Below are 43735 nucleotides of genomic sequence, written 5' to 3'. Positions count from 1 at the left end.
TTTGAGGACGAGGCCGTTCAGGCCGAAGCGGGGGTCTGGGGGCGGCAGCCCCCAGGTCTACGGGACGGGTAGGGGCGGAGGGGGCGAAAACCCCGTAGGGCCCCCACCCGCGCCCCCGTTGACCTTCCCCCAAGGGCAGACCTCAGCCTCGTCGTCATGGACCTCCACCTGACGCAGACCCCGTACAGCGACCCCGGTGACCTCGACGTCGGCGGGCTACCACGAGAGCCCGGCCAACTGGCCTCCCTCGTCCGGGGGTTGATCATCCACCGCCTGGAGGGCGAGCGCTTCGGGTACGCCATCCCCGAGCAACGCCTGCACGAGGACGCGGAGTCGCGCTACGTGACCGAGCTGCTGCGGATCCTGCGCGAACGCGGCGACGCGCCGCTCACCGAGCGACGGGCGCCCGAGCAGCGTTTCGTCGGCACCTGCCGGGACTTCGCGCTGCTCCTGTGCTCGCTGCTGCGGGCGACGGGGACACCGGCCAGGATCCGCGGCGGCTACGCCACGTACTTCGTCGAGGGCTTCCACGACGACCACTGGGTCACCGAATACCGGCTCCCGGACGGGAGTTGGCGACTGATCGACCCGCAGGTGCACGGAGGCGACCACGACGTACCCTTCGACCCGCTGGACGTGCCGAGGGACCGTTTCGTCGTGGCCGGGCAGGCCTGGCAGGCGTGCCGGGCCGGGAAGGCCGACCCGGAGACGTTCGGGGTGTGGGCCGTGGACGGACTGCGCGGAATGTGGCTCGTCCTCAACAGTGTCGTACTGGACCTCGCCGCGCTGAACGGCACGGAACCACTGCCGTGGGACGGCTGGGGACTGGCGGGGGAGCAGCGCTACGACTCGCTCACCGAGGAGGACTTCGCGCTGATCGACGCGGTGGCCGCGGCCCGTGCACCCGAGGACCTCCGCCGGCTCCACGCGCACCCCCTGCTGGCCGTGCCGGTCGAGATCCTCTCCCACTCGCCCTACCTCGGCCTGCGGCACGTCACCCTTCCGCGGCGCTGAACACCGTCCCCTGATGGAAGTACAGCAGCCACCCCTCACCCGTCCGACGCCACAGCGAACTCCGGTGTGCGCGGCGGCCGTTGTGGTCCGTGTCGAAGGTGAGGTGGACGAGGTCGGGGGCGAGCTGGACGCCCTTCATGTGCGAGGTGACGACGGGCCGGGCGCCCGGCGCGGTGGTCACGGCGAGCGCGGCGATGATCGAGGCGCGGTCCCAGTGCCGGCCCGAGGCGCCGAACTCGTGGAACTCCGGGTGGAGCAGCGCCCCGACCAGCTCGGGCGACCGGCGCACCTCCGGGTCGAGGAGGCGCAGTTCGGCTTCGACGGCGGCCTCGACAGCGGGGTTGCGCTCAGGCACCGGTGAGCTCCTCCAGTTTGACGACGGTGTTCCAGTTGCGGGTGGTGGCGGTGAGGCCCTTGAGCAGCCGGGGCTTCGAGAGGGCCTCGGCCAGTTTCGAGCGGCCGAGGCCCTCGGGGGCGTAGAGGTACAGCTCGCGGTCGCCGAGGCGGAACTCCTCGGGGAGGAAGGCCACCGCGTCGACGGTGGCGAACCGTTCGGCGCCGACGGGTGTGGAGAAGTAGGTGACGTGCAACTGCTTGGCCTCCAGTTCGGCGGCCGGGAACGGACACGCCTCGCGTACGGCCTTGAGGTAGGTGTGGTCGCGTACGAGCACACCGACGGTGAAGCCGAAGTGCTTCTCGATCGCGTGCGCCAACTCCGCGGCGAGGGAGTCCTCATCGCCGTGGTCGCTGCCGAAGACGGCGTTGCCGCTCTGCAGATAGGTGGCCACGGAGTCGTACCCGAGGCCCTGCATCAGCGTGCGCAGTTCGGCCATCGGCACCTTCTTGTTGCCGCCCACGTTGATCCCGCGCAGCAGCGCCGCATACATCGTCATCCGCACACCATAAAGCGGCCGCCGTGCCCCATGGGGGTGGGCACGACGGCCGCGGTCAGGAGCGCCGCGTCCCTCGACGATCTTCAGGAGCCCGTCCGGCGTTCCGGTCGACGGATCGGCGATCCGAACCCCTATACGTGTAAGGGGCCCCGTCCTCCTCAGTGGGGAGCCGACCAGGTCCGAGGGGAGGACTCCGACCTCCGCCGGTTCATCGAACAGCACGACGAGACGCGCTTATCCGGCCCCTACCTTCATAGAGAAAGGTGGCGACAGGGGGTTGCCACCACGCACAAGGGGGCTGGCCCGTCATGGGGAACGGAGATATACGGGTGCGAGGTCTGGCCGCAAGGGCCGGCGGCTGGAGCGCCCGGCACCGATGGGCGGCCGTCGGCATCTGGGTGCTGTTCGTCGTCCTCGCCATGGGACTCGGCTCGGCTGCGGGCCGCGTCGACGTCGACGAGAACGATCAGCTCAAGGGTGAGACGCACACCGCCTCGCAGATCATCAACGACGCCGGGATCGACGAGCCGGCCGGCGAGACGGTGCTGATCCAGGCGAGGGACAAGAACCTCACGTCCACGGACGCCGAGTTCCGCAGCGCCGTCACCGCGGTCGTCAAGGCCGTCGACGCGACCGGCAAGGCCACGGACGTGACCTCGCCGTACGACACGAAGACGATCTCGAAGGACGGCCGCAGCGCGCTCGTCCAGTTCGACATGCGCGGCGACGCGAAGACCGCGGGCGACCGCGTGGAGCCCGTCCTGAACGCCGTCGAGGACGTCCAGAAGGACCACTCGGGGCTGCGGATCGAGGAGATCGGCGGCGCCAGCATGCAGAAGACGTTCACCGACGCCTTCGGTGACGACTTCAAGAAGGCCGAGCTGTCCGCCGTGCCGGTGGCCCTCGGCATTCTTCTGATCGCCTTCGGCGCGCTCGTGGCGGCGCTGCTGCCGGTCGCGCTCGCGGTCACCGCGATCATGGCGACGATGGGCCTGATGGGCCTCGTCAGCCATCTGCAGCCGATGAGCGACACCGCCAACTCCGTGATGCTGCTGGTGGGTCTGGCCGTCGGAGTCGACTACTGCCTGTTCTACCTGCGGCGTGAGCGCGAGGAGCGCGCGGCGGGCCGGGACGCGGACACCGCGCTGCGGATCGCCGCCGCGACCAGTGGCCGCGCGATCGTCGTCTCCGGTGTCACGGTGTGCGTGGCGATGGCCGGAATGCTCTTCACCGGGCTCGCCGGGTTCGAGGCGATGGGCCTGGCCTCGTTGATGGTCGTGGCCGTCGCCATGGTCGGCTCCGTGACGGTGCTGCCCGCGCTGCTCTCACTGCTCGGCGAGCGCGTCGAGAAGGGACGCATCCCGTTCCTGCACCCCGACAAGCGCCGCAAGAAGGCGGGCCGCAGCGGCAACGGTGAGAGCCGGGTCTGGAGTGCCGTCCTGCGGTTCGTGCTCGCCAAGCCCGCCGTGGCGTTCGTCCTGGCGGCCGGTGCGCTGCTGGCGATCGCGGCGCCCGCGCTCGGCATGAAGACCCAGAACCTCACCCTGGACCAGGAGTTCGGCGACTCGCTGCCGATCGTCGGCACGTACAACCGGGTCAACGACGCCTTCCCGGGCGGCTCCGAGCCGGCCCAGGTGGTCGTGAAGGCGAAGGACATCAACGCCGCCGACGTGAAGTCCGCGCTCGCCGACTTCCGTGCGGAGGCGATCAGTTCGGGTGCCTCGCGCGGCCCGGTCGAGATCAAGGTGCACGACGCGCAGAACGTGGCGTTCGTGTACGTCCCGCTCGTGGGCGGCTCCGACCAGGACAAGGCGGGCAAGAGCCTGGAGCTGCTGCGCGACAAGGTGCGGCCCGACACGCTCGGCAAGGTCGACGGCGTTCAGGCACCGGTCAGCGGGCAGGTCGCGGGCAGCCATGACTTCAACGACCAGCTGATCGGGTCGGTCGTCCCGGTCTTCGCGTTCGTCGTGGTCTTCGCCTTCCTGCTGATGCTCCTGTCGTTCCGTTCGCTGACCATCGCGATCACCTCGATCGTCCTCAACCTGCTGTCCGTGGGGGCGGCCTACGGCATCCTGGTCGCCGTCTTCCAGCACGGCTGGGGCGCCTCGCTGGTGGGCGCGGAGGGCGTGGGCGCCATCGTCACCTGGCTGCCGCTGTTCCTCTTCGTGATCCTCTTCGGGCTGTCGATGGACTACCACGTGTTCGTGGTCTCCCGCATCCGTGAGGCGCGGCTGAGGGGGCACTCGACGAAGGAGGCGATCCGGCACGGTGTCGTCACCACGGCCGGTGTCGTCACCAGTGCCGCCGTCATCATGGTCGCCGTCTTCGCGATCTTCGGCACGCTGTCCATGCAGTCCATGAAGCAGATGGGTGTGGGCCTGGCGGCCGCGGTGCTCATCGACGCGACGGTCATCCGGGGTGTGCTGCTCCCGGCCGTGATGGCACTGCTCGGCGAGCGCAACTGGTACCTGCCGAAGTGGCTGAACCGTATGCCCGACCTCACGCACGACGAGTCGTCCGAGGCCATCGCGCCGTCCGCCAGGGAGGGCGAGAGGGTCGGCGTGTAGCTCCGGCACTGTTCGGTAACTCCGTTCGAGTCAGGGCCTGTTGGTTCCCCCAGGAACCGGCGGGCTCTTTCTCATTTGCCTGCCTGCTCTCGGTCGCGCGCGGGCAGTTCGGCCTCGATGAGGTCGGCCGCGCGCCGTGTGCCCCCTTCTGTGGCCATCTCCGCGCGGAGCTCCGCGAGCCGTCGCGCGACCCCCGGGTCGTCGGCCACCGCGAGAACGGCCTCGCGCAGGGTCTCGGCCGTCGCCTGCTCCATGGGCACCTGACGGGCGACGCCGAGCGCCTCCAGCATGTCGGCGTTGCCGAACTGGTCGACGGCCTGGGGTACGGCGACCATCGGCGTGCCCGTGGCGATCCCCTCCTGGCTGCCGCCGGCCCCCGCGTGCGTGATGAACGCGTCGGCCTCGCGCAGCACCGCCAACTGCGGTACCCAGTCCCGTACTTCGATGGTGTCGGGTACCTCGCCCAGCTCCGCCGGATCGACGAACCTGCCGATCTGCAGGACGACATGCCAGCCCGGCAGATCACCGAAGGCCTTGACGCACTCGCGGTAGAAGGCGGGCTGCTTGGTGAAGCTGGAGCCGAGGGACACGAGCAGCACGCGCTCGGCGCCCGCCGGGCGGTGCCACTCGCCCTGGGCCGCGCGGTCGCCCTGGCAGGCGCCGACGAAGGTGTTGCGCCGCTCGTCGACGCGGTCGGCGTGCGGCTGGAGCGCCTTCGGGATGAGGACGAGGCACCGGTCGGGACGGCCCATGAAGTCCTCGACGCTCAACTCCATCGCGTTGTCGGCGATCCAGCGCGCGAAGGTGTCGTAGAAGGCCTTCCCGCGCGGGGTCTGCTTCAGCGGCTCGAACATCGGTCTGCCGACCTCCTCCTCGTACCCCTCCCAGGCCACGAGGTTCGGTGAGAGCTGCACGATCGGGACGTCCCAGCGGTGGGCGAGGACCCGGGCCGGGTACGCCGTGATGTCGTAGAGCACCAGGTCCGGTTCGTCGCCCTCGTACGCCGCGGCGAGCTGCGGTTCGGCCTGGAGCGCGTCCGTGAGGAACGGCTCCAGGTGGTCGATCGGTTCGGTGCCCCACGCGTCCGGGTCATCGGCGGTGGGCAGTGTCGAGTGCCACGGCTTCGGCTCGGCTCCGGTCTCGGCGACCTTCTCGGCGAAGGAGGGCGGAATCGCGTACGTGACGCGGTGCCCGCGGGCGACGAGTTCCCGGATCACTTCCAGGCTCGGGTTCACGTGCCCGTGGGCGGCGATGGAGAACATGGCGATGTGGGCGCGTGGAGTGGTCATGATCCGACGGTAGGCGAGACGATACGTCTCGTGCAACATGATTACTCCGACCTGCCCGGGCCGGCCGACTCCATCGGTGCCGCCCGTGCCGTATAAACGTTCGGGCACGGATGAGCGGGGGAACGGGGGGCCATGCACGAGGACGTGGATCAGGACGCGGTGCTGCGGGCGCGCACCGTGCTGCTGGGGTCGGGCCGGCCGACCCGGCGCCAGGAGGTCGAGGCCTGCCGGGTGCTGGCGCGGGTGAGCCCGGCGACGTATCTGCCGCGGCTGTCCAAGGCGTTGATCTACCTGGGCTTCAGCGACGAGTACCGGAAGCTGGGCGAGGCGCAACTGGCCCTCTACGAGGAGGCGGTCGAGGTCGCCCGTGCGGTGGACCCGTCCGACCCGCAGCACACGGACCTCCTGATGAACGCGCTGCGATGGAAGCAGCACCAGTTGTTCGAGCTGGCACGGCGCCCCGAGGGCCTGGCGGTGCGCGAGGAGATGGCGGGCCTCGACCGTCGAACCAGCGGGGCGGACCCGGACACCCCCGCCGGGCTGGGAGTGGAGCTGTGGGCGCGGGGGCTCGCGGAGGAGGGCCGCCATCGTGAAGCGGCCGAACTCTTCGAGAAGTTGGTGCGGCGCGCCCGGCCCGCAGGGCCGAGCGAGGGCGCCTTCGCCTGGCATCTGCTGGAGTGGACCGCGGAGGCGGAGGCCGCCGGGCTGCGGCAGACGGCGCTGGCCGCGACCGGTGAACTCGTCGAGAGGGAACGGGACCAGCTCGCCGCCGGAAGGACCGGCACGAGGTCCTTGTTCTTCGCCCTGCTTCGGCTGGCGGAGCTGCACGAAGGATATGCCCGGGCCGACGAGGCCTCGGCCGCACTCGACGAGGCGGCCGCCCTCCTCGCCGAACTGGCCGCTCACGGAGAGTCCAAGCAGTGGAGCGGTTACCAGTCCACCTACTGGGTCGTGCTGCTCGGCCTCTCCGGCCGGGCCGCGGAACTCCCCGCGCCCGGCCGCGCCGCGCCCCCGCTCGGCGCGCACTTCCACGAGTGGTCGCCCGACCTGCGCCAGAGCTACTTCGCGGAACTCCCCGCGCTGCGCGATGCCGTCGAGGCGGCACAGGATCCCGGCGAGCGGTTCCGGCTGCACCGCAAATTGATGATCCGCTCGGTGCTCCACGCCGAGTCCGGGCACCGGAACCGCTTTTTCGAACTGCTCCTGCCGCTGTTCGACGAGGGCGTGGCCCTCGCGCGGCAGACCGCCGATCCGGCGCCGGTGGCCCGCGCTCTTCTCGACCGCGCGAGCGCACTCACCGCGGCGCAACGGTTCGCCGACGCCCTCGCCGACTTCCAGGAGGCTTTGGAGGTACGGCGCCACAAGGACCCTCAGCGCTGATAGCGGGCCAGCACCAGGTTCCCGTCCTTCACCAGCCGCCGGCGCAGCTCCGCCAGGCCGATCGCCCCGCTGTAGTACTCCTGGAACGCGGGGGTCGCGACCTTGTCCTTCCATTCCGGGTAGCCGCGCACGGACTGGGCGGGGGCGGAGCGGAGGTGCTCGGCGAGGGCCGTGCCGGTGGCCCAGTCGTTCTTGGCGGTGTGCAGGGCCGGGTCCTTGAGGGCCTGCGTTCCGGTGGGGAGCATCCAGTCGCCGAGCGCGAGGCGGACCATGTTCTTCGGCCGCAGCAGGAAGTCGATGAACTCGGCGGCCTCCTTCTTGTGCGGGCTGTCCGCGGAGACCGACAGGGTCTGCGGGCTGACGCCCTGGGTGAGCCCGTCGGCCCCGGCCGGGGCGGGCAGGACCTGCCAGTCGAAGCCCTTGGGCGCCTGCTGCACGATCTGCTGACGGTAGGAGAAGCCGAGCGGGACCATCGCGTACTTGCCGCCGAAGAAGCCGGGCAGTGTGTCGGAGCCGCCCATGCCGAGCGTGGTGCTCGACGCGCTGCGGTCGGTGTTCACCTGGTCGTGGACGGTGCGCGGCACGGTCGCGTCGGCGGCGTCGAAGCGCACCGTCACCTTGCCGTCCGCGCCCCGGTGGAAGAGCCGGCCGCCGGCGGAGAGGGAGAGGTTGAGGGTGGCCGAGACGGGCTCTTTGAGCGGCCAGGCGACACCGTACTTCCCCTTGCCTCCGAGCTCCTTCGTGATGGCCCTGAACTCGCCCCAGGACCAGGGCTTTTCGGGCGTCGGAATCCGTACTCCCGACTTCTTCAGCCAGGTGGCGTTGGCGATCAGGACGCGCGGCTCCTGGAGGAACGGCACCCCGTGGATCCCGCCACCGAAGGTCGCCGTGTCCCAACTGTGCTGCGGGATGTCGGACTTGAGGCGGGCCGGCAACAAATCCTTCAGGTCGGCGAGGTAGCCGCCGTACGCGAAGTCGGCGAGGTCGTCCGAGGCGTCGTGGATGATGTCCGGCGCCTCGCCGCCCTCGAAGGAGGTGAGCAGCTGGTCGTGGACGCTGTCCCAATTCCCCTGCACGTACTCGACGTTGATGTCGGGATGCGCCGCGTTCCACTCCTTCACCAGTTCCTTGTTGGCGGCGACCGACTCCTCCTGCCAGGCGAGGGACTGGAAGCGGAGGGTGATACGACCACCGGAGCCGCCGCCCCCGTCGTCGCTGCATCCGGCGAGCAGCAGCGCCAGGACCAGCACGACGGCCGCGACCAGCCTCGTATGCGGCGCTGCAGACAGTCTCGTACGCATCAGCTCTTCACCGCCCCGGCGAGCATGCCGCCCGTGATCCGCTTCTGGATGAGGGCGAAGACGACCAGCGACGGCAGGGTCGCGAGGAACGCCGCCGCGGCCAGCGGGCCCAGGTCCGCGACACCCTCAGCGCCGATGAAGTGGGTGAGGACGACCGGCAGCGTCTGTTTCTCCGGGGTCTTGAGCAGGACCAGCGCGAAGAAGAACTCGTTCCACGCGGTGATGAACGCGAACAGCGCCGTCGCCACGATGCCCGGCGCGAGCAGCGGCGCCGTGACCGAGACCAGCGTGCGCAGCCGCCCCGCACCGTCCACCGCCGCGGCCTCCTCCAGCTCCAGCGGCACGGCCCGTACGTATCCCACCAGCATCCACAGGGCGAACGGCAGCGCCCAGACGACGTACACCATGATCAGTCCGGGCACGGAGTTGATCAGCCGCAGGTTCTTCAGCACGAGGAAGAGGGGGATGATCACGAGCACGAACGGGAACGCCTGGCTGATCACCACCCATCCGGTGGCGGCCCGTGCGAGCAGGGTGCGGTGCCGGGCCATGACGTAGGCCATCGGGGTCGCGATCAGTACGGCGATCACGGCCGCGCCGAGCGCCGCGACAAGGGAGTTGAGGGCGGCGTGCAGCAGCGGCTGCTCGTCGAACGCCTGGCGGAAGTTGGCGAGAGTGGGGTCCTTGGGGATCCAGGTGGGGTGCAGACTGGCCAGCTCCCGTGGCGGTTTGAAGGCGGTGGAGAGCAGCCAGAGGAGGGGGAACGCGAGGAAGACGAGATAGCCGAGAAGGGCCGCGTACTGGCCGACGCGCGCTCTGGTGCCGGTCCTCACGATTCCTCGCCTCCCCTCAGCCGGCCCACCAGGAAGACGGCGAGCACGACGGAGATCACCGCGACCATCACACAGCCCATCGCCGCCGCGTAGCCGAACTGGCCGTAGCGGAAGGCCTCTTCGTAGGCGAAGAGCATGGGCAGCCGGGTGCGGCCGCCGGGTCCTCCGTTCGTCAGCACGTAGACCAGGGCGAAGGAGTTGAAGTTCCAGATGAGGTTGAGCGCCGTGATGGCGAGGGCGACCGGTCTGAGGGCGGGCCAGGTCACGGTGCGAAAGCGGCGCCAGGCGCCCGCGCCGTCCATCGCGGCCGCCTCGTGCAGTTCGCGCGGGGTGTTCTGCAGCCCGGCGAGCAGCGCGACCGTGGTCTGCGGCATGCCTGCCCAGACCCCGACGACGATCACCGCGGGCAGGGCGGTGCCGAGGCCGCTCAGCCAGTCGCGTCCGTCGCCGAGGCCCAGGTCGCGGAGCGTCTCGTTGAGGATGCCCGCGTCCGGGTTGTAGACGAGCCGCCACATGATGCCGACGACGACCTCGGGCATCGCCCACGGGACGATCGCGAGCGCCCGCGCCAGCCAGCGGAAGCGGAGGTTCTGGTTGAGCAGCAGGGCGAGTCCGAGCGCGAGCAGGAACTGCGGCACGGTCACCCCGACCGCCCACAGCAGTCCGATCCTGAACGAGTCCCAGAACAGCGTGTCGTGCAGCAGGTCCTGGAAGTTGAGGGCGCCGGTCCACTGCGTGGGTTCGGTGCGGCCCGACTGCGAGTCGGTGAACGCCAGCGCGATCCCGTACAGCAGCGGTCCGACGCTCAGCACCAGGATCGGGATCAGCGCGGGCAGCACCAGGAACCAGGCCCCGTGGTCGGGGGTCCCGCCGGTCCGGCCCGGCCGTCCCACCGAGCGCGGCGCACGCCGTGCCGGCTGTTTCGTCGCGCTCACCAGTGCCACGTAATCGACCCCTTTGGGCGGCTCGTACGGGTCTGGCCGTCCAGGCGGCCCCGGTCATGGTCGTGAAGGCGGTGTACCTCGTCAAGACACCGCGCACACCGTGCTACCTCGGGGAATGCGAGACTGGCCAACGGTTGGCGTGATCGTGACGCCGTGGGCGAGGGTCCGAGGAACACACGGAGGCGACGGAATGGACGAGGCGCGGGCGCGGGACGTGCTGGCCACGGCGGGTGTGCTGCCCGGGTCGGCCGGGGACGCGCGGCTCCTCGCCCTGGGCGAGAACGCCGTGTTCGCGGCCGGTGACCTGGTCGTCAAGGTGGGACGCGACGCCGAACTCCTGGGCCGCGCACGGCGGGAGCTGGAGATCGCGGCCTGGCTCGCCGACGCGGACGTCCCCGCGGTGCGGGCCGCCGAGCCGAAGGCGCTGCTGGTGCAGGGGCACCCGGTGACGGTGTGGCACCGACTGCCCGATGCCGTACGCCCCGCCGGGCCACCGGATCTGGCCGAACTGCTGCGGGTCGTGCACGCGCTGCCCGCCCCCTCCTTCGCCCTGCCGCCACGCGAACTGCTCGGCGGGGTGGAGCGCTGGCTGCGCCTCGCGGGCGACACGATCGACCCGGCGGACGCGGCGTACCTGCGCCGGCGGCGCGACGGTTTCGCGACGGCCGCGGCGGCGCTCACCCCGCATCTGCCGCCGGGCCCGATCCACGGCGACGCGCTGCCCCGCAACGTCCATGTCGGACCCGACGGTCCGGTCCTGGTCGACCTGGAGACCTTCTCCGCCGACCTGCGCGAGCACGACCTGGTGGTCATGGCGCTGTCCCGCGACCGCTACGGGCTGCCTGCCGAGGCCTACGACGCCTTCACCACGGCGTACGGCTGGGACGTGCGCGAGTGGGCGGGCTGTTCCGTGCTGCGCGGCGCGCGGGAGACGGCCAGCTGTGCGTGGGTCGCCCAGCACGCGCCCGGCAGTCCCAAGGCCCTGGCCGAGTTCGAGCGCCGGGTGGCGTCGCTGCGGGACGGGGACGAGACCGTGCGGTGGTATCCCTTCTGATCACCTCGGCCGGTGGGATCAGTCGCCGCCGGTGACCGTGCCGGCGGCGCGGTGAAGTTCCGCGAGGACCGCGCGGACAGCTCTGCGGGCGGTGCGTTCGGGGCGGTGCAGCACGTCGATATGGCGCAGGGCCCGTACGCCGTCGAGCGGTTTGAGGACGAGGGCCGGGTGCGGGCGCGTGGTCCAGCGGGGCATCAGGGCGAGACCGCCGCCGGCGGCGACGATCTCGGCGACCACGGCGAACTCGTTGACGCGGTGGGCGAGATGGAGCCGCCGGCCCGCGGCGGCGCCGATCGCCTCGATGGTGGCCATCACCGGGAACCCGTCGTGCACGGTGATCCAGGGCTGGTCGGCGACGTCGGCGGCGCCGACCCACGGCCGGGCGGCGAGCGGGTGGTCGGCGGGCATGGCCACGTCGAGGGGCTCGCGCAGGAGGGTGCCGGCGGTGACGGTGCGCGGCCACGGCGGTGTGTGGTCGAGACGGTGGGCGAGGACGAGGTCGTAGTCGCGGGTCAGCCGCGGGAAGTCGTCCTGCGGGACGTCCTCGTCGCCGAACGCCAGGCGCGGCCCGCCGGGCGCCGCGAGGCCGCGCAGCAGGAGGGGGAAGAACGTCGAGGCCGCGCTGTGGAAGGCGGCGACCGAGACGTCCCCGTCCGGCCGGTCGACGAACTCCTCGACCGTGTGGCGTGCCCGAGCGAGCGCCGTCTCCACCTCGATCGCGGCGCCCGCGAGGGCCTGCCCGGCGTCGGTGAGCACCAGCCTCCGGCCGTGCCGCTCGGTGAGCGGGACGGGCATCGAGCGCTGCAGCAGGCGCAGTTGCTGCGAGATCGCCGAGGGGGTCACCAGCAGCGCCTCGGCGACCGCGGTGACGCTTCCCAGCTCGCCGAGCTCCCGCAGGATCCGCAGTTGTCGTTCGTCCACGGCGACAGTGTAGGCCGCCGATGTAGGCGTACTAAAAGATCCTTTTAGAAGGTGGCTCTGGGCTTCAGGTATCTCTGCGGTGCACCGTGGGCGGGTGCCTGATGCCCGCCGTACCGATGCGGTACTTCTGCTGGTCGCGATCGTCTGGGGTTCCAGCTATCTGGCTGCCCAGACTGCCACCGCCGCCCTCCCTGTCCTGGTCGTCCTCTTCGCGCGCTACGCGCTCTCCGCGCTCGCCTGTCTGGGTCTCGTCGCCGGGCGGCCAGGCCGTGGGGCGCCTCGGTGGTGGACCCGTGACGAGATCCGGGCCGGGCTGCCGCTGGGGGTCACGCAGGCCGCCGTGCTGATCGTGGAGACGTACGGCGTCGCGCACACGAGTGCCGCCAACGCGGGCCTGATCATCAGCCTGACCATTGTGCTCACCCCGCTCCTCGACCGCGCGGGCCGTCGCGGCGGGCTGCCCCCGGCGTTCTTCGCCGCCGCCGGTCTCTGTGTCCTGGCCGTCGGCCTCCTGATGTCCGGCAACGGGTTCCACGCTCCGCGCAGCGGCGACCTGCTGATGCTCGGCGCCGCCGTGGTCCGGGCGGGGCATGTCGCGCTGGTCGGCCGGTTCACGGTGCGCAGGTCGATACGCCCGCTCCAACTGACGACCCTCCAGACCCTGGTCGGCACCGCCCTGTTCCTGGTGCCTGCCGCCGGTGACCTCCCGGTCCTGGCGCACGCCGATACCGCGACCTGGGCCCAGCTGGGCTATCTCGCCCTCTTCTGCAGTGTGTTCGCCTTCCTGGCGCAGACCTGGGCCGTGCAGCGCACCTCCGCCAGCCGGGCCAGTCTGCTGCTGGGCACCGAGCCGGTCTGGGCGGCCACGGTCGGCATCGCCCTGGCCGGCGACCGGTTCACCCTGCTCACCGGTCTCGGCGCGACGCTGCTCGTCGCCGGTACGTACTGGGGCCAGGCCGTCGAACGCGCCCACCGCACCGAGGGCAGCCACGCGATCGCCGAGGCGGCCAGCACCGCCGGGGCGAGCGCCGGACCGGCCGAGGAGGACCTCACCGCACCGGACCTGAACAAGGACGCCGTACGCCGGTCAGCAGCCCTGCCCGGCGCCTGAGCGACCCGTCTGCCGCACCCCGGCCGCCGTCAGACCGTCTCGTCCGCCAACTCCCGCAAGGGCCAGGTCCCGTCCACCACGGCCGCCGCGTCGCCCTTGCGGCGCAGGAAGCTCTGGAAGTCCGCCGCCCACTGCGCGTACCACTCGATCTGGCGGCGGTGCAGCTCCGCCGGGCCGAGGGCCGCGACCTTCGGGTGGCGGACGGCTATCGCGCGGGCGAGCCGGGCCGCGGCGAGCGCGTCGGCCGAGGCGTCGTGGGCGGCGTCCAGCGCCACCCCGTACTCCGTGCAGACCGCTTCGAGGTTGCGCTTGCCCCGGCGGTAGCGGTCCACGGAGCGGTCGATCGTGTACGGGTCGATGACCGGGGCCGGATCGACGCCGCCGAGGCGCTCGCGCAGGGACGGCAGCCCGTGGCGCCGCAGTTCGGCGGAGAGCAGGGTCAGGTCGAAGGCCGCGTTGTACGCGACGACCGGGACGCCCGTCTTCCAGTACTCCACGAGGACGCCGGCGATCGCGTCGGCCACCTGGTCGGCGGGCCGGCCCTCGGCGGCCGCCCGCTCGTTCGAGATTCCGTGCACCGCCACCGCGTCCGCGGGGATCTCCACGCCCGGATCGGCCAGCCACTCGCGATGCCCGGCCGGCTCCCCGTCCTTGAGCTCGATCACGGCCCCCGTGACGATGCGCGCCTCCCGCGGATCCGTCCCGGTCGTCTCCAGGTCGAAGCCGATCAGCAGCTCCCGGTGCCAGCCCATGGGTGGCCCCCCTTCTTCGTGGTGCTTTCCCCCAGTGGTCTCCACGATCCCATGCGCCACTGACAATCCGACGGGCGCATTCCGCTTCCCGGGCCCACGCGGCAGGGCGACCCGTGACTTGAGGTCAGGAGACGGGACGCGAGTCCGCCCAGGCCAGCTCGAACTCCTCGCGGTATGTCGGGAAAAGACCTTCTTCGCCGTTCTCGTCCGACTTGAGCACCCGGCTACCGCCGCGCAGGACGAGCACCGGGGCCTCCAGGCCACGGGTGCGGCGCAGATAGGACTGCACGACGGCGACACCGTCCGAGCCGTCGCCGTCGACCAGGTAGGCGGTGAAGCGGGGGGTCTCGTCGAAGACCTGGATCTCGAAGGCGCCCGGGTCGCGCAGCCGGGCCCGGACCCGGCGCATGTGCAGGATGTTCATCTCGACGGCGCGGCTCAGCTCGCCCCGTTTGATGCCGAGTTCCCGCTCGCGCCGCTTCACGGCGCTGGACGCGGGGTTGAGGAAGAGCAGCCGTGCCCGGCAGCCCGACTCGGCCAGCCGCACCAGACGCCGTCCGGAGAAGTTCTGCACGAGCAGGTTCAGGCCGATGCCGATGGCGTCGAGGCGGCGGGCGCCGCCGAAGAGGTCCTCCGCGGGGAACTGGCGCAGCAGGCGCACCCGGTCCGGGTGTACGCCGACGACGTCCGCGTACCGGTCGCCGACCAGGTTCTCGACGGCGTCGACGGGCAGCCGGCGGGCGGAGGGCACGTCGCTGCCGGAGCCGAGGATCTCCAGCAGCTTGGCCGAGGCGCGCTCGGCCTGGGCGAGGACCGCCTCGGACAGGGCGCGGTTGCGGGAGACGACGTTACGGGTGACTTCCAGCTCGTCCAGGGCGAGTTCGACGTCGCGGCGCTCGTCGAAGTACGGCTCGAAGCAGGGCCAGTGCTGCACCATCAGCTCGCGCAGCTGCGGCAAGGTGAGGAAACTCAGCACGTTGTCGTCGGCCGGGTCGAGCAAGTAGCCCTTGCGGCGGCTCACTTCGCGGACCGCGACGGCCCGTTGCACCCACTCCTGACCTGCCGGTCCGGCGGCGGCGACCACCCAGTCGTCGCCGTGGACGGGGTCGTAGATGGGCCGGAGAACAGCGGCCACGACCGCGCGCAGCCGCTGTTCTACCAGGTTCAGCCAGATGTAGGCGCGCCCGGCTCGCTGGGCGCGCGTACGTACCTCGCGCCAGGCGTCGGCTCCCCAGTCCAGTTCCGGTCCAATGGAACCCATCTCCATCGGCCGCGCCAGGGACACCGCGCCGGGTGGGACATCTGTGGAGTTCCCCTCGTGACCCTCGTCACCAGGAGGCAACTCCAGCCCTCCCGAGCCCACCCGCGCACCGCCTTCCGCTCCCCCGAGCCTCCGGGGGGCCTGGCCCCCACTCAACGATCAAGGAAGGGTACTCCGGGAGCGGTCGGCGGTGCAGCCGGATGGACAGGGTAGTTTCTCAACTACCGTCTCGGACATGCCCGTTCTGGTCGGCGAGCTCGGCCGGAGTGAGCGGATTCATAGCCGTGACGTCACGCGGGACGATCGAGAAGCCCTGCCAGTGGACCGGCATGGGCTGCTGGTCCTCGTCGCGGGCTATGTGGTGGAAGCCCACGTTGACCCACATGATGGGGTGCTTGAGAGCCTGACCGTTGACCCACTTGTCGACGGACTTGCCCGCCCCGGTACCGCAGTTGTGCAGGTTGTTGCTGGCGTACTGCTCGCACTTCTTGTACTCGGTGAAGTAGATGTCGCGCTTGGTGAAGTTGCGGCCGAGGAACTTGCTGGTCGCCCCGGGCACGAACTCGTACGAGCGGGCGTGGTTGTCCTTGTTCTTGCCGGCGTCGCTGACGACCCGCCACCAGCGCCCGTTTTTGGCGTCGCCCGCGAGTTCCTTGGTGACCTTGGTGAGGGTGGTCTTGGTGGACGGGGCCTGAGCGCCCGCCGCGGGCGCGCTGACCGCGGAGTCGTACTGCTCGACCCGGTTCGTGGTCGAGCCGTCCAGGCCGAAGTTGAGCCGCCAGAAGATGTTGTGCCGGTGGCTCGTGGCGTAGTCCTTGGCGCCCTTGCCGATCGGCCAGCCGCGGCCGTCGCCCGCGTCGTAGTCCTCGGGCGCGAGGCTTCCGGTGGCACCCGCGTTCATGTTGATCGTGCCGTCGTCCTGGAAGCGCCACTCGGTCATGTACTCGTACCAGCCGACCTTGTTGACCGTGTAGACGAGCAGGTCCTTGCCCTGGGCCTGGAAGACCTTGTTGCCCGTGTCGGACTGCATCCGGTAGGCGTGACCGCGCGAACGGGTCGTGGTGCACAGGCCCTTGACGTTGGCCTGCGACGGGTCCCAGGCGTCGGGGATCTTCACGTTCTTGATGGTGCCGCCGGGACACTCACCCGCCGCCAGGTTCATCAGTCCCTGGCCGAAGCCGAAGCCCGTCAGGTCGTCGTACTCGACCGATCCGTCGTCGTAGGGGACGTCGATCTGGGCGAGCTTGGCGCTGGTGAGGACCTTGATCGGCTGGGCCTCGCCCTTGGGCTGGTAGGAGATGTTCTCCAGGACGAGCCCGGCGTTGCTCTCGTAGTGCCAGCACATCCGCCAGGTGGTGCCGGTGGAGAGCTTCTGCTCGATCTTGTAGTCCGCGCTGCAGTTGGCGGCCGCCGCGGAGGCGGCCTTCGCGGCGGTCTTGGCGGTGGTCTTCGGCTGGGCGGAGGCCGGGCCCGCGGCCGAGGTCACGCCGACGGCGAGTGCGGCCACCGAGAGGCCCACCGCCGCCCGGCTGCGGGCACGGCTGATTCTGTTGACGCGCATGAAGAAGGGACTCCTTGCGGAAATCAGGAGGGTTTGGAAAGTGGACGGAGGGCGGCTCAGCCGAGCTTGCCGACCTTGCGAGCGCTCAGGTCGATCACGAAGTCTCGGGTGTCGATCCAGGCACCGTTCTTGATCTTCGGGAACAGCCTTACGCAGCGGTGCTTGCCGCAGTCCGCGACGCCGGCGGGAGCTCCGGAATTCGCCCGGTAGACCATGCTGGTGAGCATGAGCTGCTGCTCGGGCGAGGTGAGCTTCTTGCCGGTGGCGTCCTTGTAGTCGGCCTTCAGACCGGCGCCGAGCGGGTCGGCGATCAGCAGCTTGGCCGCCTCGATCGACTCGTCGCGGGTGATGGGCGGCTGGACACCGTGCTGCGTGTCCGTCCCCTCGACCTTGCCCGTGTCGAGGTTGACGGTCCTGGTGACGAGCGAGTCGTCCTTGTAGTCGTAGTACGTCACGTCCGCGCGACGGGGCGCGTTCGGGTCGTCGATCTCGTTCTCGTCGGGTTCGGCGAGGTCGATGCCGAGGCGCTGCGGCCCGCGGTCACCCTCGACGTTCTTGCTGGCGCCGAACGACGAACGGTTCAGCGCGATCTGTTCGACCCGCTTCAGTTCGTCGTCGGTGAGCGGGTCGCGGCCCTTGCCCTTCGCGCCCTCGGCGGGCGCCGCCTCGACGACACCCGGCTGCACGGCCGACTGGTCCTGTCCCTGCCCTTGCCCCTGTCCGGCCTGCTGGGCGGACCCGGCGCGACCGGCGCCGCCCGAGTCGTCCGCCCCCGCGGAACCCGGCAGAGTGATGCCGACCATCACGGCGGTCCCGGCCACCGCAATGGCCGCACCCGCCACCACCTTGCCCAGATGGCGGTGCACTATCTTGCGCACATCTTCCCCCACTCCCCCTGTTGTCTCTAGGAGTTCTTCGAGCCCCACTGGTTCGGCATACGCGGTATGCCAGGTCGATCGGTAAGAGGGACGTAAGTCATAGGTGGTTCCATCACTTTCGGGGAGACTCGGCACGGAGTCGCCCACGGAAGCGCAGCACTACTGGAAGAGTCGTGTCCATGCAGGTCTGGCCTGGAGAGGCGTACCCACTCGGTGCCACGTACGACGGCGCCGGCACCAACTTCGCGGTCTTCTCGGAGGCCGCCGACCGGATGGAGCTGTGTCTGCTGCACGACGACGGCTCCGAGACGGCGGTGGAGCTGCGCGAGACCGACGCGTTCGTACGGCACGCGTATCTGCCCGGGATCATGCCCGGACAGCGCTACGGCTTCCGTGTCCACGGGCCGTACGCGCCGGAGCGCGGGCAGCGCGCCAATTCCGCGAAGCTGCTGCTCGATCCGTACGCGCGTGCGATCAGCGGTTCGATCAAGTGGGGCGAGGAGGTGTACGGCTATCCGTTCGGGTCGCCCGACAAGCGCAACGACCTGGACTCGGCGCCCCACACGATGACGTCGGTCGTGGTCAACCCGTACTTCGACTGGGGCGACGACCGGCGCCCGCGCACCGAGTACCACCACACGGTGCTCTACGAGGCCCACGTGAAGGGCCTCACGATGCTGCATCCGGGCCTTCCGGACGAACTGCGCGGCACCTACGCGGCGCTCGCACACCCGGCGGTCATCGGACACCTGACGGAACTGGGCGTCACCGCGCTGGAGCTGATGCCGGTGCACCAGTTCGTGAACGACCACCGTCTGGTCGACATGGGCCTGAACAACTACTGGGGCTACAACACGATCGGCTTCTTCGCCCCGCACAACGCGTACGCCTCCTGGGGCGACCGCGGACAGCAGGTCCTGGAGTTCAAGTCGGCGGTCCGGGCACTGCACGAGGCCGGCATCGAGGTCATCCTCGACGTGGTCTACAACCACACCGCCGAGGGCAACCACCTGGGCCCGACGCTCTCCTTCAGGGGCCTCGACAACGCCTCGTACTACCGCCTCGCGGACGATCCCCGCTACTACACGGACACCACGGGCACCGGCAACTCCCTGCTCATGCGCTCACCGCACGTGCTCCAGCTGATCATGGACTCGCTGCGCTACTGGGTCACCGAGATGCACGTCGACGGGTTCCGTTTCGATCTCGCGGCGACGCTGGCCCGGCAGTTCCACGAGGTGGACCGGCTGTCCTCGTTCTTCGACCTGGTGCAGCAGGACCCGGTGGTCTCCCAGGTGAAGCTGATCGCCGAGCCGTGGGACGTGGGCGAGGGCGGCTACCAGGTGGGCAACTTCCCGCCGCTGTGGACGGAGTGGAACGGCAAGTACCGCGACACCGTACGGGACATGTGGCGCGGTGAACCGCGCACGCTGGCGGAGTTCGCGTCCCGGCTGACGGGCTCCTCCGACCTCTACCAGGACGATGGGCGGCGCCCGCTGGCCTCGATCAACTTCGTCACCTGTCACGACGGTTTCACGCTGCACGACCTGGTGTCGTACAACGACAAGCGCAACGACGCCAACGGCGAGGACAACCGTGACGGCGAGAGCCACAACCGGTCCTGGAACTGCGGCGCCGAGGGCGAGACGGACGACGCGGACGTCCGTGCGCTGCGGGCCCGCCAGATGCGCAACTTCATCGCGACGCTGATGCTCTCGCAGGGCGTGCCGATGCTCAGCCACGGCGACGAGTTCGCCCGCAGCCAGGGCGGCAACAACAACGCGTACTGCCAGGACAGCGAGCTGGCCTGGGTGCCGTGGCCCGAGGACGGCGACGAGCTGCTGGCGTTCACCCGCGCGATGGTGTGGCTGCGCCGCGACCACCCGGTCTTCCGGCGGCGCCGGTTCTTCCACGGGCGCCCCGTGGAGGGCACGCACGACGAGCTGTCCGACATCGCGTGGTTCACCCCGGAGGGCAAGGAGATGACCCAGCGGGACTGGGACTCCGCGCAGGCGCGGGCGCTCAGCGTGTTCCTCAACGGCAACGCGATCTCCGAGCCGGGACAGCGCGGGGAGCGCATCAGCGACGACTCGTTCCTGCTGATGTTCAACGCCTCGCCGAAGCCGTTGGAGTTCGTGGTGCCGGTGAATCACGGGCGCCAGTGGCAGGTGGTGATCGACACGGCATGTCCCGAGGGGGTGGCACCTGGCACGGGCGCGAAGGTCAAGGCCGGGGACCGGCTGACGCTGGTGGACCGGAGTCTCACGGTGTTGCAGCGGCCGGCGTAGGGACCGGGCCGGCCGTGGGAGGCACGCGCGTGTGGAGGTCGATTTCCGATGACCGGGTGCGCGCGCGGGCTCAGTCGGTCGGCAAGCGGGGCTCGTTTGCGTGCGTCGGTGACACGAAAGGCGGCCGGGCGGGTACGTAGGTCTGCATGACACCTGAGCGTCCCGACCCGGTGCCCGGGCCCCCGGTCCCCGCCGCACCGACCGCCACGTACCGGCTGCAGCTGCAGCCGGACTTCCCCTTCACGGCCGCCGAGGCGGCCGTGCCGTACCTGGCGTCGCTCGGCGTCTCGCATCTCCACCTGTCGCCCGTCCTGGAGGCCGTCCCGGGATCGACGCACGGCTACGACGTGGTGGACCACGCGCGCGTGCGGGCCGAGCTGGGCGGAGAGGAGGGGCTGCGCTCGCTGGCGCGCACCGCGCGCGAGCACGGCCTCGGCCTGGTGGTGGACATCGTGCCGAACCACATGGCGATGGCTCCGCGGCACAACCACGCCCTCTGGGAGGTGCTGCGCGAGGGGCCCGAGTCCCCGTACGCGCGCTGGTTCGACATCGACTGGGAGGCCCAGGACGGACGACTGCTGCTGCCGGTGCTGGGCGGCCCGCTGGGCGCGGAGATCGGCCGTCTGAAGGTCGACGGCGACGTCCTGCGCTACTACGACCACGTGTTCCCGCTGCGCGAAGGCACCGAGAAGCTGCCGATGCCCGGGCTTCTCGACGCGCAGTGGTACCGCCCGGCCTGGTGGCGGCTGGCCCGTACGGAACTCAACTACCGGCGCTTCTTCAGCATTTCGGAGCTCATCGGGGTGCGTGTCGAGGACCCGGAGGTGTTCGCGGCGACCCACGCGAAGATCCTGGAGCTGCTCCGCGACGGCGTGGTCGAGGGGCTGCGGATCGACCATCCCGACGGACTCGCCGACCCGGACACCTACCTTCGCCGGCTGCACGAGGCGACCGGGGGCCGCTGGACGGTGGTGGAGAAGATCCTCGCGGACGGGGAGCACCTGCCGGCCGCGTGGCCCGTCGCGGGCACCACCGGCTACGACGCGCTGCGGCAGGTCGACGGGCTCTTCACGGACCCCGCGGGCGCGGGCGAACTCCTCGGCCAGTACCGGCGATTCGCGGCGGTGCAGGGCGACCGGGGAGCGCACTGGGAGTCGACCGTGCGCCGGGCGGCGTACAAGGTGGTCACGCACGAGCTGGCCACGGAGACGGACCGTCTCACGCGCGTGGCGAGCCGGCTGAGCGCCACCGCCGAGGATCCGGCGCTGCGCGACCGCGCCCCCTGGGCCCTGGGCACCGCCCTGCGCGAACTCCTCGTCCGCCTGGAGGTCTACCGCCCCTACCCCTCCACGGACGCCGCCTCGGTCGTCACCGGGGAGGCCGCCGCCGAGGCCCGGAAGGCCTTCACGGTGCCGGAGGAGGCCGAGGCCGTGGACGTCGTACGGGATCTGGTGCTCGGGCGGGCCGGGGAGGGGCCGGAGGCGGCGGAGTTCCGGGCGCGGTTCGCGCAGACGTCGTCGGCGCTGCGGGCCAAGTCCGTGGAGGACACGGCGTTCTACCGCTATGTGCCGCTGCTGTCGGCCAACGAGGTGGGCGGGAACCCGGGGAGCCCCGCCGTGTCCCCGGACGACTTCCACGCGTACTGCGCGCGTGTGCAGCGCGACTGGCCCGGTACGGGGACGGTGCTGTCGACGCACGACACGAAGCGGAGCGGTGACGTCCGCGCGGCTCTGTCGGTGCTCACCCAGTGCCCCGGGCGGTGGGCCGACGTCCTGGCCGAGGTGACCCGGGCCGGCACGGGCGTGCCCGACCCGCAGCTCGCGTGGGCCGCGTGGCAGACGGTCTTCGGCCTCGGCCCGGCCGCCGCGGAACGCGTCCAGGGAGCCCTGCTGAAGCACGTCAGGGAGGCCGGGCTGCACACCGCGTGGACCGAGCAGGACCCGGCCTACGAGGAGGCCCAGGCGGCGTTCGTCGCGGAGGGTCCGTGCGGCTCCCCCGGGAGGCTCGTGACGGGCCTGCGGGCCGCCCTCGCGCCGCATGTACGGGCGAACGTCCTGGGCGCCGCCCTGGTCCATCTGACGATGCCCGGCGTTCCGGACGTCTACCAGGGCACGGAGGCCGAGTACCTGGCGCTGGTCGACCCGGACAACCGGCGTCCCTTCGCCCCTGCGGACCAGCCCTCCGAGAAGACGGACCTCACCACGGCAGCCCTGCGCCTGCGCGCGCGCCGCCCCACCGCCTTCGGCGACGAGGCGACGTACACCCCCCTGCCGGCCGAGGGCCCGGCCGCCCCGCACTGCGCGGCGTTCGTGCGCTCCGGAGAGGTCCTCACGGCCGTCACCCGCCTGTCCCTGCGCCTGGCCGAGGCGGGCGGCTGGCGTGACACCCTGCTTCCGCTCCCCGCGGGACGGTGGGCCGATGTACTGGCTCCGGGGCGGGAGTTCACGGGGCACGCGCGCGTGGAGCAGCTTTTCGAGACCTTGCCGGTGGCGCTGCTGGAACGGGTCAGCGACAGCGGACCGGGAGGGTCCGGGGCGAGCGGCTGATCAGGCCCTCCGCGGCGGGCCGCGCCCCCGGAGCCCACCGCAGGTCCGGCACGGCGGCCAGCAGGGCCTTCAGGCCGTGTTCCGCCGTGAGACGGGCGAGGAGAGTGCCCGGGCAGGAGTGCGGTCCGGAGCCGTACGCGAGCGGACCGGGATCGGTGCGGAAGGCGTCGTAGCGGTCCGGGTCGGCGAAGCGTGCCGGGTCGCGGCCCGCCGAGCCGAGCAGACAGGCCACCGTGGCACCGGCCGGCACGACGCCGACCGGTTCGGTGGCGCGCCGCAGCACCACGTGCAGCGGCGGATCGCGGCGCAGCGACTCCGCCCAGGCACCGGCGGTGAGCTCGGGGCGGGCGCGGACGGCCGCCAGTTGGCCCGGGTGGTCGAGGAGGTTGGCGAGGAACGACGCGAGCGCCCTGGCTGTCGTGTCACCGCCCGCTCCGAGCAGGGTTCCGGCCAGCCCCGCCACGGCTTCCTCGGGCAGGGGGCGTCCGCCGACGCGGGCCGCGCACAGCACGGACAGCAGGTCGGTGCCCGGGTGGGCCCGGCGGCGGGCGATGTACGGGCGCAGGAAGGCGTCGAGTTCGGGGTGGTGGCCGCCGAGGTGATCGAGACCCGTGCGGCACCAGGTGTGCACGCGCGCGGTGTCCTCGTACGGCAGCCCCAGCGCGGCGACGGCCGCGGCGGCCGGCAGCCAGTGGCAGAACTCGGCGACGAGGTCGGCCTCCCTGCGATCGGCGAGGCGGCGGGCCAGGACGTACGCCGTGCGCTCGACTCCCGCGCTCAGGGCGGCCGACGCCGGACCGCGGAACGCGGCCGCGACGAGCGAGCGGTGCATACCGTCCGCCTGGTGGGCGGGAGTGTGTCCGGGCGGCGGCGCGACGAGCCGCGGGTCCTCCAGCGCGGCGCGTACGTCGGCGTACCGGCTGACCAGCCAGGCGCCGAAGGGGGCGTCGTGGACGAGGGGGAAGTGCTCGCGGAGGGTGCGGTAGAGCGGGTGCGGGTCGCGCTCGACCGCGGGGTCGCGGAGGCTCGGCGGGGGTCCGCAGGGGCCTGGCGGCCGCATCCCGGGGGAAACGGTGGCCACGGCAGTCAGTCCGCCCGAAGGGCCGGCGAACCCGGGAAGACACAGCACCAGCGGCTCCCGCCTGTGCGTCGGCGCGCAGGGGCGATGCGCGCGGTTGCTCCCAGGTGACCACCCCGGGCCGCTGATCGCAGCCCGCATGAGCCCGTACGGGTGACGCCGGCGTCCCGCGGGGCATCGCGCGCCGCGCGATCGTCCCGGCGCCCGGCACGTCGGCGCCCGGCGTTGCGTCGCACGCCGCGTGATCACCCCAGCGCCCGGCACACGCCCGCGCACACGCCCAGGGCTCGCGACAGACAGACGGCGTGCGGTGACGAGCGACGCCGTCCTGGCAGGGGGGACAGCGGGCGAGCGCCGGTGCCTGGCGTACGTCGGCCTGCATGCCGCCCGGTGGGACGGGCACGCCGACCCGGTGGGACCGGCGCGCCGACCGAAGACGGCGGCACCCGGCGTCCGCACGGCCGGAAGGTGTTTCCGGCGGCCACGGGACCGGCATCCGCACCGGCGGCGAGTCCCACGCCGCCGTCGCGCACCCGGCCTCACCCGCCCGCCAACACCCCTTTCCTGCCGATATGTTCACCCGCTGACGGTAAACGCCACTTGGCGCCCCCTGGAGCCTCCCCACCGGCTGCTTGACAGTTCAACCCTCTTCATGGAGTACTGCGAAGGCGACCCAAAGCGGACAAGTCGGGGGTGAGTCTCCTGCTGGAGTTGCGCTACCCCAGTGTGACCGAAATCGTCTCGTCCGCCCGGGCGTTGGCGGCCCATCGCCCCGCGCTGTGCAGCCTCAGGGAAGTCGGCGTCTCCCGGGGCGGCAGACCCCTTCACCTGCTGTCCGTCGGTCACGCACGGCGCGCGGTGCTCGTCGTGGCGGGTGCGCACGCGAACGAACCGACCGGGGGTTCGACCCTGCTGTCCCTGGCCGAACGCGTGCTGCACGAGCGGGAGTTGAGGGCCGGCACATCATGGCACTTCCTGCTCTGCGCGGACCCGGACGGGGCGAGTCTGCATGTGACACCCGCGCCGCGCACCCTGCTCGACTACCACCTCGGTTTCTTCCGCCCCGCCGGTCCCGAGCAGCCGGAGTGGTCCCCCTCCGTCCTGCCGCCCGACCGGCTGCCGCCGGAGACCCGCGCCCTCACCCGGGTGATCGACGAGGTCAGGCCGTATCTCCAGGTGACCCTGCACGGCACCGATCTGGGCGGCAGCTGGGTGCAGTTGACCAAGGACATCCCGGGGCTCGCCGAGCCGTTCGCCAAGTCGGCGGCGGAGTTGCACATCCCGGTGGAGACCGGCGCCTCCGACGCCGCGGGCTGGCCCGCGTCCGGACCCGGGGTGCATGTGATGCCGGCGCCGGGCTCGGGCACGGCGTACCCGAGCATGCCCGACGACGCACGGCACAGCACGTGGTACCACGCGCACCGGTACGGCGGCCTGACCGCGGTCGTCGAAGTGCCCATGTGGGCCAGCGACCTGGTGGACGATCCGACGCCGCACCCGGACCCGGCGGACGCGTTGCGGCGGCTGGCGCGCCGACTGCTGCGGGACGCGCTCCAGGTGGAGGCCGTCCTCACGGAGGCGATGCCCCGGCTGAGCGGTCCGGACGGTCCGCTGCTGCGGGCCGCCAAGTGGGCGCTGGAGCTGGTGCCGGGCCTGGCCGCCGACTGGATCCGGACGCCTCCCGCAGACACCACGATGGCGTACGTCGGCAGCGTGGACGCGTTCGGCCGCCGGCTCCCGCTGCGGGCCGCCTCGATGCTGCTGCGGGTCCTGCAGGAGGCCGACGACCGGGCGGCGCCGCGTCTGGAGGCACTCGTCGCCATCTGGTGCGACGCCTTCGCCGAGCGCTTCCGCGCCCGCTGGGTCCCGCTGGAGCACCAGGTCGAGCACCAGTCCCGTACGGTGCTCGCGGCGGCCCGCCACGCACGCGCGGACGCGGCCTAGATCAGTCCGCCGGCGCGAACACCGCTCCCGTTTCGGCACCCAACACGCAGGAGTTGGCGAAGGTGTGCCGGTACTCGGTCGGGCGGCCGTTCCACTCGCCGTGCGCGGAGGCGGTGACCGGCGCGTAGATCATCGGGCAGAGGACGTCGGCCCGGGGCGGGATCCGGTCGATGCGGCCGTCCGCCGCGTCGAGTTCCTCGCAGGCCTCGGCCGCGCGCGCGTGCCCCTGGGGCGGGTCACAGAGGAGCAGCGTGCCGCCGCCCGTGTCGGCGGATCGGGCGTCGCCTCGGGCGACCGTGAGGTAGAGCCAGTTCCCGGAAGCGGCCTCGTGGGGAGCGGCCTGCGCCGGGAGCGCGCATGCCGTCAGCAGGACCGCCGACGCGAGGAGACCGCCGCGTACCGCTTGAGTGGTTCTTGTCATTCCTGGTGCATCGGCACGGCGGGCTCCGAGCCCCACCCGTTCTCACTCGAACGGGAGCGCACGGGCACCTGCGAGGCGGCGAGTTCGAACGCGGCGAGCACCACGCGCGCCTGGTATTCGACCTGGCGGACGACCGGGATCCAGCGCGCCCCGTGGCCGTCGCGGTAGTCAGCGCACCACCCGTCGATGAGCCGGTCCAGCTCGGGCAGCACGCCGCCCGGGTCGCGCCCGGAGCCGGTCACCAGCTGACGCAGCAGCCCGGCGGTGCGCAGGGCCACCCGACGCCCCGCGAGGCTCAGGGAGGTCAGGCGGGCGGTGTCGAGGCGTGGCAAAGGGCGCGAGCCGACGGCGCAGGTGTCGGGGTCCCAGGAATCGGCGAGACCGGGGCCGACCAGTAAATAGTCGTCGACCGGCGCGAGGAGGCAGTCCGTGTCCGGGGAGGCGGCCAGCTGGGGGCGCAGCCGGGCGAGGATGTCCTCAAGGAGGCGTGTGTCGCGGCGCAACGTGCCGCTGACAGCGCGCAGGACCGCGTCGGCGTCGGCGGGCGGCGTGGCGTCCTCGACGGCCGTCACGCCCCACATGGGGGCCTCGACGATCGCGGTCACCGTGCCGTGCCGGTGCGGATGGAACCAGGTGGACTCGACCGCGGCCTCCGTGATCGCGGCGGCCAGGTCGCCGCGGTGCGGCGGGGGAATGCGGTAGACGGCGGGGCCGAGCGCCGGCCAGTACAGCGTGTCGTAGGGACCGAGTTCGCGCGGGATGCCGTGGCGCGCCGCGATCTGCGCGACCCGGTGCGGGAGTCCGGGCAGGTCGCGGGTGAGTTCGACGAAGGCGCCGCCGACGTCGACACCGTGCAGGGAGCACTGGAAGAAGGGCCGCAGCTCGTCCTGGAGGTCGAGGAGGGCGCGGGTCTCGGGCAGGACGGCGCCGTCCGCGCCCTCGGGCAGCCACTCGGGCTGTTCCAGGAAGCCCGGCCGGAAGAAGTGCCTGAAGTAGTGGCCGAGCGTGTACGGGCCGGGCAGCCATGCCTCGTTGCGGCGGGAGCCGTCGGGGTCGAGGCAGAGCAGCAGGTTCCAGGTGGCGTCCGAGCCCTCGCGGAGCCGGGGGTCGGCCAGCGCCCGCTCGGCCAGCCTCAGCACGGTGGCGCCGCCCACGGGTTCGTTGGCGTGCGGCCCGGCGACGACGAGGGCCTGGCGGCTGCCGTGCCCGACGGACAGGAGCCAGAGCGGATTGCCTGCCCGGGAGGTGCCCACGCGGCGCAGTCGGGCGTTCCGCGGGTGGCGGGCGACGAGCGCTGCCGCACGGGCGCCCAGCTCGTCCACGGTCGGATAGCGCGGAAGTGGCGGCAGGGGACACCTCCACTGTGCGATGCCGTCGGTTCACCTGGTGTGCATGGTGTAGGCACAGTCAGTCACGGCTCAAGGGGTACGTCAACACTGCGGAAGGCAACGGAAGTTGAGGGTGAGCCCAGAGTGAATCCCAGGCCAGAGCTCTGCGGGACGCGGGGGCCCTGGGGCACCGGGCGTCGAACGCTCAGCCGGCAGCCAGCCGGAACGACATCCGCCCGAAGCCGACCATGTCACCGTCGCGGACGACGGCCGCGCCGATCACGCGCCGCCCGTTGACGGTCGTGCCGTTGGTCGAGCCGAGGTCGCGCAGCACCCACAGACCGCCGTAGCGGCTCAGTTCGGCGTGCACCCGGGACACCGTCTCGTGGCTGAGCCGCAGCCCGTTCGCGGGATCGCGGCCGATGCGCAGCGGGTAGGGACTGCCCGGGTTGGGCAGCAGCAGCTTGGGCAGCCGCTCGGCCTGCCAGGCCCTGCGCAGCCGCACGGTGAAGCCGGAGACCGCCTCGACGGTGCCGAACACCAGCTTCGACCACCGTTTCTCGGTGGGCAGGTCGGCGGTGAGCGCGGCGAGTTCGTCGGACCTGCGGGCGGTGAGGGCCAGCTCCATACGGCGGACGAACGTGTCGTGCGAGAGGCGGCCGAGGGCGACGCCGTCACGGAGCACCTTCAGCGCCCGGTCGCGCTCCGCGTCGGACAGCCGCGCGGGGTACGTGTGGAACTCGAAGGACGACGTCACGGTCGTGATTGTCGGTCAGCGAAAGCGGGGTGTCCAGAAAACGGGGAAACGACCACTGCGGCCGACAGGGTCGTTCCGTGCGGCAGAAGGGCGGCAGAAGGGCGGCAAAAGGGTGGATCCGAAAGCGAATTGATCTCGTTTGACGCACCATGGACGGGCTGCGCCACAGTGAGCGGCATGGAGCGACGAGTGGGCAACAGCGGACAAGCGAACAGGTGAGCTGACAAGGGGGAACCGTCTGTGCGGTTCGATGTGTGGGCACCGCAGGCCGACCGGATGACGCTCCACTGCGAGGGCGGCGCGCGGGCACTGGAGCGCGATCCGGAGCGCGCCGGGTGGTGGACGGGCGAGGCCGACGCGCGGGACGGCACGCGGTACGGGTTCGCGGTGGACGACGGGCCAGTGCTGCCCGATCCCCGCTCGCGCCGTCAGCCGGACGGCCCCGACGGGCTGAGCGCGGTGGTCGACCAGGGACGGTACGACTGGCTTGCCGAGTGGCCCGGGCGCCCGCTGCCGGGCGCGGTCCTGTACGAGCTGCACGTGGGGACGTACACCCCCGAGGGGACGCTCGACGCGGCCGCCGGGCGGCTGGAGCACCTCGCGCGACTGGGCGTCACCCACGTCGAGTTGATGCCGCTGTGCCCGTTCCCCGGACGGCACGGATGGGGGTACGAGGGTGTCTCGCTGTGGGCGGTGCACGAGCCCTACGGCGGCCCCGAGGCGCTGAAGCGCTTTGTCGACCGGGCGCACGAACTCGGTCTGGGCGTCGTCCTGGACGTGGTGCACAACCACCTCGGCCCGTCCGGGAACCACCTGCCCGCGTTCGGGCCGTACTTCACGGACACCCACCACACGCCCTGGGGCTCCGCGGTGAACCTGGACGCGCCCGGCTCGGACGAGGTGCGCGCGTATCTCGTCGGCAGCGCGCTGGCGTGGCTGCGGGACTACCGGCTCGACGGGCTGCGCCTGGACGCGGTGCACGCGCTGATCGACACGCGCGCGTGCCACTTCCTGGAGGAGCTGTCGACGGCCGTGGACGGCCTCGCCGCCGACCTGGGGCGCCCTCTCTTCCTGGTCGCCGAGTCGGACCTGAACGACCCGCGGCTCGTGACGCCGCGCAAGGAGGGCGGCCTCGGACTGCACGGCCAGTGGAACGACGACTTCCACCACGCGCTGCACACCGCGCTGACCGGTGAGGCGCAGGGCTACTACGCGGACTTCGCCCGGGCTCCTGTCGCGGCGCTCGCGAAATCGCTGACCTCGGGCTTCTTCCACGACGGCACGTATTCGAGCTTCCGCGGGCGCCACCACGGGCGCCCCCTGGACCGTACGCGCGTCTCCGCGCACCGGCTGCTGGGCTACGCGCAGACCCACGACCAGGTCGGCAACCGCGCGCAGGGCGACCGGCTCTCGGCGTCCCTCTCCCCCGGGCTGCTGGCCTGCGCCGCCGCGCTGGTGCTCACGGCGCCGTTCACGCCGATGCTCTTCATGGGCGAGGAGTGGGCCGCGGGCACGCCCTGGCAGTTCTTCACCGACCACACCGATCCGGAGCTGGCGGAGGCCGTACGGCGGGGCAGGCGGCGGGAGTTCGCGGCGCACGGCTGGGCCGAGGAGGACGTGCCGGATCCGCAGGACCCGGCGACCCGGGAGCGCTCCTGTCTCGACTGGTCGGAGCCGGCGCCCGGCGCGGAAAACGGGCTCCACGCGCGCGTGCTGGACTGGTACCGCGATCTGATCGCGCTGCGGCACAGCCAGCGGGACCTGTCGGACCCCGATCTCGCGGCGGTCAAGGTCGCCCACGACGAGGGGGCGCGCTGGATCGCGTTCCGGCGCGGGGACGTCCAGGTGGCCGTGAACCTCGGCAAGGACGCGGCGGCGATCCCGCTGGGCATCCGCAACGCGCGCGTGCTGGCCGCGTGGGAGCCGGTGGAGCGACCGGGCGCCGACGGGCTGCTGCACCTGCCGGGCGAGTCGTGCGTGGTGCTGGCGCAGGCTTGAGCTCCCGGGACGCCTCGGCTCGTGCGGGTCAGTCGTCACCCGGAAGTTCGGTGACACGTTCGAGGAGGATCGCCTCCCAGGCGCGGCGGAGCTGGACGCGCAGGAGCGGGACGGGGCCGGTGTCGCCGCCCCGCAGCCCGTCGGCGAGGCGGATCAGGATGTCGCAGCGCGACAGCCACAGGCCGCGCAGACAGGGGCGGGCGCCGTATCCGGCGAGGGTCGCGGCGCGTACGGCGGCGGGGGCGCCGACGGCGATCGCGAGCCCGGCGATGTCCTCGGCCGGGTCACCGAGGACCGCGTCGCTCCAGTCGAGGACGCCGCGCACCCGGCCGTCGCCGCTCACCACGAGGTGCTCGCCCCTGAGGGCATGGTGCACCAGGACCGCGCCCTGGGACTGGGCCGCGAGCTGGACCGCCGCGGGGGCGGTGAGCTGCGCCAGCCGGGCGGGGTCGAACTCGTCGGCGGCGGCGAGCCGCCGGGCGGCGTCCGCGGCGGCGGCCCGCAGCGTCTCCAGGGAGCGCGGTGCGGCGCGCGGAACGCCGAGCGGCTCCGCCTGGCGTACGGGCACCTCGCGCAGGCCCGTGAGCAGCCCCGCCAGATCGTTCTCGCCGAGCGCCGAGACGTCCGGTGCTTCGCCGGTGGTGCCGGGCAGCCGGGTGTCCAGGGTGTAGCCCAGCCCGCTCGCCCACTCGCCGTGCGCGACGCTCACCGGGACGGCGACCCCGACGTGCGGCCGGACCAGATCGCGCAGCCGCAGCTCACGGCGCAGTCGCACGGAGGCGTCACGGTCGGGCGCGAGGCGCAGCACATGGCGGGCGCCGACCCACCAGCTGGAGTGCGCGCCGCCCTCGCCCACGGGCCGCACGTCGGGTCCGGCGCCCGACGCCCCGCTGCCGGGGAGGAGGGACAGGACCAGCCGGCGGACGGTGTCCGCTGTCGGTGTCGGTGCCTGGGTCATGATCGCGCCGTTGTCGTCCGGGGGCGTGGGCGGGGCTCTCGCCGGGTGGTCGGTGGGTACACGTCGCTCGGGTGGGCCGGGTCAGTCGACGATCACCAGCTCGCGGGAGGTGGTGTTGAGGCGACGGCTGCCGTCCGCGGTCACCGTCACGATGTCCTCGATGCGCACCCCGAAGCGGCCCGGCAGATACACGCCGGGCTCCACGGAGAAGCACATCCCGGGCACCAGGGGCATTTCCTCGCCCTCGATCATGTACGGCGGCTCGTGCGTGGTGACGCCGATGCCGTGTCCGGTGCGGTGGATGAAGTACTCGCCGTATCCGGCGTCGGCGATGACCGCGCGGGCCGCCCGGTCGACCTCCTGGCAGGCGACGCCCGGCCGCACCGCCGCCACGCCGGCCTCCTGGGCGGCGCGTACGAGGTCGTGCACCTTGCGTTCCTCGGCGTCCGGTTCGCCGACGTGGACCGTGCGGGAGGTGTCGGAGCCGTAGCCGTGCTTCAGGCCGCCGAAGTCGAGGACGACCATGTCGCCGTGCCCGATGGTGCGCTCACCGGCCTCGTGGTGCGGGTTGGCGCCGTTCGGGCCCGAGGCGACGATCGTGAAGTCGACCTGTGTGTGCCCGAACTGCCGCAGCAGGTCGGCCAGATCGGCGGCGACCTCGGCCTCCCTGCGGCCGGCGAAGGGAACCTTCCGGATCTCCTCGAACGTTGCGTCCGCGGCTGCTCCCGCTGCCGCCAACCGGTCCAGTTCCGCCTGGTCCTTGACGGCCCGCAGCATCGGCAGGGCCTCGGTGAGGGCGACGTGGCCGGTGTCCGGGCGGCGCTTTCCGAGACCGAGCAGGTGCAGGGCCCAGGCGTTGTCGCTGATCCCGTAACGGCCGCTGTCCCGCATCAGCGAGACGGCTGCCTCGTAGGGGTCCTTGCCGTCGGTCCAGTCTCGGAGCGTCAGCGCGGGAGCGCCGGCGGACGCGGCCGCGTCGGGCGCCTCCAGGGTGGGCACGACCAGGACGGGGTCCTGTCCGGGCCGCAGCACCAGCAGGGTGAGCCGCTCCGTCTCCACGGGCCGATAGCCCGTCAGCCACACCAGATCCGGCCCGGGCGCGATCAGAACGCCGTCGAGCCCGGCGTCCGCGGCGGCATCCGCCGCGCGCCGCATACGGGCCGCGTAGTCACCGGCCGTGAAGGGCGCGGGCGTGCTGGTCATCCATACCTCCGTCTGTCCGGAGTTCCCCGGGAGCCTACGGGCAGCATCCTGCCCCTCCGCACAGGCGTGCGCGAGCCGATTGCGGCCGTTGAACCGACCGAACCTAATGATTCGGTGCCGCTGAACCATTAGCACTAATGATTTGATGCTCGCATCCCATTAGTGCGGGGCGCACAGCGGCGGCTGACGAGCCACTTCGGAGCCGCCTGCCGCCAGGTCTCCGCCCCCGGGGCATGCCGCTACGTCGCGATCCCGGGCACGACGGACAGTTGCTGCCGGTTGCCGTTCGCGTGGCGGACGCTCAGGGCTACGGAGGTCCCGGGGCGGGCGTCGGCGACCGCTCGCGCGAGATCGGCGGCCGAGTCCACGCGGGTGCCGCCGAGGGCGAGCAGGACGTCACCGCGGACGACGCCCGCGCTGTAGCCGGGGCCCGGGACACGGACGCCGATGAGGAGCGCACCCTTGCCGCTCGGGGCGTCCACGACCTCGACGCCGAGCGTGGCCCCGGCACCTGCCCCCGCGGCTTCCTTCGAACGCATCCCTGTCGGGGTCGAACTCCCACCACCGGACCCCGACCTGGTGGCGGAGGAAGGCTGCGGTAGTGCGCCTCCCGGCGGCGCGGACCGGCCCGCCTGCTGCTGCAGGTCGGCGAGCCTGCTCATGCCGATCACCGTGGCCCCCACCGTGCCGAGCCCCACACCCGACAGGACCAGCACCGTCCCGACGAACAGTCCGAACAGCAGGGTCGTGAGCCGCCTGCCGCGCCGCCGGGCGGCGTGCGGGCGCCGGGACGCGCTGCCCCCTCTGCGCCCGTCACCCGGTTCCTGCCCCGGCATCGGCTTGGGACGCAACGCAGTCTGTTCCATGGTTCGCCTCCGGATCGCCCCCGGCAGATGCTCTACCCGGCGCTCCGGCGCGCGACGATCCACGAACGAGTGAGACTGACACGTGCGTTCGACCAGGTGGGGGCGCGTGCGTGAAGTGCGCCGCCGCCGGGCTCGCGCCCGCGCCCGATCCTCCCGGAGCGGGCGCGCGCCCCACGCGGACCGGCCGGAATCCGGATGCGGAAGCGGGAAGTCCTGTTGTCGGTGGCGGCTGTTACGTTCTGCGGCATGACCGACCGCGCCCTGCAACTGCTCCGCCGCCACACCCACCTGGCCGAACTGGCCGCGTTCCCCTTCGACTTCGACCTGGAGCGAGCGGACCACGTGGAGCCGGTCCGGCTCGCCTCGGGCGGCCCGCTCCAGCCCGTCGCGGGGGACGACACGGGCGGTACGTACTTCCTGTGCGGGGACGGTTCCATGCTGTACGCCGACTCCGAGGGATCGGCCGGGATCATCGCAAACAGCGTCGACGAGGCGCTGGAGACGATCATCGGGCTGCCGGGATGGCGCGACCATGTCGGCCTCTCGCCGCAGGACGGCGAGGAGCGGATCCTCGCGCGGGTCGCCGAGACGGAGGAGGAGATCCGCGAGAACTACGGCATCGACACCGAGCGCGCCGAACTGCGCACCGCGCTGGGCTTCCCCGAGCGCTCCCCTGTGGAGCTGGTCGGCATGCTGCACGCCGCGCTGCAGCGCACCGAGCCCGACTTCCTCCTCCTCAACGGCGAGGAGGGATGCGCGTACGCGCTGCTCGACCGCCTCCCCCGGCCGCCGCTCCAGGAGGTGGTCCTCGCCGAGGGCCGCGCCGATCTGGCCCGCCTGCGCCGCGAGGACGCACGCACGGCGTGGGACGAGGTGGCCGGGGACGCCGGGCGCCGCGCGCTCGCCCTGCGCGCCGCCCAGTACGACCGCCGGGACACCGACCTGCCGCTGCTGCGCCATCTGCTCCGCCGCGAGACCGAGGCATCCATGACGGACGAACTGCGCCTCGGCGCCGTCCTGGTGGGGCTGCACGGCCTGGCCGAGGACCTGCCGCTGCTCTTCGAGGTCCGCGAGACGACGTACGACACATGGTGCGGGCTCGCCGGCATGCCGGAGCCGGGTGCGAGCGGGGAGGAGCTGCGGGAGTGGGCGCGCGGCCTCGACGACTCGCTCTTCGGCACCGACCCCTCGGACGAGCCGGCGTCCACCTGGACCGATCTCGCGAGCGGGCGGGGCATGGCCGAGCATGTCCGCGTCGCCCTGATCCGCACGCTGGACGAGATCGACCTGCGCGCCTTCGTGAGCACCCGGGACGGCAAGGCGCCGGACAGGTCGGACTCGTACGAACTTGCTTACCTGGACCAGGAGTTCGAGGACCTGGGTGACACCTTCCAGGCACTGCGGGCTCATCGGCTGTACGTGCCGCTGACGTCCACCGCCTCGGACCGCGCCTCGGCGCTTCTGCGGCTCTCCCGGCTGGAGAGGGAGGCCGGCCGGCTGCCGGCCGCCGTCAGCGCGCTGGGGCAGCTGCGCGACACCCTCGCCCGGCCCGCCGACGACACCGTGGCGCACTGGCGCGGCACGAACCTGGGTACGTTCGTCGTCGACGAGCACCACGAGGTGGCGAGCGCGGCCGCGGGCGACCCGGCCCTCGCCGCGGCGGGCCGCGAGGTCACCGAGGCCGCCTCGGCGCTCCTCGCGGAGCTCTCGGAGGCGGCCCGCCGGGCCGTCAGAGCGCCATCGACACCGTCTGCCGGCTGAGGGGCGGCACGGGCACCTGGTCCGGTACGAAACCGTGGGCGCGCCGGGCCAGGTCCGCCGCGCCGTAACGGTGGCAGTCCTGATGCCACTTCAGGATTCCGGACAACCAGTTCTGCAGCTCCGCGACATAGCCGTCCATGATCTCGCGCACCTCCCGCGAGAGCTTGAGGTCGTCGTACAGGATGGGCAGTTCATGGGCGGCGACATGCTCGAACTGCCGCATGCGCTGGGTCATGAGGTCGTGGACGATGCCGAGTGCGGTGGGGTAGTCGCAGCCGAAGAAGTTCTGCACGACGAGGATGCCGTTGTGCACCTCGCCCTCGTACTCGATCTCCTTCTGGTACGAGAACACGTCGTTCAGCAGACACGCGTAGTCCATGGCCGCGTTCTCCAACGACCGTACGGGGCCACTGCGGTAGACGTCCGGCGGGACCTCGGGGCCGTGGCCCATACGGCACAGGCTCATGGTGAGGTCGGAGCCGAAGGTGGCGCGGCGCATCTCCATGTAGTCGACGGGATCCGGGATGCGGTTCTGGAGCTGGTTGAACAGCTCCCACACCCAGCTCTCCGTCATCACGTCCACCGCGGCCCGGAACGTACGCCGCTGGTCCGTGGTCATCGCCGCCGTCGTGCGGGTCCACAGGTCGATCAGCCCGCGTTCCATGCCGTTGACCGGGACCACGGGCTCCTCGCCGTCGACCGGCATACAGGCCGACAGCCGCTCGGTGCACAGCTTGGCGGCCGCCAGATCGCGTCGGTGCCCGAAGACCACCGGGTAGTAGTCGTCGCCGTAGGTGCCCCAGGCAAGCCACTGGGAGCTGAGGTCGAGTTCGTCGGGCGTGGCGTCCGGGTCGAGGCCCGCCGAGCACAGCGGCAGGTCGTAGGCCAGCAGCTTGTCCTCGTCCCAGACGCCCTCCTGGAGCATGCCCATGCCGTGCATCCAAGGAGTGAGCCGCTGCCGGGCGCCTTCCAGGTGCGGGCTGACCGACACCTCGAACGGCATGTAGAACGGCGGGAGTTGGGAGGGGCCGACCTTCTGGAAGGGCATGTGGGTGTAGGCGCGCAGCCGCTCGGCCCCGGCGTCGGCGAGCAGCCCCCGCATGTCGGTGGCGGACGTGCCGAAGACGCCGATCCCGAAGGGCCGCTCCGCGGACAGGGCGCCCTCGTTCATGTAGCGGCTGGAGCGCAGGTGCCATTCGTGGCCGCCCGACTGCCAGTCCTGCAGCCCCTGCGCATACGCGGCGACCGCAGCGACCTCGACAGGGGCGAGCCCCTCCTCCAGGGCCAGCGCGGGCACTTCGGTGAACGCCGTGTGCTCGAACTGATGCAGCCGTGACGTGAGGATGTCGTTGACGGTCTCGGCGGCCTCCTGGGTGGAGCAGCCGAAGAAGGTCTCCAGGACGAGGACGCCGTTGCTGAGCTCGCCCTCGTCCTCGACCTCGCGCTGGTAGGAGAACAGGTCGTTGCGCAGGTGCACACCGTCGGAGAACGTCTCCATCAGCACCCGCAGCGGCCTGGACTCGGCCACGGCGGCGGGCACTTCGGACGTCGCGTACTCCACGAGCCCCGCCGACCAGGGGGCACCGCCCACCTTGCGGCGCATCTCGATGTACTCGACGGGGTTGGCGACGCGCCCTTCGTTGATGTTGGACAGCTCCCACAGCGACTCGTTGAGGAGGTGCTCGGTGGAGACGGCGAACCGTCTGCGCCAGTTGGCCGACATCGACGGCACGGTGCGCGCCCAGAGGTCGGCGAGCCCCGCCTCGACGGGATTCTCCGGCTCCGGTACGGGAGTTGCGAGGTCGAGCGGCATGAACAGCGGGAGCCGGTCCAGGTACGCCTTGCCGCCCTCGCGGTCCTGGCTGCGTTTGAAGATCTCCAGGAAGTGGTCGTCGAAGAAGAACACCCAGACGTACCAGTCGGTGATCAAAGAGAGCGCGGGCCCGTCGCAGTCGGGGTGCGTGTACGCGCACAGCAGCCCGTAGTCGTGCGCGTCGAGGTCGGACTGTGCCCAGATTCCGGAGCCCTCCAGCATGCCCATCCCGCGCGCCCAGTCGGAGGAATGGGCGCGGGCCTCGTCGAGGTGCGGGTTCAGCCGGGCGTGATACGGCATGTAGAAGCGCGGGAGTTGGAACGGCTGCGTCATGGCCGGGCCCTACCCGGGGCCTTCGGAAGCCATCCGCCGCGCCGGACATGATCACACCATCGCGTGAACCACGGACGAAACCGCCCGATTCCCCGGGCCTTGTGACGTTGACTTCCGCGCTCGCAGACTACGGGGGTTCACGCGTCCCCCACTTCCCCGGAGTCCCTATGACCCCCTCCAGAGTCCCGAAGAGCATGAGCCCCGCCAGGTCGGACCACCGCGTGGTGTGGCCGGCGTGAACGGTCCGCAGGCCGCGTCTACCGTGCCCGTTCCCGATGTCTTCGACCCGCGGCGGTACGCCGACGGCGTGCCCCATGCCGCGTACCGCACCCTGCGCGACCACCATCCGGTGGCCTGGCAGGAGGAGACCGAGGTGCTGGGGTGGCCCGCGGGTCCCGGGTTCTGGGCGGTGACCCGGCACACGGATGTCGTGCGCGTCCTGAAGGACCCGGTGAGCTACTCCTCGTGCCTCGGGGCGACCCAGATCCGCGATCCGGACCCGGACGACCTGCCGTTCATCCGGCGCATGATGCTCAACCAGGATCCGCCGGACCACGGCAGGTTGAGGCGTGCGGTCAGCCGTGCGTTCACGCCGCGCCGCATCGAGCGGTTCGAGTCGGTCGCGCGGGAACGGGCGCGCACCCTGCTGGCGGCGGCCGTCGACGAGGCCCGCGCGGGCGACGGCACCTTCGACCTCGTCACCGCGGTCACCGACGACTACGCCCTGCTCAACCTCTCCGACCTGCTCGGCGTACCGGAGCGCGACCGGGGGCTGCTGCTGCACTGGACGCAGCGCGTCATCGGCTACCAGGATCCCGACGAGGCGGGCCCGCCGGTCCTGGACGCGGACGGGGGGCCGGTCAATCCGCGCTCCCCGGCCATGCTGCGGGACATGTTCGCCTACGCCCGGCAGCTGGCGTCCCACAAGCGGCTGCACCCCGGCGACGACGTGCTGACCACGCTCGCGGCCGACGCCGAACTCGACCCGGCCGAACTGGAGATGTTCTTCTTCCTGCTCACGGTCGCGGGCAACGACACGGTACGCAGCGCGGCACCCGGCGGCCTGCTCGCACTCGCCGAACACCCGGACGAGCACCGGCGCCTGCGCGAGGGCGGGATTCAACTCTCCACAGCTGTCGAGGAGTTGCTCCGGTGGCATCCGCCGGTGCTCACCTTCCGCCGTACGGCGGCCGTGGACACCGAGCTGGCCGGGCAGCCGATCCGGGCGGGCGACAAGGTGGTCGTCTTCCACGCCTCGGCCAACCACGACGAGCGCGTGTTCGCCGATCCGCACCGGCTCGACCTGTCCCGGACGCCGAACCCGCACGTCTCCTTCGGGGACGGCCCGCATGTCTGCCTGGGCGCCCACTTCGCCCGTCTGCAACTGCGCGTGCTGTACGAGGAGGTGCTGCGCGCACTGCCGTCACTGCGCCCCGCCGGGCCTGCCCGCCGCCTCGTCTCCAACTTCATCAATGGCATCAAGTCGCTGCCGCTGGAGGTCAGTTGACCTGGATGAGGGCATGCGTGCCGCTCACCCGCCAGCGCTGTTCCTCAGCGGCGACGAGCGCGGCCTCGGTGTGCGCGTCGAGGCCGACGATCACATCGGACTTGAGGGTGCGCAGGGCCGCGACCGGGCCCGGGAAGTACGCGGTGACCGCCGCGAAGGCAGTGGTGGGCGGACGGAGGCGATCGCCCACCAGGCGGCGGTAGTTGAGGTCGCCCTTCACAAGGGTGACGTCGGCCTCGGCGAACTCCCGGCGCAGGTCCTCGGGCATGTCGGCGTACGGCAGCGGGGCGCAGGAGAAGGGGTGGGCCCGTACCGTGAGGCGGCCGTCGGCCATCGCGGACCAGAGGCGGCGGCCGGACTCGGCGGCCGCGCCCTGCGCGGAGGTCAGGCGGCGCAGTGCGTCGACGACGTCCGCGGTCGTGGCGTCGGAGACGTAGTACGGGTACGGCTTCACGTGCAGGACGGCCCGCTCGGCGTGGCGGTGGCGCAGGAGATGGTCGATGAGGAGCAGGTCGGGGATGAGTTCGCGCCCGGCGTTGTCCGCGACCAGGCAGACGGTGCCGCCGGTGATCAGCGGCCACAGCAAGGCGCTGTCGTCCGCGACGAGTTGCCCGGCGGCCGCGGCGCCACCGGTTCCCGCGAGGCTGAAGCCGAGGTCCGCCCGGTTGCCCCACAGCGCTCCGTGCAGCAGCGCCCGCCCCTGCTCCTCGACGGGCCGGTCCGCCAGCGGGTCGAGCGCGGCGAGCTCCTCGTCCGCCTCCGGGGTCCCCAGTTCCGCGAGCTTGAAGGGACGGAACGGGTCGATGCCGTTCCAGGGGCCGGGGGTGAAGTACCCGACGGCTTCGAGGAGTTGGCGGTAGAAGTAGCTCTCGGACCAGAGGAAGGGCACGTCGAACCAGGAGCGGCCGAAGTGGCCCTGCCCCCAGGTGTCCCACTGAGCCCGGTCCGCCGCCGCGGGGCCCAGCGGCTCGATGACACCCTCGGCGCTGTTCTTCAGCAGGGCGTCGAGCGCGCGGTGCTGCTCGGGGCCGTACGGGAAGGCGTCCCGTACCTTGCGGATGAGCGCCGGATGCCGCTCGGCCAGCACGCTCCAGGGGAACGAGCCCGGTTCGTTGCTGAGGATCACGGGCGCGTCGGCGGGTTCGGGCAGGTCGGCGGGTTCTGGCATGCGGCTCACCGTACCCGGCGAAAACGAAGGGGCCGGCCGGCACACGCGCGCCGGTCGGCCCCTCCCCCCGTGGGCGGTCTCAGAAGGTCAGGTTCCAGCTGTTGATCGTGCCCGTGTCCTGCGCGGCCACGTCCTGGACCTTGAGCTTCCAGGTGCCGTTGGCCGCTTCGCTCGACGCGTCGACGGTGTACGTGGTCTTGACGTCGTCGGCGGAGTCCGAGGTGCTGGACGCCTTGAGACGGTAGGTCGAACCGTCCGGGGCGACCAGGTCGATCACCAGGTCACCGCGGAAGGTGTGGGTGATGTCGACGGCGACCTTGAGGGCCGAGGGCGCGTTGCCGGTGCGGCCGCTGACGGTGATCGGCGACGTGACGGCCGAGCCCGCGTCGGGGACGGCCACGGCCGAGGTGCTGCTGAAGGTGGTGCCGCTCGTGGATCCCCCGGAGCCGCTCACCGCCTGCACCGTCTTGGTCGCGTCGGCGAGACCGGCGCCGCAGCCGCCCGAGCAACTGCCGGGCAGGGCACGGGCATTGGTCTTGATGGCCGACTCGACCTGGGCCGGGGTCAGCGCGGAGTTCGCCGACTTCATCAGCGCGACCAGGCCCGCGATGTGCGGGGTGGCCATGCTGGTGCCCTGGTAGTACTCGTAGGACTCCGAGGACGGCGTCTTCGTACCGGAGTTGAGCGTGGACAGGATGCCGTTGGCGGTGCCGGTGCTCATCTCGCCGCCGGGGGCGGAGATGTCCACGAGGGAACCGTAGTTGGAGTACGAGGCCTTGGCGCCGGTGCGGCCGGTCGCGCCCACCGAGATGACGTTGTTGCAGTTGCCCGGCGAGTGGTTGGAGACGTTGTCGTTCTCGTTGCCGGCCGCGACGACGACCGTGGTGCCGCGGTTCACGGCGGCCGTGATGGCGCTCTGCGTGGCGGACGAGCAGGCGCCGTCCCCGCCCAGGCTCATGTTGATGACCTTGGCGACGTTGGTGTTGGCTGGGACGCCGGAGACGCTGCCGCCGGACGCCCAGGTGATGGCGTCGATGATGTCGGAGTCGTAGCCGCCGCACTTGCCGAGGACGCGCAGCGGGGAGATCTTCGCGTTGTACGCGATGCCCGCGACACCCTTGTTGTTGTTGGTGACTGCGGCGATGGTGCCCGCGACGTGGGTGCCGTGCCAGGAGGAGTCGCTGGCCGGGATGTTGGCGCCGCACTCGTTGGCCGCGTAGTAGTCGCCCGGGTCGGCCGGGTTGCTGTCCCGTCCGTCGCCGTCGACGGAGACCGCGGTGTCGGAGATGAAGTCGTAGCCGCCGACGATGTTCGCGGCGACGTCGGAGTGCGTGACGTAGCCGGTGTCGATGACGGCGACGGTCACGCCGCTGCCGGTGGAGGTGGCCCAGGCACCCGGAACGCGCATGCCGGCGGTGGCCTCGAAGAGGTCCCACTGCTTGCTGTACTCGGTGTCGTTCGGGTCCGCCTGCGGCTTGTTGAGGCGGTCCGGTACGACGTAGGCGACCTGCGGGTCGGCCCGGTACTCGGAGATGACGTCGGCGACGTCCGCCGCGGCGAGTTCGTCACCGAGGTCGACGAGCGCGGCGCCGGTGCCGAGGCGGCGCGTGAAGTCGAGGTCCTCGCCCGCCTCCTTGCCCTTGGCCTCGGCGTCGGCGGAGGCGGCCTTGTTGGACTTGGCCTCGGCGGCGCCGGACTTGTAGCCGACGATCAGGCGCTCGGCGGGGGCGGCGGTCGGCTGCGCCGCTGGGGCGGCGGTGCCGTCGGCAGGGGTCTGGGCGACGGCGACGGCGGTGGTCATTCCGGCCATCAGGGTGACCGACAGCGCGGCGACGGATATCAGCTTCCGTCCGGCGCCGCGGGAGGGGGAGGTACGCAAGGGGCTTGGGCCTTTCCCTGGCCTGCTCCGTCCGGGCAGGGCGGGCGCGGAGCAGCGGTCTGATCGCTTCGTCGTCGAAGCGGCGGGGGGTGAAGACGTGGGGAAACAGGTGAGGCAGGTGAAGACGGACAGCTGCGCGGCGGCCGGCCATGCGCGAGCGACGTGTCCAGGGGTTGCCTGTGCGTCGGCTGTGCTCGAACGATAGGCAAAGGCCGGGTAATACGGATACAGAGGAAACCCTCGATCCGGCCGAGAAGCGACCCTATGCGCGACCCGGTTGCCCCTCTTTGCACCCTTTGCGGGAAGCCCCCCTAGGGCTCGCATCTGAACGCACGGCACCTGCTCCCCGTACTCCTCGATGCCACCCCCCACCCCACCGCCGAGGAGTTCCCCGGATGACCGCACATCGCAGGGCCGGCGCGGCCGCGGCCGCCATGGCGGCCCCGCTCCTGCTGACGACGTGGGCCGCGGTGCCGGCCCAGGCCCACGGCGCGCCGACGGATCCGGTCAGCCGGGTGTTCGCCTGCTCCCCGGACGGCGGTGACCGGGCGAGGACCGCGGCCTGCGGGGCGGCGATCGCCGCGAACGGCGCCCCCTTCACGGACTGGGACAACCTCCGGGTCGCCGACGTCGGCGGCCGGGACCGCGAGGTGATCCCCGACGGAAAGCTGTGCAGCGGGGGCCTGCCCGCCTACAAGGGCCTCGACGTCGCCCGCGCCGACTATCCGGCGACGCGGCTGACGCCGGGTGCGGCGTTCACGCTCGCCTACAGCTCGACGATCCCGCACACGGGCACCTTCAAGCTGTATCTGACGAAGCCCGGCTACGACCCGACGCGGCCGCTGACGTGGTCCGAGCTGCCGGCGAAACCGTTCGCGACCGCCACCGATCCGGCTCTGGTCAATGGCGCCTACCGCATCAGGGCGAAGCTGCCGTCCGACCGGACCGGCCGCCAGCTCCTCTACACGATCTGGCAGAACACCAGCACGACGGACACGTACTACTCGTGCTCGGACGTGGTCTTCCCCGACGCCGGGAAGACGAACGCCGGAAAGACGGGGGCCGGGACGACCGGGACCGGGAAGACGGGGTCCGGGACGGGCGGTGCGGACTCCGTCGCCCGCACCAACTCCCCGGCGCCCGCCACGAGTTCGGCGGCCCCGAAGCCGGACACGACCACCGCATCCGCCGAGGCCGGGGCCAAGGCCGGCGCCGGCGCACCGGCGCCTCCCTCCGACGCGCCGCTCCCGGCCGCCGACAGCACTCCGGACAACAGCTCCCGTGTGTCGCTGGTCGCGGGTGCCGCGGCGGCGGCGCTGATCGTCACCACGGGCGTGGCGGTCACGCTGGGCCGGCGGCGGAGCCGTCGGCCCAGGTGACGCCCCGGGTCGGGGTCAGTTGACGAAGACCGCCGGGCTGCCCTCCTGGCTGGTGTCGACGACCGGGGCGTACTTCGCGGTGAAGTAACCGTTGCTGAAGCACAGCGTCGAGCCCGAGGTCTTGGTGAAGTGCTGGGCGGCGAAGGCGATGGAGTTGTCGGCGTTGCTCGCCGTGCCGGAGAGGCTGGGCGCCTGGTAGACGCAGTTGATGGTGCCCAGCAGGGTGCGCAGCTTGACGGTGGTCTGGATGGTGGAACCGGCCGCGGGGGTCACGGTGACGGTGCCGTCGGAGGCCACGGTCGTGGTGTACGGCAGGTTGTCGACCAGGATGCTGGTGACGCCGAGGACGCCGGTGACGTTGCTCGTGCAGCTGCTGCTGCCGAAGGTGTGCCCGGTGAGGGACTCGGTGGCCGTGCCGGGCGCCGCCGGGTTGTCGGTGACGGTGGCGGTGAACGTGGACGAGCTGCAGGAGACGCCGCTCGTGCCGGTGCTGCTGGAGTAGAGCGTGGCCGCGGTGCCACTGGCCAGCGAGGCGTTGAGGACGTCGCCGGTGGCGACGGGGGTTCCGCCGGCGCTTCCGGTGGTGAGCACCGGGGCGTCGTCGGCCGAGGCGGGGACGGCCGCGGACAGCGAGAGCGCCACGGCTGCGCCGGCGAGGGCGAGGAGGGATCGAGTACGCATGGGGGGTGCCTCTTCTCGATGAGGGTGCGGGTGGCCGCTGTCGGCCCGTGACGCCTTCTCCGTGCGGC

General features: G+C 71.9%; 34 protein-coding genes. 12 read left to right on the top strand and 22 right to left on the bottom strand.

From position 1 onward, the window contains the following. Nucleotides 1–156 precede the first annotated feature (156 nt). The gene (locus ABZS97_RS23440) at nucleotides 157–1014 is read left to right on the top strand and encodes a transglutaminase-like domain-containing protein (protein WP_356140269.1); all 858 of its coding nucleotides are present in this window, start codon (nucleotides 157–159) and stop codon (nucleotides 1012–1014) included. On the opposite strand, the gene ABZS97_RS23435 is transcribed toward ABZS97_RS23440, so the two are convergent. Continuing rightward, a complete protein-coding gene (locus ABZS97_RS23435; protein ID WP_356140268.1) occupies nucleotides 995–1369 on the bottom strand; it encodes a DUF4440 domain-containing protein in 375 nt (124 codons plus the stop codon). The two genes, ABZS97_RS23440 and ABZS97_RS23435, sit on opposite strands and share 20 nt — an antisense overlap. Next, on the bottom strand, nucleotides 1362–1907 hold the full coding sequence (locus ABZS97_RS23430; protein ID WP_356140267.1) for a DUF1697 domain-containing protein: 546 nt from the start codon (nucleotides 1905–1907) through the stop codon (nucleotides 1362–1364). Before ABZS97_RS23430 ends, ABZS97_RS23435 begins: the two co-directional genes overlap by 8 nt. A gap of 308 nt (nucleotides 1908–2215) precedes the next feature. On the opposite strand from ABZS97_RS23430, the gene ABZS97_RS23425 reads away from it, so the two are divergent. Further along, the gene (locus tag ABZS97_RS23425; RefSeq protein ID WP_356140266.1) at nucleotides 2216–4474 is read left to right on the top strand and encodes an MMPL family transporter; all 2259 of its coding nucleotides are present in this window, start codon (nucleotides 2216–2218) and stop codon (nucleotides 4472–4474) included. 71 nt (nucleotides 4475–4545) lie between these two features. Here the strand turns inward: ABZS97_RS23425 and mgt are convergent, their stop codons facing one another. After that, nucleotides 4546–5802, bottom strand: a complete 1257-nt coding sequence (gene mgt, locus ABZS97_RS23420; protein ID WP_356140265.1) for a macrolide-inactivating glycosyltransferase — start codon at nucleotides 5800–5802, stop codon at nucleotides 4546–4548. A gap of 93 nt (nucleotides 5803–5895) precedes the next feature. Here mgt and ABZS97_RS23415 point away from each other — a divergent pair, with 93 nt between their 5' ends. Beyond that, the gene (locus tag ABZS97_RS23415) at nucleotides 5896–7143 is read left to right on the top strand and encodes a hypothetical protein (RefSeq protein WP_356140264.1); all 1248 of its coding nucleotides are present in this window, start codon (nucleotides 5896–5898) and stop codon (nucleotides 7141–7143) included. On the opposite strand, the gene ABZS97_RS23410 is transcribed toward ABZS97_RS23415, so the two are convergent. Genes ABZS97_RS23410 through ABZS97_RS23400 form a run of 3 tightly spaced genes read right to left on the bottom strand, consistent with a single transcriptional unit; the run spans nucleotide 7134 to nucleotide 10221 of the window. Beyond that, the gene (locus tag ABZS97_RS23410) at nucleotides 7134–8444 is read right to left on the bottom strand and encodes a sugar ABC transporter substrate-binding protein (RefSeq protein ID WP_356140263.1); all 1311 of its coding nucleotides are present in this window, start codon (nucleotides 8442–8444) and stop codon (nucleotides 7134–7136) included. The genes ABZS97_RS23415 and ABZS97_RS23410 overlap by 10 nt on opposite strands. After that, nucleotides 8444–9277: a carbohydrate ABC transporter permease gene (locus ABZS97_RS23405; RefSeq protein WP_356140262.1), complete on the bottom strand. Its 834-nt coding sequence runs from the start codon at nucleotides 9275–9277 to the stop codon at nucleotides 8444–8446. The genes ABZS97_RS23410 and ABZS97_RS23405 overlap by 1 nt, the downstream gene beginning before the upstream one ends. Beyond that, nucleotides 9274–10221 carry a sugar ABC transporter permease gene (locus ABZS97_RS23400; RefSeq protein ID WP_356140261.1) on the bottom strand — a complete coding sequence of 316 codons (948 nt, stop codon included), beginning with the start codon at nucleotides 10219–10221 and terminating at the stop codon, nucleotides 9274–9276. The genes ABZS97_RS23405 and ABZS97_RS23400 overlap by 4 nt, the downstream gene beginning before the upstream one ends. Nucleotides 10222–10411: 190 nt before the next feature. Between ABZS97_RS23400 and ABZS97_RS23395 the strand changes: the two genes are divergently transcribed. After that, entirely contained in the window at nucleotides 10412–11275 is an 864-nt protein-coding gene (locus ABZS97_RS23395; RefSeq protein ID WP_356140260.1) for an aminoglycoside phosphotransferase family protein, read from the top strand. A gap of 18 nt (nucleotides 11276–11293) precedes the next feature. On the opposite strand, the gene ABZS97_RS23390 is transcribed toward ABZS97_RS23395, so the two are convergent. Further along, entirely contained in the window at nucleotides 11294–12196 is a 903-nt protein-coding gene (locus ABZS97_RS23390) for a LysR family transcriptional regulator (protein ID WP_356140259.1), read from the bottom strand. Nucleotides 12197–12290: 94 nt separating this feature from the next. On the opposite strand from ABZS97_RS23390, the gene ABZS97_RS23385 reads away from it, so the two are divergent. Continuing rightward, the gene (locus ABZS97_RS23385; protein WP_356140258.1) at nucleotides 12291–13307 is read left to right on the top strand and encodes a DMT family transporter; all 1017 of its coding nucleotides are present in this window, start codon (nucleotides 12291–12293) and stop codon (nucleotides 13305–13307) included. Between the two features lie 29 nt (nucleotides 13308–13336). Here the strand turns inward: ABZS97_RS23385 and ABZS97_RS23380 are convergent, their stop codons facing one another. The 4 genes from ABZS97_RS23380 to ABZS97_RS23365 all read right to left on the bottom strand — a co-directional run bounded on the left by ABZS97_RS23380 (nucleotide 13337) and on the right by ABZS97_RS23365 (nucleotide 17759). Next, nucleotides 13337–14059 carry a 3'-5' exonuclease gene (locus ABZS97_RS23380; RefSeq protein WP_356140257.1) on the bottom strand — a complete coding sequence of 241 codons (723 nt, stop codon included), beginning with the start codon at nucleotides 14057–14059 and terminating at the stop codon, nucleotides 13337–13339. Nucleotides 14060–14183: 124 nt separating this feature from the next. Next, the gene (locus tag ABZS97_RS23375; RefSeq protein WP_356140256.1) at nucleotides 14184–15422 is read right to left on the bottom strand and encodes an SAV2148 family HEPN domain-containing protein; all 1239 of its coding nucleotides are present in this window, start codon (nucleotides 15420–15422) and stop codon (nucleotides 14184–14186) included. Nucleotides 15423–15537: 115 nt separating this feature from the next. Continuing rightward, nucleotides 15538–16881 carry a copper amine oxidase gene (locus tag ABZS97_RS23370; protein WP_356140255.1) on the bottom strand — a complete coding sequence of 448 codons (1344 nt, stop codon included), beginning with the start codon at nucleotides 16879–16881 and terminating at the stop codon, nucleotides 15538–15540. 56 nt (nucleotides 16882–16937) lie between these two features. Then, nucleotides 16938–17759: a Tat pathway signal sequence domain protein gene (locus tag ABZS97_RS23365; protein WP_356140254.1), complete on the bottom strand. Its 822-nt coding sequence runs from the start codon at nucleotides 17757–17759 to the stop codon at nucleotides 16938–16940. A 179-nt stretch (nucleotides 17760–17938) separates the two neighbouring features. Here ABZS97_RS23365 and glgX point away from each other — a divergent pair, with 179 nt between their 5' ends. Together glgX and treY are read left to right on the top strand one after the other, a co-directional pair. Further along, a complete protein-coding gene (glgX, locus tag ABZS97_RS23360) occupies nucleotides 17939–20047 on the top strand; it encodes a glycogen debranching protein GlgX (protein WP_356140253.1) in 2109 nt (702 codons plus the stop codon). A 146-nt stretch (nucleotides 20048–20193) separates the two neighbouring features. Beyond that, the gene (treY, locus tag ABZS97_RS23355) at nucleotides 20194–22593 is read left to right on the top strand and encodes a malto-oligosyltrehalose synthase (protein WP_356140252.1); all 2400 of its coding nucleotides are present in this window, start codon (nucleotides 20194–20196) and stop codon (nucleotides 22591–22593) included. Here treY and ABZS97_RS23350 read toward each other — a convergent pair. Continuing rightward, nucleotides 22553–23674, bottom strand: coding sequence for a cytochrome P450 (locus ABZS97_RS23350; protein ID WP_356140251.1), 1122 nt, complete (start codon nucleotides 23672–23674; stop codon nucleotides 22553–22555). The two genes, treY and ABZS97_RS23350, sit on opposite strands and share 41 nt — an antisense overlap. A 690-nt stretch (nucleotides 23675–24364) precedes the next feature. On the opposite strand from ABZS97_RS23350, the gene ABZS97_RS23345 reads away from it, so the two are divergent. After that, nucleotides 24365–25615, top strand: a complete 1251-nt coding sequence (locus ABZS97_RS23345; RefSeq protein WP_356140250.1) for a M14 family zinc carboxypeptidase — start codon at nucleotides 24365–24367, stop codon at nucleotides 25613–25615. A 1-nt stretch (nucleotide 25616) separates the two neighbouring features. On the opposite strand, the gene ABZS97_RS23340 is transcribed toward ABZS97_RS23345, so the two are convergent. The 3 genes from ABZS97_RS23340 to ABZS97_RS23330 form a co-directional block, all read right to left on the bottom strand. Further along, the gene (locus tag ABZS97_RS23340) at nucleotides 25617–26036 is read right to left on the bottom strand and encodes an SSI family serine proteinase inhibitor (RefSeq protein ID WP_356140249.1); all 420 of its coding nucleotides are present in this window, start codon (nucleotides 26034–26036) and stop codon (nucleotides 25617–25619) included. Continuing rightward, complete coding sequence (locus tag ABZS97_RS23335; protein ID WP_356140248.1) at nucleotides 26033–27358, bottom strand: M14 family zinc carboxypeptidase; 1326 nt, start codon at nucleotides 27356–27358, stop codon at nucleotides 26033–26035. Before ABZS97_RS23335 ends, ABZS97_RS23340 begins: the two co-directional genes overlap by 4 nt. Nucleotides 27359–27569: 211 nt before the next feature. Then, a complete protein-coding gene (locus ABZS97_RS23330; RefSeq protein ID WP_356140247.1) occupies nucleotides 27570–28121 on the bottom strand; it encodes a DUF1707 and FHA domain-containing protein in 552 nt (183 codons plus the stop codon). Nucleotides 28122–28361: 240 nt separating this feature from the next. On the opposite strand from ABZS97_RS23330, the gene treZ reads away from it, so the two are divergent. Next, on the top strand, nucleotides 28362–30119 hold the full coding sequence (gene treZ, locus ABZS97_RS23325) for a malto-oligosyltrehalose trehalohydrolase (protein ID WP_356140246.1): 1758 nt from the start codon (nucleotides 28362–28364) through the stop codon (nucleotides 30117–30119). 28 nt (nucleotides 30120–30147) lie between these two features. Here the strand turns inward: treZ and ABZS97_RS23320 are convergent, their stop codons facing one another. The 3 genes from ABZS97_RS23320 to ABZS97_RS23310 all read right to left on the bottom strand — a co-directional run bounded on the left by ABZS97_RS23320 (nucleotide 30148) and on the right by ABZS97_RS23310 (nucleotide 33146). Further along, nucleotides 30148–31077, bottom strand: coding sequence for an aminoglycoside phosphotransferase family protein (locus tag ABZS97_RS23320; RefSeq protein ID WP_356140245.1), 930 nt, complete (start codon nucleotides 31075–31077; stop codon nucleotides 30148–30150). An 81-nt stretch (nucleotides 31078–31158) separates the two neighbouring features. Continuing rightward, nucleotides 31159–32280, bottom strand: a complete 1122-nt coding sequence (locus tag ABZS97_RS23315) for an aminopeptidase P family protein (RefSeq protein WP_356140244.1) — start codon at nucleotides 32278–32280, stop codon at nucleotides 31159–31161. Between the two features lie 239 nt (nucleotides 32281–32519). Then, on the bottom strand, nucleotides 32520–33146 hold the full coding sequence (locus tag ABZS97_RS23310) for a PDZ domain-containing protein (protein ID WP_356140243.1): 627 nt from the start codon (nucleotides 33144–33146) through the stop codon (nucleotides 32520–32522). Between the two features lie 246 nt (nucleotides 33147–33392). On the opposite strand from ABZS97_RS23310, the gene ABZS97_RS23305 reads away from it, so the two are divergent. Beyond that, nucleotides 33393–34907 (top strand): hypothetical protein, encoded by a 1515-nt coding sequence (locus tag ABZS97_RS23305; protein WP_356140242.1) that lies wholly within the window; start codon nucleotides 33393–33395, stop codon nucleotides 34905–34907. Here ABZS97_RS23305 and cyc2 read toward each other — a convergent pair. Further along, on the bottom strand, nucleotides 34876–37053 hold the full coding sequence (cyc2, locus tag ABZS97_RS23300) for a germacradienol/geosmin synthase Cyc2 (RefSeq protein ID WP_356140241.1): 2178 nt from the start codon (nucleotides 37051–37053) through the stop codon (nucleotides 34876–34878). The genes ABZS97_RS23305 and cyc2 overlap by 32 nt on opposite strands. Before the next feature lie 235 nt (nucleotides 37054–37288). Between cyc2 and ABZS97_RS23295 the strand changes: the two genes are divergently transcribed. Beyond that, nucleotides 37289–38560 carry a cytochrome P450 gene (locus tag ABZS97_RS23295; protein WP_356140240.1) on the top strand — a complete coding sequence of 424 codons (1272 nt, stop codon included), beginning with the start codon at nucleotides 37289–37291 and terminating at the stop codon, nucleotides 38558–38560. Here the strand turns inward: ABZS97_RS23295 and ABZS97_RS23290 are convergent. Both ABZS97_RS23290 and ABZS97_RS23285 read right to left on the bottom strand, forming a co-directional pair. Then, on the bottom strand, nucleotides 38553–39728 hold the full coding sequence (locus ABZS97_RS23290; protein WP_356140239.1) for a damage-control phosphatase ARMT1 family protein: 1176 nt from the start codon (nucleotides 39726–39728) through the stop codon (nucleotides 38553–38555). The two genes, ABZS97_RS23295 and ABZS97_RS23290, sit on opposite strands and share 8 nt — an antisense overlap. Before the next feature lie 79 nt (nucleotides 39729–39807). Then, complete coding sequence (locus ABZS97_RS23285) at nucleotides 39808–41607, bottom strand: S8 family serine peptidase (protein ID WP_356140238.1); 1800 nt, start codon at nucleotides 41605–41607, stop codon at nucleotides 39808–39810. Nucleotides 41608–42002: 395 nt separating this feature from the next. On the opposite strand from ABZS97_RS23285, the gene ABZS97_RS23280 reads away from it, so the two are divergent. Beyond that, a complete protein-coding gene (locus tag ABZS97_RS23280; protein WP_356140237.1) occupies nucleotides 42003–42986 on the top strand; it encodes a lytic polysaccharide monooxygenase in 984 nt (327 codons plus the stop codon). Nucleotides 42987–43001: 15 nt separating this feature from the next. Here the strand turns inward: ABZS97_RS23280 and ABZS97_RS23275 are convergent, their stop codons facing one another. Further along, on the bottom strand, nucleotides 43002–43667 hold the full coding sequence (locus ABZS97_RS23275; RefSeq protein ID WP_356140236.1) for a Tat pathway signal sequence domain protein: 666 nt from the start codon (nucleotides 43665–43667) through the stop codon (nucleotides 43002–43004). Nucleotides 43668–43735: the final 68 nt, after the last annotated feature.

Source organism: Streptomyces sp. NPDC005485, assembly GCF_040606085.1.
GTDB lineage: Bacteria > Actinomycetota > Actinomycetes > Streptomycetales > Streptomycetaceae > Streptomyces.
Note: the sequence above shows the minus strand (reverse complement) of the source record. Positions and strands in the feature narration are given on the sequence as shown.

Excerpts from the sequence above, each read along its gene's own strand:
- mgt (WP_356140265.1), bottom strand. The coding sequence starts at position 5,802 with ATGTTGCACGAGACGTATCGTCTCGCCTACCGTCGGATCATGACCACT.
- ABZS97_RS23320 (WP_356140245.1), bottom strand. The coding sequence starts at position 31,077 with ATGACCCAGGCACCGACACCGACAGCGGACACCGTCCGCCGGCTGGTC.
- ABZS97_RS23430 (WP_356140267.1), bottom strand. The coding sequence starts at position 1,907 with ATGACGATGTATGCGGCGCTGCTGCGCGGGATCAACGTGGGCGGCAAC.
- treY (WP_356140252.1), top strand. The coding sequence starts at position 20,194 with ATGACACCTGAGCGTCCCGACCCGGTGCCCGGGCCCCCGGTCCCCGCC.
- ABZS97_RS23440 (WP_356140269.1), top strand. The coding sequence starts at position 157 with ATGGACCTCCACCTGACGCAGACCCCGTACAGCGACCCCGGTGACCTC.
- ABZS97_RS23340 (WP_356140249.1), bottom strand. The coding sequence starts at position 26,036 with ATGACAAGAACCACTCAAGCGGTACGCGGCGGTCTCCTCGCGTCGGCG.
- ABZS97_RS23310 (WP_356140243.1), bottom strand. The coding sequence starts at position 33,146 with ATGGAACAGACTGCGTTGCGTCCCAAGCCGATGCCGGGGCAGGAACCG.
- ABZS97_RS23275 (WP_356140236.1), bottom strand. The coding sequence starts at position 43,667 with ATGCGTACTCGATCCCTCCTCGCCCTCGCCGGCGCAGCCGTGGCGCTC.
- ABZS97_RS23290 (WP_356140239.1), bottom strand. The coding sequence starts at position 39,728 with ATGCCAGAACCCGCCGACCTGCCCGAACCCGCCGACGCGCCCGTGATC.
- glgX (WP_356140253.1), top strand. The coding sequence starts at position 17,939 with ATGCAGGTCTGGCCTGGAGAGGCGTACCCACTCGGTGCCACGTACGAC.
- ABZS97_RS23305 (WP_356140242.1), top strand. The coding sequence starts at position 33,393 with ATGACCGACCGCGCCCTGCAACTGCTCCGCCGCCACACCCACCTGGCC.
- ABZS97_RS23395 (WP_356140260.1), top strand. The coding sequence starts at position 10,412 with ATGGACGAGGCGCGGGCGCGGGACGTGCTGGCCACGGCGGGTGTGCTG.
- ABZS97_RS23280 (WP_356140237.1), top strand. The coding sequence starts at position 42,003 with ATGACCGCACATCGCAGGGCCGGCGCGGCCGCGGCCGCCATGGCGGCC.
- ABZS97_RS23380 (WP_356140257.1), bottom strand. The coding sequence starts at position 14,059 with ATGGGCTGGCACCGGGAGCTGCTGATCGGCTTCGACCTGGAGACGACC.
- cyc2 (WP_356140241.1), bottom strand. The coding sequence starts at position 37,053 with ATGACGCAGCCGTTCCAACTCCCGCGCTTCTACATGCCGTATCACGCC.
- ABZS97_RS23410 (WP_356140263.1), bottom strand. The coding sequence starts at position 8,444 with ATGCGTACGAGACTGTCTGCAGCGCCGCATACGAGGCTGGTCGCGGCC.
- ABZS97_RS23315 (WP_356140244.1), bottom strand. The coding sequence starts at position 32,280 with ATGACCAGCACGCCCGCGCCCTTCACGGCCGGTGACTACGCGGCCCGT.
- ABZS97_RS23370 (WP_356140255.1), bottom strand. The coding sequence starts at position 16,881 with ATGCGCGTCAACAGAATCAGCCGTGCCCGCAGCCGGGCGGCGGTGGGC.
- ABZS97_RS23425 (WP_356140266.1), top strand. The coding sequence starts at position 2,216 with ATGGGGAACGGAGATATACGGGTGCGAGGTCTGGCCGCAAGGGCCGGC.
- ABZS97_RS23415 (WP_356140264.1), top strand. The coding sequence starts at position 5,896 with ATGCACGAGGACGTGGATCAGGACGCGGTGCTGCGGGCGCGCACCGTG.